The following is a 57,671-nucleotide window of genomic DNA, read 5'->3' on the forward strand; positions in this document are numbered from 1 at the left end:
GAGAAATCGAGTCTGAATAGGGCGCGAGTCGCTGGGAGTAGACCCGAAACCGGGCGATCTAGTCATGTGCAGGATGAAGGTTGGGTAACACCAACTGGAGGTCCGAACCGGGTAATGTTGAAAAATTATCGGATGACGTGTGACTAGGAGTGAAAGGCTAATCAAGCCCGGAGATAGCTGGTTCTCCCCGAAAGCTATTTAGGTAGCGCCTCGTGAATGATTACTGGGGGTAGAGCACTGTTTCGGCTAGGGGGCTGTCATGGCTTACCAAACCGATGCAAACTCCGAATACCGGATAATTGAATCACGGGAGACACACGGCGGGTGCTAACGTCCGTCGTGAAGAGGGAAACAACCCAGACCGCCAGCTAAGGTCCCAAAGTGCTAGTTAAGTGGGAAACGATGTGGGAAGGCATAGACAGCCAGGAGGTTGGCTTAGAAGCAGCCACCCTTTAAAGAAAGCGTAATAGCTCACTGGTCGAGTCGGCCTGCGCGGAAGATGTAACGGGGCTAAAACTAGTCACCGAAGCTGCGGATGTGCACTAAGTGCACGTGGTAGGGGAGCGTTCTGTAGGCTGATGAAGGTGGATTGAGAAGTCTGCTGGAGGTATCAGAAGTGCGAATGCTGACATGAGTAACGATAATGAGGGTGAAAAGCCCTCACGCCGGAAGTCCCAGGTTTCCTGCACGACGTTAATCGGAGCAGGGTGAGTCGGCCCCTAAGGCGAGGCTGAAAAGCGTAGTCGATGGGAACCAGGTTAATATTCCTGGACTTTTTATAAGTGGTGATGTGGGGACGAAGAAGGCTAGATGAGCCAGGCGTTGGTTGTCCTGGTATGTGCATGTAGGAGGGTAGACTAGGCAAATCCGGTTTACCATCAACTCTGAGATGCGACATGGTGCTGACACTTCGGTGTACAGCGAAGTCATTGATGCCCGGCTTCCAGGAAAAGCTGCTAGCCATAACTTATAGAAAACCGTACCGCAAACCGACACAGGTGGACAGGTAGAGAATACTAAGGCGCTTGAGAGAACTCGGGTGAAGGAACTAGGCAAAATGGTACCGTAACTTCGGGAGAAGGTACGCCCTTTTTGGTGATGAGATTTACTTTCAGAGCTGAAGAGGGCCGCAGAGACCAGGTGGCTGCGACTGTTTATTAAAAACACAGCACTCTGCAAATTCGTAAGAAGACGTATAGGGTGTGACGCCTGCCCGGTGCCGGAAGGTTAATTGATGGGGTTATCTTCGGAGAAGCTCTTGATCGAAGCCCCGGTAAACGGCGGCCGTAACTATAACGGTCCTAAGGTAGCGAAATTCCTTGTCGGGTAAGTTCCGACCTGCACGAATGGCGTAACGATGGCCACACTGTCTCCACCCGAGACTCAGTGAAATTGAAATCGCTGTGAAGATGCAGTGTACCCGCGGCTAGACGGAAAGACCCCGTGAACCTTTACTATAGTTTTGCACTGGACTTTGATGATAACTGTGTAGGATAGGTGGGAGGCTTTGAAGTGAGGACGCTAGTCCTCATGGAGCCGACCTTGAAATACCACCCTGTTGTTATTGAGGTTCTAACTTGGTCCCGTAATCCGGGATGAGGACAGTGTATGATGGGTAGTTTGACTGGGGCGGTCTCCTCCCAAAGAGTAACGGAGGAGCACAAAGGTACCCTCGGTACGGTCGGACATCGTACCAAGAGTGTAAAGGCATAAGGGTGCTTGACTGCGAGAGCGACGGCTCGAGCAGGTACGAAAGTAGGTCTTAGTGATCCGGTGGTTCTGTATGGAAGGGCCATCGCTCAACGGATAAAAGGTACTCCGGGGATAACAGGCTGATACCGCCCAAGAGTTCATATCGACGGCGGTGTTTGGCACCTCGATGTCGGCTCATCACATCCTGGGGCTGAAGCAGGTCCCAAGGGTATGGCTGTTCGCCATTTAAAGTGGTACGCGAGCTGGGTTTAGAACGTCGTGAGACAGTTCGGTCCCTATCTGCCGTGGGCGTAGGAAAATTGAGAGGAGCTGCTCCTAGTACGAGAGGACCGGAGTGGACGAACCTCTGGTGTACCGGTTGTCACGCCAGTGGCATTGCCGGGTAGCTAAGTTCGGACGGGATAACCGCTGAAAGCATCTAAGCGGGAAGCCTCCCTCAAGATGAGTTTTCCCTTGAAGCCCGTTGAAGACTACAACGTTGATAGGCAAGGTGTGGAAGCGCAGTAATGTGTGAAGCTAACTTGTACTAATTGGCTGATTGTCTTGACCATATAATCTGAGCTACTTCATTTCTTAGCTCCAGATACAAGTTTAAAGGTATCAAAGTGAGGTTTTTGACCTCACTTACAAAAAAATGTGCACCTCTTTATTTACCTAACGCATAATTCGGGTATAATAGCCCCCATTATGCAAAAACAGTTTTCCTGGCGACCATAGCGTCTTGGAACCACCTGATCCCATCTCGAACTCAGAAGTGAAACGAGACCGCGCCAATGATAGTGTGAGGTTTCCTCATGTGAAAGTAGGTCATCGCCAGGGTTTTATTCTTGAAAGCGGCTTTAAGCCGCTTTTTTTTTCTACAATGAAAATCTGCCATAAAATCCATGAATAGTGCTTGGAAGCTCTAAGTTCATTTCTCAACGAATGACTTGAACTTAGATTCATGTCTGAATTTTTTATTTAATTTCCTTCACTTACGCGCTTCCTCATGGGGTTTATAATTGATTTTTATTTAACTTTAGTTTAAGTTAATTTATTTAAGGATAGGTCGTAGTTTATGTTAGTCCAACGAATTTTGGATTTTATTGAAACTCTAGAAAAGGAAAGCACGCTCACTCCAAGTGATCAGAAGCTATGCGAATGCCTTGTAGATCATTTTTCTAAATGCAAGCCAACTGATACTTTAAGTCAGGATGATTTCCTTTTTCTTCTCGCCCGTTATAAAACTCGATGGGAAGCAATTATTGATGATGATGATTATATGCTTAATCCTTCAGCGATTAATCTACATTGGATTGATTTAGCTCGAGAACTGGGCCAAGTGTTACAAACTAATTATTTAAAAATATTGATACCGACTTTGACCAACGAAAAGGATTTAAATGATTTTTCGTCGCTTAATGAAACGGTAAATCTCTTTAATTTTTATCTCGGTTATGGCGATAATACTTTATATAGGAAGCTAAGCTTTTGCAAACACTTAGAAAAATGGAAATTTGAATTATCGACATACAGATCAGATAAAAGATTAAGCGTTGTTACAATAGATGAATTAGCGCGTCTAAAATTATGTAAGCAAACGGAAAGGGAAGTAAGCGTTGATTCGGAAATTTTCAAAAACTTTTGGGATCTAATGCGTAAAAAGGTTTTTGTTAATTTAAGAGCTCATGGTCGTATGCCCATAGCCTTGTTACCTCACTTAATGGAATTAGTTGAGCGATACTATTTTTTTCAAGCGCATAAAGGGGAATTTACAGAATTCAAAAAAGAGATCAAGAACTTTTTCCATCGTTTATATGAACATGAGCTCGTGGATGTGAACTTCTTGTATGGGTCAAAAATTAAATACAAGGAGAATGAAGAGTACTTATTGGATCTATTTATCGCACTTCATACTGCAAAGAATTTTTCTGATCTGGATTATGAAATAAAGACATTAAGTAAATGGTTATTTAACTATAGTCCTGATTTAAAAGCCACAAGTAAAGAATTAGAACCCGTTTACCAAGAATTATCTGAGGAGATCGAAGAATACCAAGTCCTCTTTGATAAAAAAGATGCTTTAATAAATTGTTGCAAACTTATTGTTTCGTTATTTACCACTCAATTTGAACTTTCTATCCTCTGCCCGCGTCAAACATCGAGTCTATGGGATAGAGAAAATGCGGTATTTCCCCAGGCTTATGCAATTCTTGGGGTGTTGTTGCCATTTGTTGCAGCAAATAAACCTAAAGCTTTAGAAGCAGCATATGAAGAGATCATCCGTGATATTATTAGTCCTACAAAAAAAGATACTGGCTGGTTTTCCTGCTTTACACGCCATACACAATCGATTAGATGGTTAGAGCTTGTGCAAAAATGTAAGTTAAATGAACTTGGAGTTTATTGGTTTGAACCAGAACGCTTGTTTAATGCATTATTGATTTTTAAAACAAATAATGAATCTGTAAAGACGCGGACTAATCAATTTTTAGATGACATAATTCAAACTTATGCGCAAGATGAAAATGAGCTCATGAAGCAATTCCGGGTTAATGTCTTATTCACTGAGTTCCTCAATGGACTGAGCGAACATCACCGTACCCATTTATTGAGATTAATTAAATTATGTGATCTGGACATAGCAAAATCTCGATTTCTTATTAACTGCAGTAAGCATATCAATAAGCAGATATCGATGTTATGTCAAGGTATAGAAAGTTCCTCAATATCCTTTTTTCCTATATCTCAAAAAGCGGATAAGATGGAATTTTTTAAGTTCTCTGAAGTAAAAGATGTTCAATCACTGATAATTGATTATAAAAATCAATTGTACCAGCTTACTCTTGATCCGAGGAAAATGGATATAATAAGCAATTATTTATTTAATATAAGCCAACCGATTTTAAGCATAGCACAAAAAGAAAGCGCTAAGAATTGTAGTCGACCTCTCGATTATATTGGTCAATATAGCTAATTTATTAATTGTCCGTTGCATAACCCTGTTTAGATACAAGACATTTGAGTGCGAACAGTGGCTCAGATAAAGTCAATGAATTGCATAATGAAAAACAAGATGGTTATGCAAAATCTATACGTCGCAAAGCATCTAAGAGAGTAAGGAACAAGATGGTATCCTACCAGAAGGCTTATTTTGTTCTTGGTATGAATGTTTAATAGCTCAGTAAGTTTTAGGTGTATTGACCACAAAGCCTGATGAAATTTTCATATCGTTTTTCTGAAATTAAACCCTCTTTCTTCGCCTTAATTATAGCGCAATGCGGCGTATCTTTATGGGTACAATTTCGAAATTTGCATTGTGATAAATAGGGTCTAAACTCGGGATAACAACGTGCGATCTCAGCGGCATCTATATGCCATAAACTAAACTCTCTCACTCCCGGTGAGTCGATTAAAGCACCGCCGCTAAGCAAGTGGTAGTATCGTGAGTTGCTGGTTGTATGTCTTCCTAATTCGGATAGTTCAGAAATTTCATTTATAGAAATGTTAGGTTCATGAGGCAAAATACTTGAAATAATTGAGGACTTACCTACTCCGGATTGGCCCACGAACACGTTGATTTGATGATTTAATATGTGTTTGAGTTGTTCCAAACCCTCAGTAGAGTTTTTATTTGTTAGCACAATAGGATAATTTAGTGGTCCATAATCCATGAATAATTGTTCTTTTAGAAGTTCACAGGGTAAATCAGTTTTATTTAATAGAATTACTGCCTTTAAGCCAAGTGTTTCTGCCATAACTAAATAGCTATCAAGTAACGCCCAGGATATTTCTGGTTTGGGTGCTATGACAATAATGAGTTGGGTAATATTGGCAGCAACGGGCTTTGCAAGTCCCGAGCTGGTTGGTTTTGCCAAGACAGTACTTCGAGGATAAAGGCTAACTACTACTCCTTGGTTAATTCCTTCTGATTGCCATATGACCTTATCTCCCGCAACCAAAGTCTCTAGATTTGGCCTAATTGAACAACGTATGTGATTGCCCTTTGCGTCTTCTAGTTCAACATGTTTGCTAAAGCGAGTAATAACTAAGCCATCATCCAGATCGTCATGATTTTTTTTGTGCTCATGATAATTTTGTTGAATCTTTTCAATACGGGCAGTTTGTTGTTTACTAATACGTCTTTTACTCATGGTCCTAATCTATAATATAATTATTAAAAATATTCTTAGCTCGACGAAAATTAAGGCTAAATAATCATACAGTATGAAGGTAAATTAAATTTAATGAAAGTCTACTTAGTGGGTGGGGCTATACGGGATGAATTAATGAATCTGCCAATAAAAGAACGTGATTGGGTTGTTGTTGGCTCTGAGCCACATGAGTTATTGGAAAAAGGATTCAGACAAGTTGGTCGAGATTTTCCTGTTTTTTTGCATCCTGAAACCCGTGAAGAATATGCTTTGGCGCGAACAGAACGAAAATCTGCGCCTGGATATTATGGTTTTTCCTGTAATTTCAGTAAAACAGTATCCTTAGAGGAAGATTTAGCACGCCGTGATTTAACAATTAATGCAATGGCACGAGATGAACAAGGACAGCTTATTGATCCCTACCATGGGTTGAAGGATTTAGAGGCAAAAATACTCCGTCATGTATCTCCCGCCTTCGCTGAAGATCCAGTACGGGTATTGCGTATTGCCCGTTTTGCAGCACGTTTTCATCATTTAGGTTTTAAATTGGCCGAGGAAACCCGTTCATTGATGTATACCATGGTTCAACGAGGTGAATTAGCTCATTTGGTCCCTGAACGTGTTTGGCAGGAATGGCAAAGAAGCTTAGGAGAAAAAAACCCAGAACAATTTTTAATTACTTTACGATCCTGTGATGCATTGCGGGTAATTTTACCTGAAATTGATCGGTTGTTTGGCATCCCTAATCCATATCGTTATCATCATGAAATAGATAGTGGGGTTCACACCTTATTGGTCTTGCAAGCGGCAGTAACTTTAACTGAAGATCCTGTGATTCGATTTGCCGCATTAGTGCATGATTTGGGTAAAGCGTTATCGCCTATGGACAATTGGCCAAGTCACCATGGCCATGAAGAGCGGGGAGTTAGCATTGTAGAAACTCTATGCTCTCGATTACGAATTCCTAATGACTATCGTTCCCTGGCTATTTTGGTTTCACGCGTTCATTTAAACATCCACCGCTTATTTGAATTGAAAGCGAGCACGATAGTAAAAATTTTGGAGCAGAGCGATGCATTTCGTCGTCCCCAACTCTTCTATAATATGCTAATTGCCTGTGAAGCAGATGCATCAGGTTGTGGTCGGGCTATTGAATATCGCCAAAGTAAATTATGGAGCTATTTGCTTTCTGAATGTGCTAAAGTGAATAGCCAAGCGATCATTGCTGAAGGGTATAAGGGTGAAGCAATTAAACACACCCTACATCAAAGACGAGTGGCTTGTGTAGAATTGATATTAAACTCCTGGAAAACAAATGAAAAATAATCAAAATTTAATTTGGATAGATTTGGAAATGACAGGACTTGAGCCTGAAAAAGATAGGATTATTGAAATTGCTACTGTGGTGACCGACCCCCATTTAAATATTATTGCTGAAGGTCCAGTTTTTGCAATTTCTCAAGCTAAAATGCTGCTCGATGGCATGGATTCCTGGAATACTCGGCAACATGGACAATCCGGTTTAGTTGATCGCGTTTTACAAAGTCAAATTAGCGAAGCACAAGCAGAGCAGTTAACCATCGAGTTTTTAAAGCAGTATCTAGATAAAGGTAAATCACCAATGTGTGGCAATAGTGTGTGTCAGGATAGGCGGTTTCTTTACAAATACATGCCAGATCTTGCTGCATTTTTTCATTATCGAAATTTGGATGTGAGTACACTAAAAGAATTAGCTATTCGTTGGCGACCTGAATTATTAAATGGAGTAGTTAAAGAATCAAAACACCTTGCCCTAGACGATATTAAAGACTCTATTGCGGAGTTAGTATATTATCGTCACCATTTTATAAACATGTTGGATGTAAAGAAATGATACAAAGAGAGCGACTGGAATTACCTAATGATGCAGACAAGTTATTGTTGCACTCATGTTGTGCACCTTGTTCAGGTGAGGTCATGGAAGCGCTTATTAGTTCGGAAATTAATTTTACTATCTTTTTTTATAATCCGAATATTCACCCTATTCAAGAATATGAAATTAGAAAAAACGAAAATATTAGTTTTGCAGAAAAGCACAATATCCCATTTATTGATGCGGATTATGATAAGGATAACTGGTTTGCTCGTGCGAAGGGTCTAGAATGGGAACCTGAGCGGGGTAAACGATGTACTATGTGCTTTGATATGCGTTTTGAGCGTACGGCATTATATGCTCACGAGCATGAGTTTCCCGTAATTAGCAGTTCTTTGGGAATATCACGCTGGAAGGATATGAATCAAATTAATGATTGCGGAATTCGTGCGGCAAGCAAATACCCTAACCTAGAATATTGGACTTATAATTGGCGAAAAAATGGAGGTTCAGAACGCATGTATGAAATTGCCAAGCGTGAAGAGTTTTATAAACAAGAATATTGTGGATGTGTATATTCGTTACGTGATACAAATGCATGGCGTAAGCAAAAAGAACGTAATCGAATAAAAATTGGCATTAACTATTATGCTGAAGAAAAAAAAGAAGATCAAAAAAACGAAGGAACATTATGAGCACGCATTCTCATGGTGGTTCACATCACCAACACAATCACGGAGCAAAGAATGCTCCCATGGCTTATGATAAAGCCTTTATTATTTCCATAGTTGCGAATGGCATCTTTGTACTGATTCAAATTATTTTTGCTTATTTATCAAATTCGACCAGTTTATTGGCTGATGCGTTTCACAACTTAGGCGACGTTTTAGGTTTGGTTTTAGCATGGATTGCTACCGTACTTATGAAACGCGCACCTACAATGAAAGCAACCTACGGCTTAAAAAAAATTTCCATACTCTCCGCATTGGCAAATGGAATCTTGCTCGTTTTTACATGCGGTATTATCGCCACGGATGCGGTCTATAAGTTGTTTTCACCGTCTGAGGTTCAAGCTTTCTCTGTCATGATTGTTGCAGGGATAGGTATTGTCATTAATTCTGCTACCGCCTTATTGTTTGCACGTGGCTCCGACGATTTGAATATTAGAGCCGCTTATTTACATTTATTCTATGATGCCTTAGTTTCCGTAGGTGTTGTTTTGTCAGCAGCCTTGCTGTATTGGACGGGTTGGCAATGGATAGATCCAGTGGTTGGTTTACTCATAGCATTAGTCATACTCAAAGGTACATGGGCTTTATTTGCAGGTAGTTTCAGATTAATTATTGATGGTGTTCCAGATAATATCTCTTGGACTACTGTAAGCGATTTTTTATTGAGCAAAGAAGGCGTGAAAGGATTTCATGATTTACATATTTGGGCAATGAGTACTCAAGAAAATGCCCTGTCAGTTCATTTGTATATGCCTGATAATGAACTTTCAGATGCATTAAGAGCAGAGTGGGTTGAGCAGTTACGTCAAGAATTTAATATTCAGCATGTTACTATTCAGGTGGAAAAGACCCAAACAGATTGTAATGATGCATGCCATCAACCTAAGTTTCTATAGTAAAAAATCGATTTGTGCGTTGATTGGGATGTTACTGAGTTAAATTTGCCTCCCAATCTCCAATACTTGATACAACTTCAATCCCATCAATTGATCAACAACCCCTATTATTGCGTTAACCTGCTAAACTATAAGACATATGACATCTCTTAAGTAGGAAAAAAAGAGAATGGATAAGTCTTATGAGAATAACGAAACATTCTCTGATCCATTATTAGATTGTTTAGTAATTTTAACTATGCTAAATCATCGCCCGTTGTCTGCAGATGTACTTCGTGCTGGATTACCGCTGGAAAATAATAAATTTACCCCCTCCTTATTTGTACGTGCAGCGGAACGAGTTGGATTTTCAGCACGCATAGTGAAACGATCCCTTCAGCATATTTCAAAATTAGTTTTACCGGTTGTGTTGCTTTTAAAAAATGATCAGGCATGCATCTTAAAAAATATTATTGATTCTGAAACAGTCGAACTCATTTTGTCGGATCATGGAGGAGGGGTTCAACAAAAATCATTCGATGATTTGGAGGAAAGTTATATTGGACAAGCTATCTTTATTGCTCCCGTTTTTAAATATGAAACTCGAGCTGAAGCAGCACCAACAGAAAATATAGATAAGCTTTCCTGGTTCTGGAGTACCTTATCCCGTTATCGCTATATTTACATGCAAGTTGTTGTTGCGGCATTCATAGTCAATATTTTCAATCTGGTTATGCCCTTATTTATAATGAATGTATATAACCGAGTCATTCCTAACAATGCCTATGTCACTTTATGGGTACTCGTTGTTGGGGTTTTGATGATTAATTTTTTTGATTTTATATTAAGACTATTACGTGGTTATTTAATTGACGTGAGTGGAAAAAAGGCGGATGTGGTGATGGCAAGCACTTTATTCCAACAAGCAATAAGCATTCGCTTAATGAACAAACCCAACTCGGTCGGTGCTTTTGTAAATAATCTGCGAGAGTTTGAAGTGCTTCGCGATTTTTTTACTTCCGCAACACTAACTACAATTATTGATTTACCCTTTGTGGTTTTGTTTTTTGTACTTATCGCGTATTTAGGCAGCTGGCTTGTACTGATTCCCCTTATTATAGTGCCGCTTATCTTACTCGCTGCCTATATAATTGAGAAACCTATGCGTGAAGCGGTATTAAAATCCTTGCAAGGAGCCATGCAAAAACATGCATTATTAGTGGAAACAGTAACGGCTATTGAAACAGTTAAATCGTTAAATGCTGAAGGACAAATGCAAAAAAAATGGGAACAATATGTGGGTACGACCGCCCGAGATTCACTAAAAATGCGCTATTTCTCAAATTTGATAATCACTATTACCAATTATGGTCAAGGGTTTATTACGGTAGGTATGATTGCCTTGGGTGTCTATATGATTGAGGAAGGAAGCATGACATTAGGTGGCTTAATCGCCACAAATATTTTGGCGGGAAGAATTTTAGCTCCTCTTTCTTCATTGGCGGGAATTTTAACCCGGTTGCAGCAAGCCAGGTTATCCTTGGAAAATCTGAATCACTTAATGTCATTGCCTGTTGAGCGTCCAGAAAATAAACGTTTTTTACACCTGCCTAAAATAGAAGGAACCATAGAATTCGATAAAGTTAGTTTTCAATATCCTGGTCAACAGATCCTAGCCCTTGATCACGTTTCTTTTAAAATAAAGGCGGGGGAACGGGTAGCCATAATTGGCCGTATTGGTTCGGGTAAAAGTACAATTCAACGCTTAATTCTAGGTTTATATCAACCGAAAGAAGGAAATATTTATATAGATGGGATTAACATTGAACAACTAGATCCTGTTGATTTAAGAAAGAACATGGGCTTTGTCCCCCAAGATAGCATGCTATTCTATGGAACAGTCCGAGACAATATTTCTATGGGAATGCCTTGGGCTGATGATGCAGCAATTATCAATGCAGGTTATCTTGGTGGTGTAGACCGATTCGTTAATCACCATCCAGAAGGATTTGATATGATGGTAGGCGAGAGAGGGGAAGGCTTATCTGGAGGACAGCGTCAATCTATTGCCCTGGCGCGTGGGCTACTATCTAATCCCCCGATCTGGTTATTTGATGAGCCTACCAGTGCCATGGATATGGCCACAGAACAAGAAACGATTCAGCGCTTATTAACTCTTAAAGAAAGTAAAACCATTATCTTAGTAACCCATAAAGTATCATTATTTCCTTTAGTTGACCGTCTTATCATGATGGATAATGGCCATATTATTTTAGATGGGCCTAAAAATGAGGTGATTGAAGTTCTACAAAAGGCACAGGCACTGGAGAAACAAAAACAAACCCAACCGTTTTCATCTTCAATACCCAATCAGGAAGGTAAATAAACATGGCTTTGAAGAAAAAGAGGAAAGAGAAAAAATTTTTTTCAGAAGATGAAGATTTTATTGCTGACTCTAAAGCAGCGTTGTTATCGAAAACAACAATGGTTGCGAACAGTATTCTTTTTATTGTCTTAATGCTTATTATCTTGGGAATAATTTGGTCTTATTTTGGAATGATAGACGATGTTGTTATTGGTGAGGGAAAAGTTGTTCCTTCATCAGAAGTTAAAATTATCCAAAGCTTGGATGGTGGAATTATTAATAAGATTTTGGTTCAAGAAGGGGAAATAGTTCGTCCCAACCAAATTCTAGTAACTCTTGATGATACTCGGTACAAGGCAGATTATAAAAATGGTTATCATCGATATCTTGCTCTTTCGGCCACAGTCGCCAGGCTAACGGCACAAGCTTATGGTAAACCAAGTGTTCAGTTTTCTGCTGAGTTGAAAGAAAATGCTCCTGATCTCGTAGATAGAGAAAATTATTTATTTAAAACCCAACTCGATTCACTTCATTCAGAATTAGAGAATTTAAAACAATATTTAGATCTGGCGAAAGAGCACACTAAAATGTATGAGAAATTAACAATCAAAGGGTATGCATCTAAAGCTGAATATATTCGCACTCAAGAAATTATTGCAGAAATTCAACAAAAAATATTAGAGAAAAAAAACCAATATCAAAATACTGCATGGACTCAGCTTAACCAGCAAAAAGCAGAGTTAATGAGTTTGACTGATTCATTAGCTTCTTTAAAAGATAAAATGGTGCGTACTCAACTAAGATCCCTCGTTTATGGTGTAGTTAAAAAAATCAATATTAAAACGGAGGGAGGAGTTGTTAGTCCAGGTGAAGATATTTTGGAAATTGTTCCTTTGTCAGATAAGTTACTTGTTGAAGCAAAAGTAACGCCGAAAGATATCGCTTTTATTCATACGGGACAAAAGGTATCAGTTAAGATCACAGCATATGATTATACGGTCTATGGCAGTTTAAATGGAGTGGTTACTTATATCAGCGCGGATGCAATTGAAGAACCAAGCACTAAATTCTCTGCAACACCATCAATAACTTACTATATGATACGTGTACAAACCGATAAAAATTATTTAGGAAACGATAAACATAAATTACCCATAATTCCTGGTATGACCGCCAATGTTTTTATTAAAACGGGGAAAAAAAGTGTTTTGGATTATATTCTTAAACCCATATTTAAGGCCAAAGAGGAATCGTTCAGGGAAAGATAAAGATTATTACCTTGTAATTTTAACACGGGAAAAGGATTTTTTTGCATCCATAGATTTGAATAAAACTTAACCAGTTACTATACTTAATTCATATATGTTAAGTGAAACTCCCGCTACTTGAAAGTATCGATTTGTTCAGGTGTTTTAATAACGCGCAGGTACTAAAGTCATGGAGGAATTCAGAACCTTGCCCGCATGGTTTAGGTGTTCTCATGGCTGCTTCCACTATTACTTCCTCTAGTAATGAAGCATTAGCTCTACTACTAAAGACGATCCGCAATAGTAATCAAGAATCAATTTTAGCGCAGAAAATAACTTCTTACGGTAATGGGAATTTAAATTTAACCCTCAATACCAATAATGGGGTAGGTTTTATAGGAAATGGGAATAATAATGTTTCCTTAATGGGAAATAATAACATTCTTACAGTAGGTAATGGCAAAGATACTCTCTCAGTTTTAGGTAATAACAATCTTCTAATTGTAGGAAATGGCAACAATTCGGTCACACTTTCTGGCATCAATGAAACCTTATTTATGGGAAATGGTAATAATCTAATAAATGCTTTATCTTCTTCGGGCAAGGATGTTATTACAGCAGGTAACGGAAATAACACTTTGAATCTTGGATATGCCCATGTAGTGAATAGCATGGTACAACTAAGTGCCGCAAATTTTTCAGTAACCTTAGGCCAAGGCATTAACTCCGTACACTCCGTAACTACAGGGAGTACCGTTATCAATTTTGGGAATAATAAAAATAGTGTTGATGCTGGTGTTGGTTCTTCTGTTATAAAAGGAGGGAACGGTGCCGATAAGATGACTTATGAGGCTAATTTAAATGCCATTGCCCACGGAGGATCATCTATATATAACGGAGGTAAAGGTATTGATGTTTTAGAACTAAAAGTAAGCTATGGACAACTTACTTCTGCGAATTTTAAAAATAATATTTTGGGTTTTAAAGCGGCTGTAGCTTCAGGAGCAGAAGCAAACAGCTTTTTCAAATTTTCATCCATTCCTTTAAGTGTTAAAGGTTTTGAGCAAATAAAAATCGTGGCTCAAGATCTTGGAGCACCTAAAGTTTCATTTACTCCAACTTCAGTTCGCGAAAGCGCTCCTGGTGCGACTCTAGGCACTTTATCTGCAACAGATATTGATGCTAAAGATCAACACTATTGGTTAATTATGAACAATAGTGCCAATGGTTCCCTTAAGTATGTCGTAGCCAATGAAAGTACCCAAGTAATTAAGGGCTCAACCTGGTTTAATGGGGTAAATGGACCTGAAACACTAAAATTAGCTGCTGGAGTAGTACTTAATGATTCAACTCCCAGTACATTACCGATTACTGTGGCCGTAGCGGATATAGCTCAATTACAGGCAATAAAAGCCGGTACTTTACAGGTTAGTGCATTACCTACTCATACTTACAACGTCCCTGTTATTGCGGTTCCAGTTCCTCCTACCTCATTACATGTAACAAGTCCTGGAGGAAACGAAAATACATCGATACCATTAAATATAAGCGCTACAACACGTTATACGGGTGACGTATTATCCTATAAAATCACTGGGGTTCCAGCGGGTGCTTCTTTATCTGCGGGGACACACAACCAGGATGGTAGTTGGACGCTTACTGCAGCACAAATTAAAGGTTTAACTTTTAAATCTGGATTAAATCAAGTGTCTGGCTCTGTGACTCTTAATGTAATTGCGACATCTACGTCTCCCAAGGGTTTATCCGCAAGTATTCACCAATCAATAAAGGTTGGAGTTAATCCTGTTGCTGATGCTCCTATCTTAAGTACCCAAGCGGTAACTGGGAATGAAGGTTCCGCCATACCTCTTAATATAAGCGCCAAACTTCCAGTGGGAGACACCACGGATGTGCTGTCAGTAAAAATTGGCAATGTACCTTCTGGAGCTACTCTAAGTTCAGGAGGGATTGCTTTAGTCGCTAATACGGATGGTACTTATACGCTCAGTGCGAGCCAACTGAAGAATCTTTCCCTTACCTTAAATGGGCAATTAGCCACAACTGCCAAACTTGCCTTAGCAATAACTGCCAAATCAACAGTAGGAACTTCAGTAGCCACGGCGACAGCAACCCAAGTAGTAACCGTCAATCCCGTTGCCGATACTCCTATCTTAGCTACACATTCGGTTTCAGGAAATGAGGGCACTGCCATACCCCTTGATATAAGCGCATTGCTTCCCGCAGGAAACACTACAGATGTGCTGTCAGTAAAGATTGGCAATGTTCCTTCGGGAGCGACTCTAAGTTCAGGAGGAACTGCTTTGGTCGCTAATACGGATGGTTCTTATACTGTGAATGCGAGCCAATTGAAGAATCTTGCCCTTACCTTAAATGGTCAATTATCCAGCACCACCAATCTTGCTTTAGCAATAACCGCTAAAGCAACTGTCGGGACTTCAGTCGCTACTGCGACGGCAACGCAAGTTGTAACCATTAAACCTGTTGCCGATACGCCTATCTTAGAAACGCATCCGGTCTCCGGTAATGAAGGTACTGCCATACCTCTTGATATAGGTGCCTTACTTCCCGCAGGAAACACTACAGATGTGCTGTCAGTAAAGATTGCCAATGTTCCTTCTGGAGCGACTCTAAGTTCTGGAGGGACTAATTTGGTTGCTAATACTGATGGTACTTATACGGTAAATGCAAGCCAATTGCAGAATCTTGCCCTTACTCTAAATGAGCAATTGGCTAGGACCACCAATCTTACTTTAGCAATAACCGCTAAATCTTCTGTTGGAGCTTCAGTCGCAATTGCAACGACAACGCAAGTCGTAACCGTTAATCCCGTTGCCGATACTCCTATTTTAGAAACCCAGACGGCTACTGGGAATGAAGGCTCCGCCATACCTCTTGATATAACTGCCTTACTTCCCGCAGGAAATACCACAGATGTGTTGTCCGTAACCATTGGTAATGTACCTTCAGGAGCTACACTAAGCTCTGGAGGAACCGCCCTAACGGCTAATGCGGATGGTACTTACACCCTTACTGCCAACCAATTGCAGGATCTTGCTATTACGGTAAATGGACAATTGGCCACCACCACCGATTTGGCCTTAGCAATAACTGCCACCTCTACGGTCGGGACCTCAGTAGCCACTGCGACCGCAACGCAAGTCGTAACCGTTAATCCCGTTGCCGATACTCCTATTTTAGAAACCCAGACGGCTACTGGGAATGAAGGCTCCGCCATACCTCTTGATATAACTGCCTTACTTCCCGCAGGAAATACCACAGATGTGTTGTCCGTAACCATTGGTAATGTACCTTCAGGAGCTACACTAAGCTCTGGAGGAACCGCCCTAACGGCTAATGCGGATGGTACTTACACCCTTACTGCCAACCAATTGCAGGATCTTGCTATTACGGTAAATGGACAATTGGCCACCACCACCGATTTGGCCTTAGCAATAACTGCCACCTCTACGGTCGGGACCTCAGTAGCCACTGCGACCGCAACGCAAGTCGTAACCGTTAATCCCGTTGCCGATACTCCTATTTTAGAAACCCAGACGGCTACTGGGAATGAAGGCTCCGCCATACCTCTTGATATAACTGCCTTACTTCCCGCAGGAAATACCACAGATGTGTTGTCCGTAACCATTGGTAACGTACCTTCTGGAGCGACACTAAGCTCTGGAGGAACCGCCCTAACGGCTAATGCGGATGGTACTTACACACTTACTGCCAGCCAATTGCAGGATCTTGCTATTACGGTAAATGAACAATTGGCCACCACCACCGATCTGGCCTTAGAAATAACTGCCACCTCTACGGTCGGGACCTCAGTAGCCACTGCGACCGCAACGCAAGTCGTAACCGTTAATCCCGTTGCCGATACTCCTATTTTAGAAACACAGACGGCTACTGGAAGTGCAGGTGTCGCCATACCTCTTGATATAACTGCCTTACTTCCCGCAGGAAATACCACAGATTCGTTGTCCGTAAACATTGGTAATGTACCTTCTGGAGCAACCCTAAGCTCTGGAGGAACCGCGGTGATGGCTAATGCGGATGGTACTTACACACTTACTGCCAGCCAATTGCAGGATCTTTCTATTATGGTAAGTGGAGATTTATCGGATACAACAAACCTTGCATTAACTGTAACGGCTTATTCCAGCGTAGAAAATTCAGTTGCTACTGCTACAGCAACTCAATTAGTTACCGTTACTCCTATTGATTCAGGAACTCTATCTTCAGGAAATGATGGTGCAACCACGACAACAGATGGTTCCACTGCAACAACGACGACGGGTGCAACCACGACAACAGATGGTTCCACTGCAACAACGACGACGGGTGCAACCACGACAACAGATGGTTCCACTGCAACAACGACGACGGGTGCAACCACGACAACAGATGGTTCCACTGCAACAACGACGACGGGTGCAACCACGACAACAGATGGTTCCACTGCAACAACGACGACGGGTGCAACCACGACAACAGATGGTTCCACTGCAACAACGACGACGGGTGCAACCACGACAACAGATGGTTCCACTGCAACAACGACGACGGGTGCAACCACGACAACAGATGGTTCCACTGTCACAACGACGACAGGTGTAACCACGACAACAGATGGCTCAACTGCAACCACGACGACAGTTGCCACTGCGACAATTGCAGATGGTTCAACTGCAACAACGACAGATGCCACTGCGACAATTGCAGATGGTTCAACTGCAACAACGACAGATGCCACTGCGACAATTGCAGATGGTTCAACTGCAACAACGACAGATGCCACTGCGACAATTGCAGATGGTTCAACTGCAACAACGACAGATGCCACTGCGACAATTGCAGATGGTTCAATTGCAACAATGACAGATGCAACTGCAACAACAGCGACAGGTGCAACTGCTACCACTACCGATGGTTCAATTGCGACAGCGGTAGATAGTTACACTCTGACCACGGATGGTTCCACTGCGACAGCGGTAGATATCTCCACTGCAACAGCGATAGATGATGCTGGGGCTGTTCCAATAATTGACTTAACTCAACAAGATAGTATTTTAGATGTAAGTACATATAGTATTTTAAGTGTAACAAGCTCAACTGCGACAGCAATAGATGGCTCAACTGCGACAGCAATAGATGGCTCAACTGCGACAGCAATAGATGGCTCAACTGCGACAGCAATAGATGGCTCAACTGCGACAGCAATAGATGGCTCAACTGCGACAGCAGTAGATGGCACAACTGCGACAGCAGTAGATGGCACCACTGCGACAGCAGTAGATGGCACCACTGCGACAGCAGTAGACAGCACCACTGCGACAGCAGTAAGTTCAATTGCGACAGCGGATAGCTCGATTGCAACCGTAGATGGTTCAACTGCAATAGTGTCTAGCCAAACAAATGTTACTTTATCTTTACAAGGGACATTTACCGATATGGGTATAGGTGGTGTAGAAGTGAATTCTACCCTTATCTAATTGAATAACGCTCTTTGAGTTCCGAAGTTTGTCATCAAGAGGAAGAAGGTTTAACCAACCTTCTTTTCTTGATGATGGCCTAACTAGTCCCAAATATAGGTTAAATTTTTGTTGTTACTAACGTTAAACCCTGTTTATAACTCCTACAAGCAAGTGCTTCTTCGCCCAGTTTTTCATGCAACTGTCCTTGAGTTTCATAGGCTAAAGCAGTAGGTTCTATTTCGTTAGATCGTTCAAGATAATATTTGGCTTTTCCCCACAATTTTCGTTTCATGCATATTTGACCTAAACATAAATAAAGGGCCGCTGAATGGGCATTTTTTTTCAGTAATCCTTCAGCAAAAGCCAATTGTTTTTCATCGATTGGTAAGAGACTATAGAGTCCAATCAATTGCGGATTAAGGTCTTTGCGCAGTGCACGACGTAATAGGTCATTTGCATTAGTGTAATCTGCTTTTTTTAATAAGAAACGGATATATTCTGCGATAATATTCGGTTCGTTCGCTAAAGCTTTGGGTAATGAATGGAAGAAAGCCTTCACCGCCTCAGATTGATTTTGTTTTACAAGATCAATAAGACGTTGCAAATAAGCATTACACTGTAATAATTCAAATTCTTGCGGATTAATAACCTGATATTTTTTTAAGTCCGGCAAAATTTGAATGAGTTGTGGCCAGTCTTTTACCTCTTGATAAAGTTGCATTATAAGCTTTAAAACATAAGGATGACGTGGAGCTATATCATGTAAGTGCTGGAGTGTTGCAAGCGCTTGCTCCCATTGATGATTTGCAAGTTGTAATTCGGCTTGAGTTAACTCCACGGCAATTTTAGCCTCAGGCATGGAATGTTGCGCCTCACGTAGATAATCATCGCGTAATTGATTGTCCCCCATTTTTTGGGCGGCCCGTGCAGCAGTTAAATAATTAAGTAAAGGTGTATCCGTATTCGGTAATGCTTGAATCAAATGATTTTTGGCTTTTAACCAATATCCTTCACTGTACTCAATTAATCCTTTTCGGGTAATTGCTTGTGCTTTTTGAGTCAGTCTTTTTGAATGCCATTGAGCTAATGTACTTGGCGTGTGTGAAATTTTCTGACATAGGCGCAAAATAAGATACATAACAAGGAATAAAAGAATGATGCCAAAAACAGCTACCCAGACTGTAGTTTCAATGGTCCATTGGTTGATCGCAATTAATACATAGCCTGGGTCTTTATTGAGTTGAATTCCTAAAGCCACGGAACCTAGTAAAATCAAGAAAGCAAAGAGAATACGCATCATTATTGATTTCCTCCTTGTCCGTCATTTAAAGATTGAGTTTCCGGAGTTTTTTTTGATTGAAGCAATTCATTGAGCATCGGGAGTGCAGATCCCATGGCTGGTCTTTTTTGAGTTACATTCTTTTGTTGTAACTCCGTTAGTTTTTTGATTAAAGCAGCAGTGTTTGGCGTCTTTTCATTAAAATTCATTTTAAGACTACTAATCGCTTGTTTGAGAACCAGTTGGTAAACCGACGGCTCGTTATTAAGAACAGCCCATTGCGCTTCTTGAAGATTAAGGCGGAGCTTTTCTTTAAGTAATGCTTCAAATAAAGGAGAAATCAAAGGTTCAATCCCTTGCTCATGTCGTCGAATTACCACAAGCTTTTCCAATGCATTCAAACTCCCTTGTAATCGCCCTTTCCAGGTAGACGAATCATTTGCTGTAGGTGGGCTATTTTCTGATGAATGAGTATTTCCTTTCATCGGTAACGGAATACTCAGATCATCGATGCTGTTTTGTGCTGCATCCAGTTGACTAAGCAGTCCAGCAATATCAACTGTGGGAAGGGCTTGAATTTGTGCTATTTCTTTTGCTATCGCTTGTCTTATATTCAAAATTTTGGGGTCGTTGAGTTGTTTTAAGAGCTGATCGGATTGCTCCAACAATGCAACAGTTGCATCAATTTCGTTGCTCCAATGGGAATTAATTTGTGCTAATTCAAGATAATAACGTGCCTTAAGGAGAAGCCAATCCTGATTTTGATAAAATTTTTGTTGCAGTGCATTTTGTATTTGTTTGCTTAAATTTTCAAATTTGGCTTGCCACTGTGTTTGTATTTCTTCAGTCTTATTTTCTCTTGTATTCGTTAATTCCTGGGCTTGGACTTGGCTTTGCTCTAATTGTTGGAGCTGTGTGGAGAAATTATTTTGCGTTTTACTTAGTTGCGTTTCCAACTGGTTGTTCTCAAAAAGAGTATAAGCAGCAACTCCTAGCGAGCCTAATGCAACTATAAAAGCTAAGATGGGTATCAGGGATTGATTTTTACATAATGGTGAATTATTTATAGGTTTCGTCTTTTCATTGTGCGAAGTATTGAGTGTTTTTTTTACTTTTTGTACTTGTTCTTCATTGCTGGCCATAAGTTAATCCTTGTTTACGTAATCAGACAATGCAGTCATTATATGATTAGGGTTACAAACCTTAATATTTTTTATACTCATCGATGAAGCAACTTGAGCCAGGCGCTCGCTGATTAAAAGCCATTTTTTATTACGGAGCCATTCCTGGGCCTCTTGTTCAAACATTTTAAAAAGGTTATGCAGAGACTGTTCGCTTGTTAACAGTATAATGTCCACTAAATCATTGCGCCATATAGACTCGATCAATTTCGGGCTAATTTGCGGGATAACCCTTTGATATACTTTTAGAATAACAAGGTTCGCTTCCCGTTTTATTAGTTGCTCCTCGATAAGTGGCCTGCCTCCTTCACCTTTAAATAGTAGCACGTTTTGATTGGCTGGTTGTTGTAATGTTTTTAATGCTAATAAATGTTCGCTGTTAGGAATATTGGGAATTGCGTGGACTTTTATACCAAATTTTTGAAGTGCCGCTGCACTACCTTGACCGATTGCAATGACATGGGCTGATGAGGGCCATTTAATATGTTGTCTGCTTAATTGAGTAAAACAGTAATGAACCGCATTGGCGCTAATGAAAATCGCTTGATCCACTTTCTTTAAATCCGGCAATAGCTGGAGCCAATTATTGTCTGTCGCTTTAATCTCTAAAGTTGGGAGTTCGACTACAATTCCTCCCGCTTCGCGAATACTCCGACTCAGTTCCTGCGCCTGATCGTGTGGACGGGTATTTAAAATGCGCAAACCGTGAAGTGAGTTACTCATTTTGGTACTGATGCAAGAAGGTTTGCCGCTCCTTGCGCCAGTAACGATTGGGCGCAAAGTTCAGCCAAGCGTGTTGCCTGTTCCAATGGCCCAATTTGCACGCTCTTAATCATTTGTGAGCCATCAAGGCTCAGAACTTTTGCTTGCAAAGAAAGTTGGTTGTTCTCTATTGGTACACAAAAAACAGCCAAAGGGACATGACAATTACCGCCCAATAAGGCATTAACTTTTCGCTCCGTATGCACACAAATAGCTGATACGGGATCATTAAGTTCGGTAATTAGCGCATGCATTTCATGATCGTCAGCCCTACACTCAATAGCTAAAGCACCTTGGCCACAAGCAGGAAGCATGATTTCAGCTGATAGTTGTTCCTGTATAGAATCCATAAATCCCATACGTTCAAGACCCGCAGCAGCAAGAATAATCGCGTCATACTCCCCTGATTTGAGCTTCTCAAGACGAGTATTGATATTTCCTCGTAAGGACTTGACACTCAAATCTGGTCTGTATGCCAATAATTGAGATTGTCTTCTAAGACTTGATGTTCCAACAATTGAGTGTGCGGGCAAGGTCTGTAAATCGGTATGTTGATAACTGACAAAGACATCAAATGGATTATCCCTTTTGCAGATTGCCGCTAATCCGAGACCTTCAGGAAACTCTGCAGGCATATCTTTTGAAGAATGAACAGCAAAGTCAGCTCTTTTATCCAGCAATGCTTCTTCGAGCTCTTTGACAAATAAACCCTTGCCGCCAACAGCGAGAAGTTTGTCCTTGAGAAACTTATCTCCAGAGGTGTTCATAGGTAATAAATCAATCTGTAAATTCGGCCATTTATTTAACAATAAATTCCGGACATGATTGGCTTGCCACAAAGCCAAAGGGCTTTGACGGGTTGCTATACGTAAGGTTCTTGAATACATACGATACGGCATTTTGGAGAGCATGCCGTATCATACTATGTTCATTACGTAGATGCACGCACAGAAAGAGCGATAAAAATGTAAGTCCATCCATTCACAATCATATCAATAGCAAGAAACATCCCAATAACCCATAAGCCACTAATTGGCCATTGCATGATGATTAAAACACCAAGAATAATGGTAATAATTCCCGCAAATAATAACCAACCCCACCCTTTGTCGTTTTTTAGAGAAAAGGCTAGAATTATTCGTGTGAGGCCAATAACAATTAAAACCCCAGCTAATAGCGCAGTAATCAATGTAGATGCTAAAAAAGGATCATACAGAACTACACCCGCACCGATTAGGTATAACACTGCAATTATGGTTTGCCAGAGAATACCACTCCAGTCCCGATGTTTGAAAATATCAATAAAATGGGAGATTGCGGAAATAATTAATAAGACAGCAAAAAAATACATGCTTACTAAGGTTAAGCCAATGACCATGCTCAAGCCAATACAACCTAGAAAAACAAGTAATATCCCTAACCCTAACAGCAACCCCCAATTTCGCCTTAAAGCACCAGGAGTGTATAGTTCATTTGTATTTGTCATATCCCTTCCTTGTTGTAATGCATCCGTAACTTGATACTCTTGAAATATACCCTAATTCTCAAAGGGTTGTCGATTAACTTGTAGGTTTCTAGGTGAGCTTATTTGCTCGAAGTTTAGGTAAAACGACAGATTATTTATAAGTATCGTAAAGCGCATGAGACTTTTGTTTATAATAGGCCCAATATCGATCTCCATATGACCAATGCCAATATTCGTAACCATAATTTACGAAGCCTACAGTTTCTAAGACATGACTCATGATTTGGCGATTTTGTTTTGCTTCGTGAGAAATAACTTCTGAGACCGTGAATGACAGGGAGCCATCTAAATCTTCCATCCAATCTTTAGGATGAATTCCCATATCAATTGCCTCTCCTTGTTCATTGATTAAATAAACATCAATTGCAGCGCCTGTCGAATGAGGCGGGATATTTGATGAACCATCTAAGTTGATAACCGGAGAGACCAATCGGGTTGTTTCAGTAAAAATCTCTTCTGATGACCAGTCGGAATGTTTATTTTTAACTTTTTCATAGCGTGTTTCAAAAAGGAATTTTTGTAATGCCAGACTTCGATAACTTTCATACAAGCAAAAACGTAATCCTTTAGGCAACAAGGATTGAGCTTGGTTTAATTTTTCATAAACCGTTTTTCGCATTTTTGTGTAATCCGTATTATTTGCTATTTCTGGAGACGGCCCATAGCTGATTTCAGCATGATTGATTACATCAATCATCGGATCGTGATTTTCGATCACCGGAATGGCAATTATTTTAGGATCGGCAATAAGCAAAATAGAATCTTGTATGGGGAAGTCTGACATTTTGAATCCTTATAGCTTATTTTTTTGCCATAGAAGCGAATGCTTCTGCTGCATTTTTTCTGCTTTCTTCAACTGTTTGATCCTTGATGTGCGTGGCAATCATCCATGAGTATCCGAAAGGATCTTTAATGAAACCGGCACGATCGCCCCAAAACATGTCAGCTACCGGCATTATTATTTGACCTCCAGCAGCAACCGCTTGTTGAAAGAACGTGTCTACATCAGAAACATATATAAAAAGTGTGATTGGTGATTTCCCAAGAGTTTCCGCACTTTTGGAACAATGTTCTCCTTCCATTTCATCACCCATCATAATAATTGAGTTACCAATTTGAATCTGAGCATGCATAATGCCTTTTTCATCTAAAGATGGGAAAATTTGCAACGCTTTAGCGTGAAATGCTTGTTTATAAAATTCAATTGCTTTCGCACAATCTTTAAAAGTTAAAGAGGGTGTTACAGTATGAAAACCCTCAGGAATTGCTTGGACCATTTTTCGCTCCTTAGTTTTTTTAATGATCCATTATAATTTGAAGAGGGTGTCCTGGATAGAAAATCCTTTTATTTGGTTTTAATCCCGCTGGAAAAAAAATTCACTTCTAGGTATCATTCTAAATTATGATCATGAGGTGTATGGGCATGAGGTTGCAGTTTTTAATGTCATTGTTTTGTTGTTCATTTGTATTGTATGCAAGTGATGAAGCGCAGCAACGAGAAATTCAATTAAGAATTCAACCTGTGGGGAAAGTTACTGTACAAGGTCAAGCTCAGACCGATAATAGAGCAATGAGTACGGTAGAGACCAAAGAGCTTGGACAAGAAACATACCAGCAATTTTGTATTGTTTGCCATCGAGACGGTCTAGCGGGAGCCCCAAAATTCAGAAACGAACAGGATTGGAAACCGCGATTAGCCCAAAAAGAATTAAATGATTTACTTGCTTCTTCAATAAAAGGTTTAAATGCTATGCCTACAAAAGGAACGTGTATCAAATGCAGTGATGAGGATCTTAAGGCTGCTATATCCTATATGTTGCCCAAATCATGAGAAAACCTACGTATAAAAAAATTCAAACTTTTAATGCAATCCTGACTGTGTTTGTATTATTTGCTTCGTTTTACTTTCAATACGTGGTTGGTCTTATTCCTTGTCCCTTATGTATCATGCAACGCATTTGTGTTTTTTTGTTGTTGGCAGTTATGGGATTAAGCTTTCGAACTTTAAAAAAGGCGCACATTATTAGTCTGTTGCAAATCATAATTTCGTGTGCCGGATTATTTTTTGCTTTACGTCAATTATGGTTACAATCTTTACCTGCGGGAGAAGCACCGGCCTGTATGCCTGGTCTTGATGTTTTGATCCGTTATTTTCCCTGGCAAACTGTAGTGAAAGCTTTGTTTTGGGGTAGTGGGGATTGTGCTGAGTTGAATTGGAGGATGTTGGGAATCTCTATGCCAGGCTGGTGTGCTTTATACTTTCTATTCATGGCGTTAATGGGATGTTTCTTGTTTTGGCAGACTCGACGAAGTGCGCTTCACGAATATTGAGCGTAGTGAAGGAAGCAGAGATTAGGGTTAAGTCGTTTATCCATTCCGGAATCTTGGATTCCTCTTTTTTCAGACTATGTATACCTAAATAGTTTTTGAAGTATTGAACTGCCGATTTTGGCTACTACTAGCCACTTCGCATTCAGTTCCCAAAGTAGCTAAATAAGAACTGGATTTATATTTTTCCGGATGTGCGAAGCGAAGCATCTGATTTTTAAAGTGGACAATACGGGCTAGTGACTCGGGAGATTGGATTAAACTGATTTTGTTCAATAATTCCAGCAATATGTGTCGTGGCTGGTGGCAGATGATCAACATATCACAACCTGCGTTAAGAGCTTCCCCTGTTCGAGTCATTAAATTGCCAATATCTGCGCCAGTCATGCTCAAACAATCGCTTAAAATCAACCCTGTAAATTCCAATTCATGGCGTAAAATTTCCTGCAACCAAACTGTTGAAAAGCCAGCAGGCTTATTGGCATCAATTGCTTTATAGGTAACATGCGCGGGCATGATCGCACTGAGAAGCCCCTTGTTAATTAGCTCGATAAACGGTTTTAAATCTTTGGTTTTTAACTCATCCAAGGAGGCAAGAGAAACGGGCATCGTACTATGTGAGTCGCCACTTACCGAGCCGTGCCCGGGAAAATGTTTGGCCACGGCTGGCATTCCTGCTGCATTCATTCCATCAATAAAAGCACCAGCCAAAGAGGCTATTACATCAGGATTAGGGTGAAAAGCCCGATCCAAACGTGCGATAATAAGGCTTTTATCATGAACATCAAGAACTGGAGCAAGGCTTAAATCTACACCGCAATTTAATAGGTCTTTGGCCATAATTTCGCCATATTGTCTTGCCAGTTTGATCCCTACTTCTGGATTCTGATCGTAGATATCACCATAAACGCGAGGAGCGGGCAATGCACGAAATCCCTGACGCAAAAAGCGTTGCACAAAGCCACCTTCATGATCGGTAGTTATAAAAATATTAGAATTGATTGCACGGATTTCATCAATCAAAGAGTTCAATTGTTGTGGACTTGAAAAGTTGCGGGTGAAGAGAATTACGGAACCTACTAATGGATGTTTTATGATTTCCCGTTCAATGTCTGAAAGTTCCGTACCTTCTATATCGATCATGAATAAACTAGAATTTGAACTGGGCATAAACATATATCCTTTTTAGAATTGTGGATGAATAGGACCATGCTTCCATAGATTTTGCGAATGATAACATAAATTGCTTAATTATTAACATCGCTAATGCTGGTAATCTGAGTTTGACTTAGCTATTATCGGCATTTTGAATTATTTCTAACCGATGAAAACCTTTTCTTGCGAAGTGTTACATAAACACTCCTCAACTCAAGCGCGAGTGACTCGTATTACTACGGCTCACGGTGAATTTATTACCCCAGTTTTTATGCCGGTTGGTACGCGTGCGGGTGTAAATAATATGACCCCTGCTGAATTGCATGAAGCCCACAGTCAAATCATTTTAGGGGGCAATACCTATCATATGCTGTGTGCTCCAGGTATGGAGGTCATTGAAAAAGCAGGCGGGATGCATCCTTTTATGGGATGGCATGGACCGATGTTAACGGATAGTGGGGGCTTTCAAGTTTTTAGTTTATCCAAGAATAAAAAAATTTGTACGATTGACGAGGAAGGTGCACATTTCCAATTACCGGGGACTCGGCGTTTAATTCATATGACTCCGGAGATGTCTTTAGAAACTCAAAAAATTATTGGTGCAGATATTATCATGGCCTTTGATCAGTGCACGCCGGATAGTTGCACTAAAGATGAAGTCAGTCATATCATGTCCCGTACACATCGTTGGTTAAAGCAATCCATCAATTATCATCAACAATATCCGACTTCCCGATATGGCTATGAGCAAGCGCTTTTCGGCATAATTCAAGGAGGAACTTTTAAAGATTTACGCCGTGAAAGTGCGGATTTTATCTCTTCCATGAATACCGAAGGAATTGCCATTGGCGGTGAAACTATTGGTTTCGATATGAAAACTACTGTGGAAGTTATTCGTTGGGTACATGATTATTTACCAGAAAATAAACCACGATATACCATGGGGGTTGGAATGTCCCCACAAGACCTTTTGGATGTGGTCGCAGAAGGAATTGATATGTTCGATTGTGTTGCACCAACACGGAACGCTCGCCATGGATCTTTATATTGCGGTGAATTGATTCGAGATGGCAATTGGTTACGCTTTGCTAGCGAGCATGAGAATGAACGAATTCAAATAAAAAAGTCTTGTTTTGCAGATGATATGTCGCCAATCATGGCACAGTGTATGTGTTACACTTGTCGTAATTACTCTCGTTCTTATTTGCATCAGTTAACAAAACAAAAGACGAATTTATTTACAGCTTTGGCAAGTATTCATAATGTTCATGTAATGCATGATGTTTGTGATAAAATGCGTGAGTTAATAATTAATGAAAGTGGGAATTAAAAGCACTTATGCATTTATGTCATGTAACGAATAATATCCGGTAAAAAAACATTCTTTTTTACATATATTAAAGATCATCAATTAATTTAAAAATGACAGGAGATATTAATGGTTGTAATTAGCACATCTAAAGGTGATATTCATCTACAGTTAGATACAGAAAATACTCCGGCTACGGCTGAAAATTTTCTTAATTATGTGCGCAGTGGTTTTTACGATAATACAATTTTTCATCGTGTTATTGCAGGGTTTATGATTCAAGGTGGTGGGCTTGATTCAGAGATGAAACAAAAATCAACTCGCGAGCCAATAAAAAATGAAGCGAAAAATGCGAAGCCAAATAAACGCGGATCTATTGCTATGGCAAGAACTATGGACCCTCATTCTGCAACCGCGCAATTTTTTATCAATGTAGCTGATAATGCATTTTTGAACTACAGCGGCGATCATATGCAAGGCTATGGATATTGTGTATTTGGTGAGGTAGTGGAAGGAATGGATGTTGTTGATGCGATTGCGAAAGTAAAAACTGGGCAACGTATGGGACACGCCGATGTACCTGATGAAGAAGTAAGCATTATTACAGTTAAAGAAGTGTAATAGAACTTGTTAGCCTGGGTGAAGCGGAGCGAAACCCGGGCTTTCCCAAAGATATTTCCAGATCCGCTTGTTTCACCCGGCCAACGCTGATGATTAAGATTTTCATTTTCGCTTTTTTATACTTTCCGAATAGTCAAATATTGGTATTTGAATATGGAAAAAAATGGCTAATAATCGTGCAGTGAAAATACTAATGAGTGTAATAATCACATTGAGATTTTCGGAGATATTAAAATAATTAAGGGTCGTAAACAGTACAGCTCCAGCTAAAGCAATAACTGCATAAAGTTCTTTTCTTAACACTAAAGGGATATCGTTGCAAAGAATATCTCGTAACATACCTCCACAGATCCCTGTGACCATGCCACTAATAATAGCAATGCTGGGTGATAAACCATGATTGAGTGCTTTTTGAGTACCGATAATCACAAAAGTAGATAGTCCCAATGCGTCAAGAATTAAAAATATTTTCATAATTCGAATTAATGAATGGGCAATAAATATAGTCAGAAATGCACATATTGATGTGTACAGCAAATATTCTGGATGGACAACCCAAGTTAGGGGATAAGTATTGAAGAGCGCATCTCTTACTGTACCACCACCCAATGCAGCAATACTTGCAATCAACATAACACCAAAAAAATCCATTTTTTTACGACCGGCCGCTAATGCACCTGTGATTGCTTCAACACAAATACCAATGATGAAAAGACAGTGGAGTAACATATAAACTCTGTGTGTTTTTAAAATGCAATGATACCACTATTCGGCCAAACGGTGAAATACATGGGACGGAGTTCTTGTTTGCATTAAAGCCAGAAGATAGCAAACTTCGATTTGTTATTCTCTTAGTAATGGAAAAATTCACGTTGTAGGTTGTTTATTTGCTATTTTGGCATAATAACTTACAATTTAGAGGGGGTTTAATTTCGATGACCACAGAAAATGGATGGAAAAAATTCTAAAATAAAAGTACCAATTTTTTATTTAGAAAGATTTAATTGACCTGTAGGTATCGAATATCAAACATATTATAAGGACATTATCATGAGCGATCAAAATTCTACAAATAACCTTGTCGCAGTTGTTGCAGTAATTGCAATTGTGATTATCGTATTTATCGGTTTGTATTTTATTTTTGCAAAAACAGAAACCTCGCCTACTGGAACTGGAGAAAATGTAAACGTTACCGCTCCAACAGTTCAGGCGCCAAAAATTGAAGCGCCCAAGGTTGAAAAGCCGGTAATAGAAACCCCTGCTCCTAAAGATACTAGCGGTGGCAATCAGTAAATAGAAGCGGTGTTATTGTAAGGTTTGAGAATTGATGGGCTTTGACTAAATTGGAATGACCAATAATGGTTTAATTAAACTAGATTAAACCATTATTGTCTTTTTGAGCATTTTAATTTCTTATCCAAGTTACAACGTCATGCCCTTTTGTTTAAAAGGGGGACTATCTCAACAAGTCAACGGATTAGGTTCCATGCGAATGGCTAAAATGTTTCAGCGAAGCTAAGGCTAAATCAATAATTTTTTTAGACTGTTCTTCATCTGCATGGATCAGACTCACATCATGAATTAATTCAATTAAAAAATTGGCGATCTCTTGTTCGGGAAGCATATCCGTATAAAGACAGGACGCTTTGGCGAAAATATAATGAAGCAAGTTTTTACTAATGGATACTTTTTCTTGGAATATCCCCGGGGCATTATGGGAGTCGCCAAATAACAACCATCCTGGCGAAATATGGAGTTTCGACGCGATTTCTACCAATTTAACGGGATCAGGAATCGCTTCACCGCGAAGATATTTACGGCATATTTGTAAAGAATAGCCTGTTATTTCCGCTAACTTATGAATGCACACGCCCGAAGTAGAGCGTTGCGAATTAAATCCTGCGGCGATCATGGCATCACGCAGACGATCCGCGAACTGTTTTGCCAGGTTAACTTTTTCCATGGTATTAAGTCCCAATTTATGAGTAAATAAATTATAATCAATAGAAACAAAACATGCAAAAGAACATAAAAAACGAAACTAAAAGTTTCTATTGGAAACTTAAAGTTGACATATGCGACAAACGAAGTATAATACCAGCGAAACCTATGGAAAGGTGCTTAGTCCAATAAAGAAGTAGTGATATTAGATGGAACAAATATCAGTCCAATAGAAAAAGGTGGATAACTCATAGCAGTTCACCTCGCATACTTTGGCTTGAATGGTTCCCCTCCATTTGAGCCTATCTATCATGTTCTTGAACGGATTTTCATTAGAAAATCTCTAATTTTATAAATTAATCGACTTAGTTTAAGGATAGAAGATCCAAAATCTTATTGATTAGATCATTTTAATAAATTAACTAATAAGTTAATCGAATTGGCGAGGGTTATTTGCTCCTGTTCATCTAAAGAACGAAGGTTTTCACTTAGTCTATTATGGAGCAGATAGGGGGAGGCATGAACAAAATCTTTTCCCTTTTCAGTAATATCAATATAAATGATACGACGGTCTTTACTGTCTCGAGTACGATGAATCAATCCTTTTTCTTCCATCCTATCGATTACTCCCACCAAAGTGCTCATTGATAAGTAGACTTTTTTAGAAAGAGTAGAGAGAGTCATAATTCCATTTTCATAAATTTCATACAAACAGATGATTTGCGGTACGGTTAAACCATAACATTTATTCAATCGTCTGGAATGAAAATCCATTTCCTGCATGATTTTGCGTAATGCTAGCATAATGCTTTTGGAACGCTGTTCGGATTGTATTTCGAGATCAATTTTCTGATTCATTTGATTGGGTTCAATAAGGTTCATGGATAGTCTTATACAAATTCAAGGTTGAAATTAAACGCATTAACCATTAGTATCGAAATGATTTGTGTACGAATTGTTTCAACAGATATGAATATTTAAGGGTATATTTATTGTACATCACTATTTAATGCAACTGTATAGAGCTCCTCAAAAATATCAAAGAGGGACTTTCAACATATATTCCAACTATCAATAATAAAAAGAAGGATTAATTATGCAAAGTCAACTCAAAGAATCCTTGGCTACGCAAACCGAAGATACTGTATCCGCCTCAGAAGAAGAAATTCAATTTAATAGTGGCGGAATACTGACTTTGGGAGTAGAAATTGAACTGCAACTTATGATTCTGAAACCTATAACTTATGTTCTCGAGCAGAAGAGATCTTAAATGCGATGTCTCACCATGAGAAAATTAAACTTGAATTTTATTTAAGTACGATCGAAGTAAATACTGCTAAATGCAACTTAGTGCAAGAGGTTGAAGAAGATCTATATACTTCAATATCTGAGCTTCAACATGCTGCCAAAAAGCTCGGAATATTACTTGCAGCAACGGGATCTCATCCCTTTTCTAAATATGCTGATTGGATTTTCTCACCAACAACCCGTTATCTGGATTTAATTGATCGAAATCAATGGCTTACTCGGCGTATGAGTGTGTACGGACTGCATGTCCATTTAGGTATGTCCAGTGGAGAAGAATGCATACGCTTTAATAATTTCTTCATGTATTTTTTACCGCATTTATTAGCCTTGTCTGCAAGTTCCCCTTTTTGGCAAGGGATTGATACCGGCCTATCTTCTTGTCGTCCAACCACCTATGAAGCTCTTCCCACAGCGGGTCAACCCTATCATGTCCGCTCATGGCAGGATTTTGAATATTTATAAGACCCTTAAAGTCTGTGGCTCTATAAAATCACTTAAAGATTTATGGTGGGATTTAAGGCCAATCCTAATTTTGGGACGCTCGAAATTCGTGTTTGTGATGGTACGGCAACATTAGCAGAAACATTAGCTCTAGTAGCTTTAATTCACGCACTCGCCCATTGGTTTGCTAATAATGGAAGTTGGCTGGAAGCAGTCGCTTACCCCCCTTATGGGCTTTCTCGAGAAAATAAGTGGAGGGCCATTCGTCATGGCTTGGATGCTGAGTTAGTAATGAATACCGACGGTAAAACAAAATTAATGCGCGACGATTTGCGAGAGTGGTTTGAGAAATTAAAACCCTATATTGAGCAACTCAATTATCACACCTATTTTTCGACGCTTGAAGCGATTATGGATGCAGGGACAAACTCAGAGCGACAACGAAAAGTATTTGCCTATAATAATAGCTTTACAGAGGTAGTGAAACACAATATAAGCGAGTTTTTATTGCAAGTGCCGCTATACCGGCGTGAACTGGCCATTACCTAATGATAAAAGGAGCCTGAAAAAGCAATAGCGTTGTTTTAACACGCGCACTATGGATTCATCCGTTTTTTCTAGGTAAATGATTGCTTTGTAATATCACCTTATTATATACTTCACCCCAATGTGTATGAAGGTCGTTTTATAGGCACGTAGCTCAGTGGTAGAGCACCACCTTGACATGGTGGTGGTCGGTGGTTCGATCCCACTCGTGCCTACCATGCAACTAAATCGTTTTCCAGGAGCGCCCGCTTTCATTTGGGATGATGCTTAAAATTGACTCCTCTTAAATTAAGGTTTAAGCCCTGCCATGCAGGGCTTTTTTTTGAAAAGAAGTGCTTACGGATAAAATTATGCCAAACATTAAACTGCCTGATGGAAGTATAAAACATTTTGAAGCGCCTTTAACTGTCTATGATGTAGCTCATAGCATAAGCCCTGGCTTAGCTAAAGCAGCTATTGCGGGTCGTATTAATGATCGTTTAGTCGATACTTCTTTCCTTATTGAAAATGATTGCGCCTTAGTAATCCTTACAGAAAAGCAAGATGAAAGCCTTGAAGTGATTCGTCACTCTACTGCGCATCTATTAGCACAAGCAGTTAAAAGTCTTTTTCCCACCGCACAGGTCACTATAGGTCCTGTTATTGAAGATGGCTTTTATTATGATTTCGCTTTTCAAAGACCATTTACTCCAGAAGATTTAGAGTCCATCGAAGCGAAAATGATGGAATTAGCTAAGGCAAATTACCCGGTAACACGTAGAGAACTACCTCGTGATGAGGCAATTGCATATTTCAAAGGCATTGGCGAGGAATACAAAGCGAAAATTATTGCTGATATTCCTAAAGATGAAATATTGTCTCTGTATAAGCAAGGCGAGTTTGAAGATCTTTGTCGTGGTCCCCATGTTCCTTCCACAGGATTTTTGAAGGCATTTAAGCTGACTAAATTAGCGGGTGCTTACTGGCGTGGTGACTCCAATAACGAAATGTTGCAACGTATTTATGGTACCGCTTGGGCTGATAAGAAATCCTTGGCCGATTATTTATTTCGTCTTGAGGAAGCTGAAAAACGCGATCATCGTAAATTAGGCAAGAGCTTAGAGTTATTCCACTTCCAGGATATTGCTCCTGGAATGGTATTTTGGCATCCCAAAGGTTGGACAATTTATCAAGAACTTGAACGCTATATGCGACATCGTCTGGCTGATTTTGGTTATCAAGAAATTAAAACACCACAATTAGTTGATCGGGTTCTTTGGGAAAAATCAGGTCATTGGGCAAATTTTAGAGACGAGATGTTTGTCACTGAAACTGAAAATCGTCACTATGCCGTTAAGCCAATGAATTGCCCATGTCATGTGCAAGTATTCAATCAGGGTTTAAAAAGTTATAGAGATTTGCCTTTAAGATTATCAGAATTTGGTAATTGTCATCGATGTGAACCCTCAGGTGCCCTCCATGGTTTGATGCGTGTTCGTAATATGGTTCAAGACGATGCTCATATTTTCTGCACAGAAGATCAAATCCAATCTGAAGTAGCGATGATGCTCGAACTGGTTCAGTCTGTGTATGCCGATTTTGGTTTCAATGAGATTAAATATCGCCTGGCCTTACGTCCTGAAAAGCGAGTTGGCAGTGATGAGGTCTGGGATAAAGCAGAAGCGGCATTAATGCAAGCAATGAAAGATCGCAAGATAGAATGGATTGATGCTCCAGGTGAGGGAGCTTTCTATGGACCTAAAATTGAGTGTTCCTTGGCTGATTGTTTAGGCAGAATTTGGCAGTGTGGAACGATACAAGTTGATTTTTCGATGCCAGGTCGTTTGGATGCTTCCTATGTGGCTGAAGATGGTAGCAAACAAATTCCGGTTATGTTACATCGTGCTATTTTAGGCTCTTTTGAGCGTTTCATGGGGATTTTGATAGAACATTACGCAGGAAAATTTCCTTTATGGTTATCTCCAGTGCAAGCGGTAGTACTCACAATTAGCGAAAAACAGAATGAGTATGCTCAAAAGGTTACCCAAATTTTACAAAAAAAGGGTATTCGCGCTAACTATGACTTGAGAAATGAGAAAATTGGCTTTAAAATTCGCGAACATACTTTACAAAAAGTACCTTATCTCATAGTGATAGGGGATAAAGAAGTTGAATCAAACCAAGTCGCAGTGCGTTCTCGTGAAGGAATAGACTTAGGTGTGATGACAATAGATACAATTTGTGATACCTTGGCGCAAGAAATTGCTCGCAAAGGATCAATTGCAATTAACAAGCAGGGGGGATTAAACCATTAGTGCACCAACTAAGCGTGAAAATGATCGCGCAAGAATTAATGAACAGATCAATGTACCTGAGGTACGCTTAATTGATGTCGATGGTAATCAGGCAGGAATTGTCTCTACACGTGAAGCCCTGCGTGCAGCGGAAGAAGGTGGATTGGATCTGGTGGAAATATCCCCGACAGCCAAGCCTCCAGTATGCCGTATCATGGATTACGGTAAGTTTCTCTTTGAACTGAGTAAAAAACAAGCTGAAGCGAAGAAAAAGCAAAAGCAAATTCAGGTCAAAGAATTAAAATTCCGTCCTACGACGGAAGATGGGGATTATCAGGTCAAGCTACGCAACCTGATCCGTTTCCTAAATCATGGTGATAAAGTCAAAATTACGCTGCGTTTTCGTGGTCGTGAAATGGCTCATCAAGAACTCGGTATGAAGATTCTTGAGCGTTTACAGCAAGATACCGCTGAATTTGCAGTTGTTGAACAACACGCAAAACGCGAAGGAAGACAATTGCTGATGGTGTTATCACCCAAAAAAACTAAGTAGCTGAAACAAATGCGGAGTATATTGTTATGCCGAAGTTAAAGTCACATCGCGGAGCATGTAAACGCTTCCGTAAGACAGCAAGTGGTGCGATTAAACGTCGTGGCGCTTATAGAAACCATATCCTCACCAAAAAGTCCACTAAGGCGAAGCGTCATTTGCGCGTAGAGTCTGGTACTTTGAAGCCATGCGATGCTCGTTTAGCAGAACGCATGTTGCACGGTAGTTAAGGGGGGAATGAAGAATGCCAAGAGTTAAACGTGGGGTGATAGCGAAAGCACGTCACAAGAAAGTTTTAGACCAAGCTAAAGGTTATTACGGTGCCCGTAGCCGAACCTACCGCATGGCAAAACAAGCAGTAATTAAAGCGGGTCAATATGCTTATCGTGATCGACGTCAGAAAAAGCGTCAATTTCGCGCCTTGTGGATTACTCGTATTAATGCACAAGCTCGTGAGTGCGGATTATCATACAGCCGTTTAATTGATGGATTGAAAAAAGCATCAATTGAGCTGGATAGAAAAGTATTGGCTGATCTAGCTGTTCATGACAAAATAGCTTTTGCTGCAATTGCTGAACAAGCTAAGGCCGCATTGGCAAATTAACCTATTTAAAGCACTTAATGACCTGCATTACACGGTGAAGCGTAGCGAACCTAGGATACTTGGAATTAGTGCTAAAAAGATAAAACTTATTTTAAGGAGGCTGCGGCCTCCTTTTTACTTGTGGGTATAATTATGCAGGATATCATCACCATACAAGAGCAGGCTTCTGAAGCAATTAAGAATGCACAAGATGTATCTGGATTAGAGTCAATTCGCGTGGATTTTCTAGGCAAGAAAGGCAAGCTAACTGAAATTTTAAAAGGACTTGCTCATTTATCTGCTGAAGAAAAACCTAAAGTAGGTCAATTAGTAAATCAGGCAAAGCGTGAAATCAGCACATTGATTGAATCGAAGATGCTTGAACTCAAAGAAAAGCAGTTACTAGAAAAACTTTCAGCTGAGCGCATTGATGTAACTCTTCCAGGACGTAAGAAAGAAAGTGGTTCATTACACCCTGTCACTCAAGTAAAACATCGAATTAATGAGTTTTTTAGTCGTATGGGTTTTGATATAGTTGATGGCCCAGAAATAGAAACTGAATTTTACAATTTCGAAGCACTGAATATTCCTGGACATCATCCAGCACGTGCAATGCACGATACTTTTTATTTTGGTGATGGCCGTTTATTGAGAACTCATACTTCTCCAGTTCAAATTCGTGCTATGGAACAACGCAAACCACCATTTCGTTTAATTGCTCCTGGCCGTGTCTATCGTTGTGATTCGGATTTGACCCATACTCCCATGTTCCATCAGGTTGAAGGGTTATTGATTGATAAGCAAGCGACGTTAGCCAGTTTAAAAGGCTTGCTCCAAGACTTATTTGCAGATTTTTTTGGTCGAAAATTGGCATTGCGGTTTAGACCTTCTTATTTCCCATTCACCGAGCCCTCTGCAGAAGTTGATATCGAATGTACCCAATGCAGTGGTAAAGGATGTCGCTCGTGTAAGTTTACTGGATGGCTTGAAGTTTTAGGTTGTGGCATGGTGCATCCTAATGTGCTCAAAGCGGTGAATATTTCTCCTGACGAATACCAAGGTTGGGCATTTGGGATGGGTATGGATAGATTGGCGATGTTGTATTACGGAATAGATGATTTACGGATGATGTTTGAAAATGATCTTACTTTTTTAAGTCAATTTTGAGAAATTGTGCACTTTGATTCTGTCATTTGCAGTATTGTGGTCCGACATTTGAGCTGAGCTCTGCGGACCTAAAAGTTTAATTAGGTGGTAAGGACTATAAATGAAATTAAGTAAATTATGGTTACGTGAATGGGTAGATTACTCATTAACTGAACAAGAATTAGCAAGTCAACTGACTATGGCTGGCCTGGAAGTAGACGCAGTAAGTCCAGTAGCAGGAGAGTTTACTCGCGTAATCGTCGCTGAAGTTCTTAGCACCCAACCCCATCCCAATGCAGATAAATTAACTGTATGTGAAGTCAATGCCAATACGGATAAGCCCTTGCAAATTGTATGTGGTGCGTCCAATGTCCGGGCCGGGTTAAAAGTAGCCTTGGCTATGATTGGTGCACGTTTACCGGGAGGTTTTAATATTAAAGAATCCAAATTACGGGGCGAATTATCTCAAGGGATGCTCTGTTCTGTCAGCGAGTTAGGCATGGCTGAACAATCTGAAGGCATCATGGAGTTAGAAGAGGATGCTCCCGTAGGGATGGATTTACGCGAATATTTGACTCTTGATGATCATATTTTTGATATTGATTTAACTCCCAACCGAGCCGACTGCTTTAGCATTTTAGGTATCGCTCGGGAAGTGGCGGTTTTAAACAAATTACCCTTATTAGAAAAAACAATTTCTGAAGTGACGCCCAGTATTGACGACGTCTTTCCCATCCAATTGAAAACTCCAGAGGCTTGTCCGGGATACTGTGGGCGCATAATTCGTAATATCAATACTAAAGCTACTACACCTTTATGGATGAGTGAGCGTTTACGTCGGAGTGGTATTCGCACATTGCATCCGATTGTAGATGTTATGAATTATGTAATGATCGAATTAGGCCAACCCATGCATGCTTTTGATTTAGCAACAATCAAAGGTGGAATCAATGTACGTTTTAGTCATGATCAAGAGCAGATAGGGTTGCTTGATGGTCAAGAATTAACATTAAATGAAAAAGTATTGGTTATAGCTGACCATGATAAACCTTTGGCGATAGCTGGGATCATGGGTGGAGAAGCCAGTTCAGTGCAAGCGCATACTCAAGACGTATTTTTAGAAAGTGCCTATTTTAATCCGATTGTCATTGCCGGTGTTGCGAGAAAATTTGGTTTATTCAGTGATTCCTCTCAGCGTTTTGAGCGCGGCGTCGATCCATGTTTGCAAATGAAGGCTTTGGAACGAGCTACTGCATTAATTTTAGAAATTGCAGGGGGAGAAGTAGGACCAGTTATTGAGGCCCAAGATAGGAAGTATGTACCAGAAACGGTGGGTTTTTCTTTTGACACCGATAAAGTAAAAAAATTAACCGGCCTTACTATTTCATTACAAGAAATGAAAACTTTATTAGAAGGGCTCGGTGTTGTCCTAGGTAAAGACCATAATAATTGTTTGGAGGTCACTATTCCTTCTCACCGCTTTGATATCCAATATGATGTTGATTTGGTAGAAGAAATCATACGACTTTATGGCTATGATAATTTACATGCACAACCTATCACTACCGTAGTGCAGGCTGGAAAAGCATGTGGTAATGAAGAAATCGCTGCGAAGCTGTCTCACTGGTTCAGTAACAGAGGGTATCATGAAACGATAAGTTACAGTTTTGTTGATCCTGTATTACAACGCGAACTTTATCCAAACAAGGAATTTATACAGTTGCTTAATCCAATTTCTTCGGAATTATCCCAAATGCGTGCAGGGATGTGGCCAGGATTAATTGCCTCCATGATTTATAATGTTCACCGCCAGCAAAACGCGGTTAAATTTTTCGAAATCGGTGTGGTTTTTGATGTGAGCAAAGAACAAACCATTGAGCGCCCTTGTATTGCGGGTTTATTAATGGGAGAACAAGGGAGTGTCAATTGGAGTGAGCCTACTCGGGTCTTTGATTTTTTTGATTTAAAAGGTGATCTTCAATCTTTATTTTCTTCACTTAAAATAAAACAAGTCGAATTCGTAGCTGCTGTCCATGATGCGTTACATCCTGGTCAATCAGCACAGATACATATTAATGGAGTTCTCGCCGGATGGATGGGGATCTTACATCCACGTTTGGCAGATGCATTAGATTTGCAAGAGGATGTCTTACTATTCGAAATCAATTTAGCGGCATTAATGGGACATGAAGCGCCACGTTACAAAGCGATTTCAAAATACCCGCAAATTCGCCGCGATTTGTCATTCTTGGTTGACGCAGAAATCAGCGTTATGCAGATTGAATCAGCTGTTAGAGAAAACATAACCGAAAATTGGTTAAAATCTTTTGATGTATTTGATGTCTATACAGGTGAAGGAGTTCCTCAAGGTAAGAAAAGTCTTGCCGTGGCAATGACTTTGCAAGATGAAAGTAGGACTTTAGTTGATGCAGAGATAAATTCTTTAATTAGTGCTATAATCAACATGTTAGAAAACCAATTTTCAATCATATTGAGGGAATAATCGTGAATGCACTAAGCAAAGCAATAATGGCAGAAACCCTGTGTGATGAATTAAAACTGTCCAAGCCTGCATCAAAGGAAATGGTCGAGAATTTTTTTGAAGAATTGCGACATGCTCTCGAGCATGGCAATCACGTGAAGTTATCAGGATTTGGTAATTTTACATTAAGGGATAAGCCACAAAGGCCGGGTAGGAATCCAAAAACTGGAGAAGAAATTCCAGTAGTAGCCAGGAGAGTTGTGACTTTTAAACCTGGTTTAAAGTTAAAAACAAAAATTGAATCTATAGGAAAGTAGTCCATTGGCCTATTATAATAAACATATTCTCGTATGCACCAATCAAAAAGCTGCAGGCAAACAATGCTGTGGCAATACTGGTGGGGAACCTTTTTTTGATTATTTGAAATCCCGTCTTTTGGAACTGGAGATGCATGGTCCAGGAAAAGTGCGTGTAAGTAAATCGGGATGTCTTGGGCGATGTAGTTCTGGCCCATGTATCGTGATTTACCCTGAAGGCGTCTGGTACAGCTATTCTTCTTTCTCTGATATTGATGAAATCATTGAACAGCATTTAATTTCAGGCAATATTGCAGAGCAGTTATTAATTGACCAGGAATAATCAATAAATCAGGGCAGTCTGGATGTGGAAGTAGAGAAACCTGAAATTAAATTATGAAACACATTGATTTCGGATTCCGCTTCATCGTAGAGAGCCTATAGTTTAGGATTATGTAGATAATCGCTTAGTACTAATGATGGTGTTTCTGCTTCACACAGATTAAACAAGAGAACAAAAATTATTATGATTCTTGTTTGAAATTTGCTATATTTACGCGGATTTAATTAATTGTTTATAAATTTTTATCCTTTTTACTTGTAGGATGTTTCTGTTTTGGTTAAAATCGCCCGTCCATGATAGAAGATTACCAATTTAGGCGGTTCGGAGTTCATTTAATGAAGACATTTAGTGCCAAAAGCCATGAAGTCAAACGTGACTGGTTAGTGGTTGATGCCAGCGACAAAGTTTTGGGTCGCTTAGCAAGTGAGATTGCTCGTCGTTTACGTGGCAAGCATAAAGCTGAGTATACCCCCCATGTTGATACTGGTGATTACATTGTAGTTACTAATGCGGAAAAGGTTATTGTGACCGGCCGTAAATTTACCAACAAGATGTACTATCGTCATACCGGATATCCTGGTGGAATAAAATCAGATAGTTTTGAAAAATTACAGGCTAGAAATCCTGTTAGAATTATCGAACTTGCTGTTAAAGGCATGTTACCAAAAAATCCTTTAGGTAGAGAGATGTATCGTAAGCTAAAAGTATATGCTGGCAACGAGCATCCACATACTGCACAGCAACCCAAGCAACTTGATATTGAGGAATAAGTATTATGGCTGAAATGAAGCAATACTACGGCACAGGTCGTAGAAAAAGTTCAACAGCTCGTGTGTTTTTACGTCCAGGTAAAGGCGAGATCAAAGTAAATGGCCGTACTTTACAGGAATATTTTTGCCGTGAAACATCCTGCATGGTTGTAATGCAGCCACTTGAAACCGTTGAGCTTGTTAATAAATTTGATGCTTATATTACAGTATCCGGCGGTGGAGTTTCTGGCCAAGCAGGTGCTGTACGTTTGGGTATCGCCAGAGCATTAGTTGCTTATGATGAAGCAGGATTAGCAGAAGATGCTGAACCTAGTCCAAATTCGGTTCGTAGAAAATTACGTGCGCGTGGTTTATTAACTCGTGATTCACGTCGTGTTGAACGAAAGAAAGTGGGTCTGCACAAAGCACGTCGTGCAACTCAGTACTCAAAACGTTAATCGTTTATTGGTTAAAAAACCCCGCTTCTGCGGGGTTTTTTATTTTGCGTGGTAAGAGTATGAAGTTCCTAGCCTAGGAGCAAGAAAGCGGGACTCGAGGTATCTATGTCTTATGACCCCGGTTATACTGCCTTGCACCCAGGCTACAAATACATAAGCAAATGATGGTGAATGAAAATACTGAGCCTGATCATGAACAGGATAAAAGCGATCGTATCGATGAAGATCGTCGTCAATTTTTGTTAAAAACAACCTGTGTATTAGGCGGGATAGGTGCTTTATGTGCTTTAACCCCTTTTGTGGCCTCATGGTTACCTAGTGCCAAAGCTCAAGCCGAAGGTGCGCCTGTACATGTTGATCTAAGTAAATTGGAACCAGGTGAGCAGGCGGTTGTTGAATGGCGCGGTAAGCCCGTATGGATAATTAGACGAACCAAGGAAATGTTACAGCGTCTGAGTCAGGATTCTTCAAGACTTCGTGACCCAAATTCAGTAACGAGACAGCAGCCACCTTATGCAAAAAATGAGTTTCGTTCAATTAATCCAGAATACTTGGTTCTTATAGGGATTTGCACGCACCTGGGGTGTTCTCCAAAATACAAACCCAATTTGGGCGATTTAGGACCTGACTGGCCCGGGGGTTTTTTCTGCCCTTGTCATGGCTCTACTTTTGATCTTTCCGGTAGAGTTTTTAAAGATGTGCCAGCACCTATTAATTTGGAAGTACCGCCATATTATTTTATCGATCAGCATACTCTTGTTATTGGTGAGGACAAAGTATAGATTCTTTGTCTGCATAATCGGTAGCCTGGGTGCAGCCAAGCGAAAACCCGGGATGGTGAACAATATGGTTTTCCCGGGTTTCGCTCGCTGCGCCCAGGCTACAATTTATGATTGGTAACAGAAAAGGCTTGCTTAATGAATAGACTCCTCAATTGGCTCGATGAGCGTTTTCCTTTGATGAGCACCTGGAAAAATTATTTCAGTGCCTATTATCTTCCTAAGAATTTAAATTTTTTATATTTTTTTGGTTCACTAGCCCTTGTCGTTTTGATCAATCAATTGCTAACAGGTTTGTGGCTCACCATGTTTTATACTCCAAGCGCAGAACAAGCTTTTGCTTCTATAGAATATATCATGCGCGATGTTAATTTTGGTTGGTTACTGCGATATATGCACTCAACTGGGGCTTCTGCTTTTTTTATTGTTATTTATTTACATATGTTTCGTGGTTTACTTTATGGCTCATATCAAAAACCCCGTGAATTGGTTTGGCTTTTGGGGATGTGTTTATATATTTTACTTTTAGCGGGCGCATTTTTTGGTTATTTATTGCCTTGGGGACAAATGTCCTACTGGGGAGCAGAGGTAATCACCTCTTTGTTAGGTGCCGTTCCGTATATTGGTGAACATCTTGTCGTTTGGCTTAGAGGGGATTACTCAGTTGGGAATGCCACGCTACAACGTTTCTTTGGGTTACATGTGATTGCCATTCCATTCCTGCTTGTATTTTTGGTGTTCTTGCATGTTATTGCCTTGCATCGAGTGGGATCTAATAACCCTGAAGGTATTGAAATTAAAAATCACTTAGATGCGAAAGGAAATCCTCTAGATGGCATTCCCTTTCATCCACTCTACATAGTTAAAGACTTAGTCATGGTACTTGCTTTCCTTAGCTTATTTTTTGCCGTTGTTTTTTTTGCCCCTGAAATGGGGGGATATTTTTTAGAACATAATAATTTTGTACCCGCAAATCCTTTAATCACACCCGATCATATTGCTCCAATGTGGTATATGTCGCCATTTTATGCCATGTTGCGGGCGGTTCCGAATAAATTACTAGGCATTATCTGTTTGGGCTTAGCTCTATTACTGCTTTTCTTTTTACCATGGCTTGATCGCAGCCCGGTTCGCTCAATGCGTTACAAAGGGAATTACTCAAGGATTATGTTGTTTCTAGGCGTAACTGCTTTTATGGTATTGGGTTATTTAGGAACAATTCCTGTAACTCCAATACGCTTGTTTTGGGCACGTATAAGTACGATTACTTATTTTGCTTATTTTATCCTGATGCCTTTTTATTCTCGTTATGAACAATCACGTCCCTTGCCTTCTCGCCTAGGAGGGCAATGATGCGGATGCATGGAATCGCCTTCTACTTGGCCGTATGGTTTGGATGCTTCGTTCTAATTCCAGATGGATGGGCGCATACGGTAAAATTCGATGTTCAAGATAAGGCTAGTTTACAAAAAGGCGCTCGATTATTTATGAATTATTGTTCTGGGTGTCACTCTTTAAAATATTTACGCTATAATCATATGGCCAAAGGGTTAGGGCTAATAGGATTTAATGGTCAGATAAATCAAGATTTATTAAAAAGTAATCTGATTTTTACCCAAGCAACAATTAATGATCCAATTCGTATTGCCTTGCCTCCTGAGGATGCCAAGCAATGGTTTGGGATAGTACCTCCAGATTTATCTTTAGTTGCTAGAGAAAAAGGGATGAAATGGCTCTATAACTATTTAAATGGTTTTTATAAGGATGATGCTCGTCCATTTGGTACAAATAATCATCTCGTTCCGGATGTTGCTATGCCAAATATTTTAGAAACATTGGCGCATGATCTATCAGAGGGGCAATTTGATCGAAATTTACAAGATTTGGTGACTTTTCTTGTTTATGTGGGTGAACCAGTACAGTCAATACGTCACTGTTTAGGATATTTTGTTGTGGGTTTCTTAGCGATTTTATTTCTCGTCGCCTGGGGTTTAAAAACAATTTATTGGCGAAAAATCGGCGTAAAGTAACCCAAAAAGGTAAAAATGTGGTAAAGTGCGAGTTTTTGTGTGTGTACTTACCTTTGTTATAGGTTGAATTAAATAGGAGTTGCTCATGGCAATTGTTGCGAAGCGCACTATAATGTCTTTATTTTCCGATACAGACGATGTTTACAGCCATCAGGTTCGGATTGTGTTGGCTGAAAAAGGGGTGAATGTTGAAATTCTTGCTGCCAAGCAGGCCGAACCCAGCGCTGATCTCTTATCAGTTAATCCATATGGAACCGTTCCTACTTTAATTGATAGAGAGCTTGTGCTTTATGAGCCACGTATTATTATGGAATATTTAGATGAGCGATTTCCTCATCCACCATTATTACCTGTTTACCCCGTTGCTCGTGCTGAAACCCGTAAAATGATGCACAGGATAGAACATGATTGGTATTATTTAATGAACCGTATTTTAAGAGAAGATAATGCGGAACAGGCGAAAGCAAATTTATTTGAAAGTTTAACCGCACTGGATCCTGTATTCGCCGATAAGACCTATTTTTTGAGTGATGAATTTTCTTTGTTGGATTGTGCATTAGCACCGTTATTGTGGCGTTTGCCTCGATTGGGTATTGAAATTGCACCGGAGTTTAAAGGAATAATTGCTTACATGCAGCGCTTGTTCAAACGTGAATCGTTTCAAACAAGTTTGACTGATGCGGAGCGACAACTAAGAGCGGCATAATTATATGACAATGACATCAAATAAACCTTATTTAATACGCGCTGCCTACGATTGGATTGTAGATAACGAATTAACACCTTATATCCTGGTTAATGCGGAATATTCGGGAGTACAAGTTCCGAGAGAACATGTAAATCATGATCGTATTGTGTTAAATATCTCTCCGGCAGCAACTCGCGGTCTTTTGTTGGAAAACGATCGTATCATCTTTACTGCTCGTTTTTCAGGAAAAACAGAACAAATTTTTGTTCCACCAGGAGCAGTATTAGAAATCTACGCTAAAGAAAATGGTAGAGGCATTGCTTTTGCGATCGAAGATGAAGAAGATCCGCCTCCAGCATCTACTGGAACTGCTGGCGCTGAATCGGATGGCTCAACTGTTTCTAAAAATAAACCTTCATTAAAATTAGTCAAGTAAAATGGACGTAGTCCGGTGCTCTTTAGCCTGGGTTAAGTGCAGTGTATCCGAGCGATTTTATCTCTTTAGCAACGATTCGGGTTACTTTGCGCTTCATCAGGCTACAACGCTTTAAACCAGACTACATATAAGCAAGTGTTCGAAATAGTAGATTTGGAGCACAAGATGATCATACCAGCAAATGCCTTGTATCGTTGTGAGCAAATTAGAACATGTGAGCAACAAGCTTCTTCTTTGTATCAATTGGATGAAAATGCACTTATGTCCCGTGCAGGAGCGGAGGCATTTTTTCTTATAATTAAACTTTACCCCCAGGTACGACATATTGCCGTATATTGCGGTGCTGGAAATAATGCTGGGGATGGATATGTGGTGGCCCGATTAGCGCATGAGCATGGTTTATCAGTAACGATTTACCAGTGTAAAGCAGTGGCTGATCTCCCTTTTGCTGCACAACATGCAGCGTTAATGGCTATAAATTCAGGAGTGGAGTGTCAAGCGGCTGATGAACCATTAGAGACCGAAGTAGAATTAATAATTGACGCTCTTTTAGGGATTGGCCTAAAAGGGCCTGTACGTGGAGTTATTGCATCAGCCATTAATCAGATCAACTCCAGTGGGCTACCTGTTATAGCTTTGGATATTCCCTCAGGTCTAAATGCCGATACAGGAAAGGTAGATAATTTTTGTGTTAAGGCCACCATTACCTTAACCTTTATCGCTCAAAAAGCAGGTATGTATACCGCCGATGGCCCGGATTATTGTGGTATTATTCATTGTTGCTCTTTACAACTTGATTCCTGTGTCTCTCATTTGGTTCCAACTGCTCGTCTTTTAAGTTCAGATACTATATCTTTACCCTTGGCTAAACGAAAAAAAAATTCGCATAAAGGCAATTATGGCCATGTTTTAGTAGTTGGTGGAGGGCCAGGAATGCCTGGTGCAATCAGTTTGGCTGCTAAAGCAGTAATGCGAACAGGAGCAGGAGCAGTTACCGTTGCTACATGGCCGGAACATGCCAAAAGTGCCTTATCAATAATTCCCGAAGCGATGGTAAGTGGTGTTGCAACTGCCCAAGATTTAAAACCGCTTTTAGCCCAGGCTACGGTCTGTGTTATTGGTCCAGGGCTAGGGGAAAGTGAGTGGGCGATCAATCTGTTTTTGACTGCGATTACCTCACAATTACCTATGGTTATTGATGCATCTGCCTTAAGATTGTTAGCCGAAAATCCTCAACTGGATGATAATTGGATATTAACACCACATCCAGGTGAAGCAGCTTGCTTGCTTTCTTCTTCTGCTGATTTTGTTCAGAAAGATAGATACCTTGCCGCGGCAAATATCCAGAAACAATATGGTGGCGTCGTTGTATTAAAAGGGGCTGGTTCGGTGGTTCAAACAGAGAAGGATACTTTTGTTTGTCCCCGAGGTAATCCTGCCATGGCTAGTGCTGGTATGGGTGATGTATTAAGCGGTATTATTGCGGGTCTTTGTGCTCAAGGATACTCTTTATCCGAAGCAGCACAATGCGGTGTGTGGGCTCACGCAGTTGCAGGGGATCTGGTAGCAAAAAAACTGGGAGGAACTGGTTTATTGGCCAGTGATTTATTTGATGTTTTACCTCACGTATTGAATTATCCTGAATGATGACAAATAGTGAATTAAATGATGTTATAACACTAGATTTACCTGATGAGAAGGCCAGTGAACTGTTTGCCTCCCATCTGGCCTCTTGTCTTTGTCCTTCTTTAATCCTGACCTTTAGTGGAGACTTGGGGGCAGGTAAGACAACTATTATTCGCGCTATGCTAAGACATATGGGCGTTCAATCTCCAATTAAAAGCCCTACTTTTTCTTTAGTAGAAAGTTATTTATGCAACCACCTAACCCTACATCATTTTGATCTCTACCGAATACATCATGAAGAAGAGTTGGAATATCTTGGTTTTAGAGATTATTTTACCCAGGAGAGCATCTGTTGTATTGAATGGGCAGAAAATGCAGGAGGAGCATTGCCACAAGTCGATATTCGTTTTAAGTTAGCTATTAAGGGGGCTGGACGTGAAATGCAAATTATGGCATTGAGCGCAGCTGGTAAAAGAATTTTAGCGCGTCTTGCAGGTGAAATATGATATTTCGCTTCTTGTGTTTTATGGTGATGTGTTTTTGCTCGATAACAACATTTAGTGCTCAACTCAAATCAATTGTTTTAAAGCAGCAAGGAAATCAAACCTCACTGTTTCTAACAATTAATGGTCCATTCACCCATAAATTATTTTTGTTAAATAATCCTGAACGAGTTGTCTTGGACTTAAATAATACACAATTGGCTGTCGATTTAAAGCAGTTGGGTTTAATTAATGGATTAGTCCGACAAGTTCGAAGCGGGCATTCGGAGCCTAGAACTTTAAGGCTTGTGTTCGAAGTAAATCAAAAAGTACAACTTAGATCAGCTCCTTGGAAACCCAATGGTGCTTTTGGAGGTATTCGTGTTGATTTACTGCATAGCGGTCATCTTGTTGCGCCTATTGCCGCAACTACTCCTCCAAAAGCAGAGTACGTTGCCCCAAAATCCTACTCCACACAGAAAATACAACAGCCAAAATTGCCTGTGAAAGTTGAGACCAAGCAACCAACACTCCCTATCCTCGCAAATCAAAAGCCAATTAAGGTGAGTGGCAGACCCTCTAGACTCCGTGATGTTATTATTGTTTTGGATGCAGGTCATGGTGGCAAGGATCCAGGGGCTAGAGGTCCACACCGCAGTCGCGAAAAAGACGTTGTTTTAGCAATTACTTTGAAGCTAAAACAATTAATTGATAGACAACCCGGGATGCGTGCTGTACTAACGCGGTCGGGAGATTATTATGTTGGCCTGCGGCAGCGTCTTGATATAGCCAGAAAATATAATGGCGATGTATTTGTGGCAATTCATGCAGATGCATTTAATAATCCACATTCAAATGGTGCTTCAGTATTTGCTTTATCGCAGAGGGGGGCTACAAGCGAAGCAGCGCGTTGGCTTGCAGAAAAGGAGAACTATTCAGAATTAGGGGGCGTTAACCTGGGCGATCTGGATGATCAGAATGGTGTGGTGCGTTCAGTCCTGATTGATTTATCACAAACAGCGACGATAAATTCCGGTTTGCAAATGGGGGGACGAGTTTTAAGCCAGCTGGGTAATTTCACCAATTTGCATAATACTAAAGTAGAGCAGGCTGGGTTTGTTGTTTTGAAGTCTGCAGATATTCCTTCAATTTTGGTAGAAACAGGATTTATCTCAAATCCAATTGAGGAACGTAATTTAACCAACCCAGCATATCAAACTCGTTTGAGCCAGGCCATTTTTCAAGGTATTAAAGGCTATTTTTGGGAAAATCCGCCTCACGGATCTCGTATTGAGGCAATGACGACGAACAATGTCCATTTGGTTCGCGCTGGAGAAACTTTACCTGCTATAGCTGCCCGTTATCATGTTTCAGTTGCAGCCCTCCAGTCTACCAATCATTTGCGCGGAATCTCTCGACTTAAGCCGGGCCAAAAACTGGTGATTCCTCCAGCATGGGCATAAGAATTCATCAATTACCGCCGCTCATAGCGAATCAAATTGCTGCGGGAGAAGTAATAGAACGCCCGGCGTCAGTAGTGAAAGAGTTGCTGGAAAACTCTTTTGATGCCGGTGCAGATGCTATTACCATCGAAATAGGTTATGGCGGGCTTAATCAAATCAAGATCAGTGATAATGGAATAGGTATTGTAGCAGAAGACTTGCCTTTGGCCATTGCAGCACACGCGACCAGCAAAATCAGTACCCTTGATGATTTATATGCAATTGACAGTATGGGTTTTCGCGGCGAAGCATTAGCAAGTATTGCATCAATAGCAAAAGTTACTATTAGTTCCAGGCCTGAACATCAAGAGACAGCGACCATGCTGCGAGTCCATGGCCTTGAGCGGTCTATTTCACCTTGTGCTCGGGCTGTAGGAACGACGGTAGATGTGGTGGATTTATTTTTTAATGCACCTGTTCGAAAACGTTTTTTAAAAAGCGAAAAATTAGAGTTTCAAGCAATAGAAACCACCGTGAAACGTTTTGCTTTAAGCGCTCCTGGAATTGCGCTCACGTTAAAACATAATGGAAAGCAGGTCCTGGCTCTTCCTGCTGCAACCAATGAACAAACTCGGTTAACACGTATAACCCGTATATTCGGTAGTGCTTTTGTTAAAGAATCAATTTATCTTGATGTGGAACATGGGGAAATGAAGCTCTGTGGTTGGTTAAGTAACACTAATTTTCAGCGTAGTCAAAATGATCGTTTGTGGGTTTATATTAATCAACGGATGGTTAAAGACAAGTTAATTCACCAGGCGTTAAAGCAAGCCTATGATGGTTTATTACATCCTGGTCGATTTCCTGCATGCATATTGTATCTAATGATTAAACATGCAGAGGTTGATGTAAACGTTCACCCCACCAAACATGAAGTTCGCTTTCAACAGCCCCGTTTAGTGTTTGATTTTTTAACCTCCCAATTGACTGCGGCACTGAAGGCTAAAAAAGAAACTTGCGAAGATGCTCCCTATGAATTGAGCGAACCGTCGCATCAAAATCAGATTCAAACAATTTATGAACCTTATCCGAAATTAATTGTATCCAGTAACAGCATTTATCATTGTGAAACGGAATTATCTTGGGTCATTTTAAATAGCCGATATATCATAGTGTTCATAAATCAACAACCGTATATTGTGGATATAATAACCTTATATCAACATCGGATGCAGGAGCAAATACCGCAGTTGTTCTTTCCTTTGGCAAGTAGACCTTTATTGGTTCCTATTCGTTATTCTTTTCCGCAAAAGCGACACTCTAATTCTATAGAATTAGTACAGAGTCTCAAATCATTAGGAATACATATGGAGTGGGTGGACGATAATGAAGTACTTATTCGGAGTATACCGCTTTGTATGCCACATTTAGATTTACGGTTATTTCTAGATTCAATTGCAGAATGCAATGTAGTTCAACAGGATCAATTACTTGAATTAATGAACCAATCACAAAAATTTGATCCTAGACTTCTGAACCGTGAGGAAAAAATTGAATTAAATGAATTATTACTTAAAATATATAAAGAGAAAAACAAAAAGTTTGGCTTATTTAAAGCATTAACCAATGAAGATTGTAAAAAATTAGTAGATACATAGTGTTTGAGCATAATTAAAATTAAAGAAATAGTTCCCTTCTTCCCTCACCAGGGGAGGAAAGTGTCTAGGGTTAATGAGGCGCTTTACACGTACCATATCAGAACCCCAGCCTCACCCTCTCATAACGGGAGGGGTTTCTTCAATATAGGTTACCGCTTGTTTTTTAATTGAGATAATGAATGGTTAAATTAGTTTTATGTTTAATGGGACCCACTGCCTCAGGAAAAACGGCTCTAGCTTGTGAATTAGTTAAACGATATCCTTTTGAACTGATTAGTGTCGATTCAGCAATGATTTATCGGAATATGGACATCGGAACTGCTAAACCCACACCGGAAGAGTTACTAATTGCTCCCCATCATTTAATCGATATTAGAGATCCAATTGAATCTTATTCTGCAGCTCAATTTTGTACGGATGCATTGTCTTTATGTGAACAGATTTACCTGAAAGGGAAAATTCCTCTACTTGTAGGAGGGACGATGATGTATTTTAATGCATTACAAAAGGGTCTATCAACGTTACCTGAAGCCAATTCGGTAGTTCGCCAACAATTAGAACATGATGCTGCTTTAAAGGGTTGGCCCGCTCTTCATCAAAAATTATTAGAGATTGATCCTGAGTCTGCAGCACGAATTCATGCACATGACGCACAACGAATCCAACGTGCGCTTGAAGTATATTATTTAACAGGTAAAACTTTATCGGCTTTTCATGAGCTGGATAAGGAAAAGCCTGACTTTCATTTTGTTAATTTAATTCTCTTTCCAGAACAAAGAGCGTGGCTGCATAACCGTATTGCACAACGCTTTGATCATATGCTAGCTGAAGGCTTTATTGAAGAAGTAACGCAGTTAAAGGAACGATGGAATTTAACCATGCATCTACCTTCAATGCGTTGTGTAGGGTATCGACAGGCAATGGAATTTCTTCAAGGCGATTATGATTTTTCTATGATGCGTGATAGAGGTATTGTCGCTACTCGGCAATTGGCTAAACGTCAATTAACGTGGCTTAGGCATTGGGGAGAGGCTTTGTATTATGATCCACAAAATGAGGCTTTTCGCGATGAGATGATAGCGAAAATCGAGGAAATATTAGATAATCTTAATAAATAAGCGTTAAAGGAACATTATGTTAGAAACTAATAAAGAACCAGCGAGTACGAAAAAAAATTACGTAGTGCATCGTAATGAATTACCCCTGAGTTGTCCCACAAAAGATATGATCTTATGGAATGCCCATCCTAAGGTTTATTTGCCAATTGAAAAAACTGGTATAGAGGTATGTCCTTATTGTGGCTCGAGGTTTGTTTTACAGAATGATTAAATCCATTTGTATTGTACGATTATCTGCATTAGGTGATGTTCTAATGGCGGTGCCACTCATTAGAACCTTACAATCCAGTTTACCCCATGCAAAGTTGACATGGATAATTTCAAAACCTGCTTTTGATTTGGTAGAAGGGATGGATGGAGTAGAGTTTATTCTAATTGATAAACCGAACAACATTGCAGATTATTGGCGCTTTAAAAAACAAATGAAAGGGCGTACCTTTGATGTATTATTAGCTCCGCAAGCGAGTTTAAGAACTAATTTACTCTATCCGTTTATCAAAGCAAAACGTAAAATTGGTTATGATGAGCATCGAGCGAATGACGCTCATGGTTTATTTGTTAATGAACGAATAACCCCGGGCTTAGAGCACACTTTAGATGGATTTTTGAAGTTTGCTCAGGCCTTAGGAATAGAGAAACGTGTTATACGTTGGGATTTACCTATTACTGAAGCAGATTATGAATGGGCAACACAACATTTACCCAAGCAAGGTCCGATTTTGGTGGTTAATCCCGCTGCCAGTAAGCCAGAGCGCAGTTGGCCTGTTGATCGCTATATTGAGGTCTTGCAAAGAGCCAGGGAAAAATGGAATGTACACGTTATTATAACCGGTGGCCCCATCGATTTCGATAAACACTTGGCAGACCAAATTATCCAAGTGATACCTGCGATTAACCTTGTTGGTAAAACAAAACCCAAACAATTGTTGGCGCTCATCAGTAAAGCCACGGTGGTTCTTTGTCCTGATACCGGACCTTCACATATGGCTACTGCTGTAAATACCCCAGTTATTGCGTTACATGCGGTGACCAACCCCCTTATTTCTGGGCCATATCTTTTTCAAGACTTGGTTGTCGATCATTATCCTGAAGCAGCAGAAAAAATTTTAGGTAGTAAACGTATCGAAGATGTTTGGGGGCAACATGTACATGGCGATGAACCCATGCAGTTAATCTCTGTTGATGAGGTGATGGAGAAGCTATCTACTGTTTTAGATGATTATAGATTCCCTACCTAAACGAGATAGCTTTTCGTCTTGGGAGCCTACCAAAATTTTCGAATCCCGATAGCCGTAATCCGACCACATTCTTATTCTGGTAGAGTTAGATCACTTAAAAAAACACCCTTCCTCCACATTTAAAAGAGAATCCTTCGTACTCCTTTCAACTAAATAAAGCTCAATTTCTTCAGTGGATGACTTATTGGGAAGGCAATAATTCCAAAAGAAAGAGGTTGTAGGGGGTTTTGCAGATTTAAAATGGATAGGCTCAGGGTCGCATAGGGGGTCTTTTGAATATAGAGGTGTATGCTGATTCATTTTTGAATGAGAGGATTCTCTAGGAGAGCTTGCTTCTTGATATTGCTTTTTCTCTTCTTGAAGATGATCTAAGGGTTGTAGTTTAAAGCGATAAACATTCATTAGAATCATACAGGCTTGAAAAATCATCAATCCAACACCGACTACGGGGTTAAGAGTTAAGCCAACTGAAACTAATAACCCACCTGAAAGCAAAATTGAACCCAGGTTGTAAACCAGACTCATGACCAGATTTTGATTTATATTGGACACGGTTTGTTTAGAGACAGCAAACGCAGAAGCAATTGATAATAATGCTCCATTATGGATTACAATACCTGCTGCCTGCTGGGTTAAAACATCACTGCCGTCGGAAACTACCGCAATACCTAAGTCACTGGCAGTAATTGCAGGAGTATCATTACCTGCATCCCCGATCATGGCTACCTTATGTCCTTTTTTTCTTAAGGCTTGGATATGGGATGTTTTTGATTGCTGCCCTTTTTCTTCAGCCGAACTGGCGATGCAGTTAGCATAAACTGTTTTAATACCCAGCGCTATGGCATAACGATGAGCGGTTTCCTCATCTGCACCGGTACATAAACAGATTTCTTTGCCCATTGCTCTTAAAGCTCTAATCGTGCAGCACGCATCGTCCCGCACAGGATCGGTTATGACCATAAATCCAATTGCCATTTTATTCCGGGCAACATAGACTATTTGATCACCAGCTTGTAAGTTGGGTTGCCTGAAATTGCGTGGAATTTTGATTCCTTTTTCTTTCATTACGGTCATGCTGCCAATGACATAGTTTGTATCTTTTATTTTCCCAGAAATCCCGGAGTGATGAGAGTGATCTAATAAATCTGTTTCAATGTCTGTTATCTTGTATTGACTTGCAAAAGAATAAATAGCTTTTCCTATAGGATGACTTGATTGCCGTTCAAGGGCCGCACAATAAGACAGAAAATCGAGCTCACTAAGTTTACTTTCTTCAAACAGATACAACTCTTTTACACTCGGAACTCCAGTGGTTAGAGTGCCATTTAAATCGAACATGACCGTGTCTATTTGTTCTGCTTGCTGTAGTGTTTTAGCGCTTTTATATTGTACCCCATGCTCCGCTGCTTTATGCATCCCGGTTTTTACTGCTAAAGGAGTGATCAAGCCTAAAGTACAAGGGCATGCACTTACTAAAACAGATACAGCACATTGAATTGCTACGGCAGCAGGAAAAAAGAGTCCAATAATTATCCCAGAAGTCACTGCCAGTATAATTACGAGTGGGATAAAGTAAGTGAGTAATTGTCCTGTTTTTATTTCAATAGGTGCTTTTTCTAGCGCTGATAGTTCTATGGCTTTATCGAGTCGAGCTAAGAAGGATGAATTTTGAGTTTTTGTTACACGTATTGCTAACGGCTTTTCATTGTCGGCTAAGCGCATACCAGCGAGTACTTCCGTTTGCGGAGAAAAATATTGAGGAAAAATCGCGCCGGTATTAATCGTTTTGTAAATGAGACTTTCATCCTTACAAATGCCATCAAGTGGGATAGTTTCTCCAGAATGCACAATAATTACATCATCTACTTCGATCTTATCTAAATCAATTTCATCAAAACCTTGAACTGTTCTTTTGCGCACGGTTCTAGGAGCTCGGTCTTGGAATTTTGCAGTACCAATTTTTTCTTTAATAGTCTCTTCAATTGCAATTCCTAGATGTCTAAATCCATAAATAAGCAAACCGGCCTCAAACATCATGGGGAGCCAAGGTAGAAATAGGGAAGCGACGGAAACGATTAAGATGGAGGCCGTACTAAGCGCAAATAGGCTATCCATAGTTAATGTTCTAGCCTTTGTCAGTTTTGTCCAAGCGTCGTGATACGAATTTGCACCTAATATTAAGGTTAGTAGGGTACTAAAAACAGCCAGTGAGCTCACTACCGCTAAGGGGAGTCCACTCGTAGCGAGGCAAATGATGAGTACAGCAATTCCTGAGACACAGCCTACCGCACCTAGAAACCAATGCGATGTAAAAAAGCTTCGAGCTTTCTCTAAGTAATTGGCTTGCTGATTCTTTATTTGTGCATTTTCTTGGGGCTTTTCTTTGGTTGATAAATATTCATATTCTTTACAACTAAATAGTTCATCAATATAGCCTTTTACTTCGATCCATTCTTTATATTGATCCGTAGGTTCTTGCTCTTCCTCTAGAGTAATGATTGTTTTTTTAGGATCCGCGGTGGTGAGATCGACATGGAATTTTTTCATTCTATCCTTGAGTTTTTGCCTTAAATGGTACTCAAGAGAACCACTACAACTGACACAGGTCATTCCGTCGACATAAAAAGTATAGGTATTATTTTTGGACATGTTGGCTCGTTCATTAAGGTTAATTTATTAAGATTTGATAGGTTCATTTAGGCGAGATGCATCGTGATTTTCCGAACTTAATGGGGCGCATTTTATTGATAAGATGCTAGCCTTAGTCATTGATAAACAAGACGTTTCTTCCTAAGTTTAGAAAATATCAAGCCTTAAGTTTTCTTAAAAACTAGAGGATTCAATGTGGGTGAAATCATATCATATGCATCATTTTTTGCACCATGTTTTTTAAATGATTTAATAAAGATGTTCTTAAAAAGGAACTGTAACTTGGGATGTAGTGATTTAGGTAAGCCAATTCTTTGTTGTCGGGATGAAAGGAGCTCCTTTCACCCCGTAATTTAACTAAGGTTGTTGCCCTGATGTAAAATCAGTTGAGGGGGCGCCTGTACGAACACTTTGTAATAGCAAAATACTATTAGTCATCAGTAGACGCTCATGGATTTGACGATCTAAATACAGCTGATAATTGATTTCAGCAAGCAATATGGCAATTTCTTTTTGCACTACAGCAGGTGGCGCATTATTCAGACTATTAATCCATGGAGTATTGCTGGGTCCTGTACCACCTGTCCCAGAGGTCCCGCCAGTACCCCCTGTACCTGTGCTCCCTGTACCCGCATTGTTAGTACTACCCGCACTAGTAGTGTTATATAATCTCCAGGTTGCCATATTAAATTCGTTCAGTGCTTGGCTCGTTTGACTTCCGCCCTGCTGATTAGGCGCAGTTTGAGGCATTCTTTTTGACATGATGTAATAAAGGTTACTTATCCCTACGGAGTTTTGCGCCGCATAGGTACGTAAACTTGCCAGATATTTAGCAAGCGTTTGCGTGGCCTGCAGTTGTGAAGTCGACGGGGTGTTAGTTATCGATTTTAACAGACTTCTGGTGTACAAATTATCATAATCTTTATATTTGGGTAATGAGATGGGAATTACACTTCCAGTCACGTAGCGTATGAAATTGGCTGCAAGTTGTTCTTGATTTTGTGCTGTTAAGCCATTTTTGGGTATGTCACCCGTGCCCTGAGTACTGCCAAGGTCTTGATTTGAATACATCAGTGGCCCTGTTAAGGCATTACTATTAAGATGATTTAAGAATTGTTGAAGGTAATTAGCGTTGAAAAAAGTGAGCGCATTAGGAATTTCTCCTACCACATTCGAAGGTACTAAAGTTTCATAAGTGAAAGTGCAACTTCCATCAAAGGTTTGGTCATTCTTCATACAGTACGTATAATTAGGAGTTCCTAAAATATTTAATACTGCTTGGCTTACGGGATCTTGTTGATAGGTTTTTTGGTCCATCAAGGCATTTACAGTAACTTGTCCAGAAGATGACAAATTATTGTAATTAGGAAAGGTATTGTTAGCTAAGGGATTAAGAATGGATGCACTAGGATTTAGGTTGGATGTGCCAGAAGTTTCCGCAGGCAGAAATTGTGCATAAGGATTTCCTGCGTTTCCTGTATTTGTTCCACCGCCTCCTGCAGAGCTGCCTGAAGTAAAAGTGTTTACAGGAATCGAACCTAATAAAGTATAAAACTGATAGGCCTGAGCGAGTTGGGAAGTTGTTAAATTGATGAGTGAATAACTTATTGAGTAGCTTTGATTACTTTGTGTAGGGGTTTCCGTTACGTTATAACCTAAATAATTACCAAAATTTTGGAAGTATTCCACCAATTTTTGCATATTAGTAGAGGTTTGTTGTTGATTATATGAATCGTTTGGATCCTGAGCTGCAGCAGGAAATACAGCAAAAAAAAGTACGTTGAGCAATACAAATTTAGACGCTAATTTCATTTATTCTTCCCCTTCAAGTGCAC

Annotated in this window: 53 protein-coding genes, 1 tRNA gene and 2 rRNA genes (2 of these 56 running past the window's edge); 41 read left to right on the forward strand and 15 right to left on the reverse strand. The window is 40.0% G+C overall.

Annotated elements, in window-relative coordinates:
• From HBNCFIEN_RS01325 to HBNCFIEN_RS01335, 3 genes are all read left to right on the forward strand, one after another.
• Positions 1-2,264: ribosomal RNA gene (locus tag HBNCFIEN_RS01325) — 23S ribosomal RNA — on the forward strand (it extends 633 nt beyond the left edge of the window).
• Between the two features lie 152 nt (positions 2,265-2,416).
• Positions 2,417-2,532 (forward strand): 5S ribosomal RNA (gene rrf, locus HBNCFIEN_RS01330).
• 238 nt (positions 2,533-2,770) lie between these two features.
• Positions 2,771-4,669 (forward strand): hypothetical protein, encoded by a 1,899-nt coding sequence (locus HBNCFIEN_RS01335; RefSeq protein ID WP_182392362.1) that lies wholly within the window; start codon positions 2,771-2,773, stop codon positions 4,667-4,669.
• Between the two features lie 214 nt (positions 4,670-4,883).
• Here the strand turns inward: HBNCFIEN_RS01335 and rsgA are convergent, their stop codons facing one another.
• A complete protein-coding gene (gene rsgA / locus HBNCFIEN_RS01340; protein ID WP_182392363.1) occupies positions 4,884-5,846 on the reverse strand; it encodes a small ribosomal subunit biogenesis GTPase RsgA in 963 nt (320 codons plus the stop codon).
• Positions 5,847-5,939: 93 nt separating this feature from the next.
• Here rsgA and HBNCFIEN_RS01345 point away from each other — a divergent pair, with 93 nt between their 5' ends.
• The 7 genes from HBNCFIEN_RS01345 (at position 5,940) to HBNCFIEN_RS01375 (ending at position 18,432) form a co-directional block, all read left to right on the forward strand.
• A complete protein-coding gene (locus tag HBNCFIEN_RS01345; protein WP_182392364.1) occupies positions 5,940-7,172 on the forward strand; it encodes a multifunctional CCA addition/repair protein in 1,233 nt (410 codons plus the stop codon).
• Entirely contained in the window at positions 7,162-7,719 is a 558-nt protein-coding gene (orn, locus tag HBNCFIEN_RS01350) for an oligoribonuclease (protein ID WP_182392365.1), read from the forward strand. Before HBNCFIEN_RS01345 ends, orn begins: the two co-directional genes overlap by 11 nt.
• Positions 7,716-8,393 (forward strand): epoxyqueuosine reductase QueH, encoded by a 678-nt coding sequence (locus HBNCFIEN_RS01355; protein WP_182392366.1) that lies wholly within the window; start codon positions 7,716-7,718, stop codon positions 8,391-8,393. The genes orn and HBNCFIEN_RS01355 overlap by 4 nt, the downstream gene beginning before the upstream one ends.
• A complete protein-coding gene (locus HBNCFIEN_RS01360; protein WP_182392367.1) occupies positions 8,390-9,325 on the forward strand; it encodes a cation diffusion facilitator family transporter in 936 nt (311 codons plus the stop codon). The genes HBNCFIEN_RS01355 and HBNCFIEN_RS01360 overlap by 4 nt, the downstream gene beginning before the upstream one ends.
• 169 nt (positions 9,326-9,494) lie before the next feature.
• Positions 9,495-11,690, forward strand: coding sequence for a type I secretion system permease/ATPase (locus HBNCFIEN_RS01365; protein WP_182392368.1), 2,196 nt, complete (start codon positions 9,495-9,497; stop codon positions 11,688-11,690).
• A 2-nt stretch (positions 11,691-11,692) separates the two neighbouring features.
• Complete coding sequence (locus tag HBNCFIEN_RS01370) at positions 11,693-12,937, forward strand: HlyD family type I secretion periplasmic adaptor subunit (protein ID WP_182392369.1); 1,245 nt, start codon at positions 11,693-11,695, stop codon at positions 12,935-12,937.
• 212 nt (positions 12,938-13,149) lie between these two features.
• Positions 13,150-18,432, forward strand: a complete 5,283-nt coding sequence (locus HBNCFIEN_RS01375; protein WP_182392370.1) for a hypothetical protein — start codon at positions 13,150-13,152, stop codon at positions 18,430-18,432.
• Positions 18,433-18,532: 100 nt separating this feature from the next.
• Here HBNCFIEN_RS01375 and HBNCFIEN_RS01380 read toward each other — a convergent pair whose 3' ends face one another.
• The 7 genes from HBNCFIEN_RS01380 to HBNCFIEN_RS01410 all read right to left on the reverse strand — a co-directional run bounded on the left by HBNCFIEN_RS01380 (position 18,533) and on the right by HBNCFIEN_RS01410 (position 24,438).
• Positions 18,533-19,714 carry a heme biosynthesis HemY N-terminal domain-containing protein gene (locus tag HBNCFIEN_RS01380; RefSeq protein WP_182392371.1) on the reverse strand — a complete coding sequence of 394 codons (1,182 nt, stop codon included), beginning with the start codon at positions 19,712-19,714 and terminating at the stop codon, positions 18,533-18,535.
• The gene (locus tag HBNCFIEN_RS01385) at positions 19,714-20,835 is read right to left on the reverse strand and encodes a uroporphyrinogen-III C-methyltransferase (RefSeq protein WP_182392372.1); all 1,122 of its coding nucleotides are present in this window, start codon (positions 20,833-20,835) and stop codon (positions 19,714-19,716) included. The genes HBNCFIEN_RS01380 and HBNCFIEN_RS01385 overlap by 1 nt, the downstream gene beginning before the upstream one ends.
• 3 nt (positions 20,836-20,838) lie before the next feature.
• A complete protein-coding gene (locus tag HBNCFIEN_RS01390) occupies positions 20,839-21,597 on the reverse strand; it encodes a uroporphyrinogen-III synthase (protein WP_182392373.1) in 759 nt (252 codons plus the stop codon).
• Positions 21,594-22,523, reverse strand: coding sequence for a hydroxymethylbilane synthase (gene hemC, locus HBNCFIEN_RS01395; RefSeq protein ID WP_182393579.1), 930 nt, complete (start codon positions 22,521-22,523; stop codon positions 21,594-21,596). The genes HBNCFIEN_RS01390 and hemC overlap by 4 nt, the downstream gene beginning before the upstream one ends.
• 44 nt (positions 22,524-22,567) lie before the next feature.
• Positions 22,568-23,122 (reverse strand): HdeD family acid-resistance protein, encoded by a 555-nt coding sequence (locus HBNCFIEN_RS01400; protein WP_182392374.1) that lies wholly within the window; start codon positions 23,120-23,122, stop codon positions 22,568-22,570.
• Positions 23,123-23,252: 130 nt separating this feature from the next.
• Positions 23,253-23,945 carry a M15 family metallopeptidase gene (locus HBNCFIEN_RS01405; RefSeq protein WP_182392375.1) on the reverse strand — a complete coding sequence of 231 codons (693 nt, stop codon included), beginning with the start codon at positions 23,943-23,945 and terminating at the stop codon, positions 23,253-23,255.
• A gap of 16 nt (positions 23,946-23,961) precedes the next feature.
• Complete coding sequence (locus tag HBNCFIEN_RS01410) at positions 23,962-24,438, reverse strand: VOC family protein (RefSeq protein WP_182392376.1); 477 nt, start codon at positions 24,436-24,438, stop codon at positions 23,962-23,964.
• Positions 24,439-24,584: 146 nt separating this feature from the next.
• On the opposite strand from HBNCFIEN_RS01410, the gene HBNCFIEN_RS01415 reads away from it, so the two are divergent.
• The gene (locus tag HBNCFIEN_RS01415) at positions 24,585-24,992 is read left to right on the forward strand and encodes a cytochrome c5 family protein (RefSeq protein WP_182392377.1); all 408 of its coding nucleotides are present in this window, start codon (positions 24,585-24,587) and stop codon (positions 24,990-24,992) included.
• On the forward strand, positions 24,989-25,492 hold the full coding sequence (locus HBNCFIEN_RS01420) for a disulfide bond formation protein B (RefSeq protein WP_182392378.1): 504 nt from the start codon (positions 24,989-24,991) through the stop codon (positions 25,490-25,492). Before HBNCFIEN_RS01415 ends, HBNCFIEN_RS01420 begins: the two co-directional genes overlap by 4 nt.
• An 84-nt stretch (positions 25,493-25,576) precedes the next feature.
• Here the strand turns inward: HBNCFIEN_RS01420 and nagZ are convergent, their stop codons facing one another.
• Entirely contained in the window at positions 25,577-26,659 is a 1,083-nt protein-coding gene (nagZ, locus tag HBNCFIEN_RS01425; RefSeq protein ID WP_182392379.1) for a beta-N-acetylhexosaminidase, read from the reverse strand.
• Positions 26,660-26,813: 154 nt separating this feature from the next.
• Between nagZ and tgt the strand changes: the two genes are divergently transcribed.
• Positions 26,814-27,974 (forward strand): tRNA guanosine(34) transglycosylase Tgt, encoded by a 1,161-nt coding sequence (tgt, locus tag HBNCFIEN_RS01430; RefSeq protein ID WP_182392380.1) that lies wholly within the window; start codon positions 26,814-26,816, stop codon positions 27,972-27,974.
• A gap of 108 nt (positions 27,975-28,082) precedes the next feature.
• A complete protein-coding gene (locus HBNCFIEN_RS01435) occupies positions 28,083-28,574 on the forward strand; it encodes a peptidylprolyl isomerase (RefSeq protein ID WP_182392381.1) in 492 nt (163 codons plus the stop codon).
• A 102-nt stretch (positions 28,575-28,676) separates the two neighbouring features.
• Here HBNCFIEN_RS01435 and HBNCFIEN_RS01440 read toward each other — a convergent pair whose 3' ends face one another.
• Positions 28,677-29,303: a trimeric intracellular cation channel family protein gene (locus tag HBNCFIEN_RS01440; RefSeq protein ID WP_182392382.1), complete on the reverse strand. Its 627-nt coding sequence runs from the start codon at positions 29,301-29,303 to the stop codon at positions 28,677-28,679.
• A 321-nt stretch (positions 29,304-29,624) separates the two neighbouring features.
• On the opposite strand from HBNCFIEN_RS01440, the gene HBNCFIEN_RS01445 reads away from it, so the two are divergent.
• A complete protein-coding gene (locus HBNCFIEN_RS01445; RefSeq protein WP_182392383.1) occupies positions 29,625-29,867 on the forward strand; it encodes a hypothetical protein in 243 nt (80 codons plus the stop codon).
• 184 nt (positions 29,868-30,051) lie between these two features.
• On the opposite strand, the gene HBNCFIEN_RS01450 is transcribed toward HBNCFIEN_RS01445, so the two are convergent.
• Together HBNCFIEN_RS01450 and HBNCFIEN_RS01455 are read right to left on the reverse strand one after the other, a co-directional pair.
• Positions 30,052-30,537 (reverse strand): helix-turn-helix domain-containing protein, encoded by a 486-nt coding sequence (locus tag HBNCFIEN_RS01450; protein WP_182392384.1) that lies wholly within the window; start codon positions 30,535-30,537, stop codon positions 30,052-30,054.
• Between the two features lie 383 nt (positions 30,538-30,920).
• Positions 30,921-31,397, reverse strand: a complete 477-nt coding sequence (locus tag HBNCFIEN_RS01455; protein ID WP_182392385.1) for a MarR family winged helix-turn-helix transcriptional regulator — start codon at positions 31,395-31,397, stop codon at positions 30,921-30,923.
• A 214-nt stretch (positions 31,398-31,611) separates the two neighbouring features.
• Between HBNCFIEN_RS01455 and HBNCFIEN_RS17625 the strand changes: the two genes are divergently transcribed.
• The 26 genes from HBNCFIEN_RS17625 to HBNCFIEN_RS01575 all read left to right on the forward strand — a co-directional run bounded on the left by HBNCFIEN_RS17625 (position 31,612) and on the right by HBNCFIEN_RS01575 (position 53,187).
• Complete coding sequence (locus tag HBNCFIEN_RS17625) at positions 31,612-31,785, forward strand: hypothetical protein (RefSeq protein ID WP_255464290.1); 174 nt, start codon at positions 31,612-31,614, stop codon at positions 31,783-31,785.
• A gap of 5 nt (positions 31,786-31,790) precedes the next feature.
• Complete coding sequence (locus HBNCFIEN_RS17630) at positions 31,791-32,285, forward strand: glutamate-cysteine ligase family protein (RefSeq protein ID WP_255464291.1); 495 nt, start codon at positions 31,791-31,793, stop codon at positions 32,283-32,285.
• 42 nt (positions 32,286-32,327) lie between these two features.
• Entirely contained in the window at positions 32,328-32,813 is a 486-nt protein-coding gene (locus HBNCFIEN_RS17635; protein ID WP_255464292.1) for a hypothetical protein, read from the forward strand.
• Between the two features lie 140 nt (positions 32,814-32,953).
• A tRNA-Val gene (locus tag HBNCFIEN_RS01465) sits at positions 32,954-33,028 on the forward strand.
• 132 nt (positions 33,029-33,160) lie between these two features.
• Positions 33,161-35,104 carry a threonine--tRNA ligase gene (thrS, locus tag HBNCFIEN_RS01470; protein WP_182392386.1) on the forward strand — a complete coding sequence of 648 codons (1,944 nt, stop codon included), beginning with the start codon at positions 33,161-33,163 and terminating at the stop codon, positions 35,102-35,104.
• Complete coding sequence (gene infC / locus HBNCFIEN_RS01475) at positions 35,100-35,636, forward strand: translation initiation factor IF-3 (protein ID WP_040523000.1); 537 nt, start codon at positions 35,100-35,102, stop codon at positions 35,634-35,636. Before thrS ends, infC begins: the two co-directional genes overlap by 5 nt.
• Before the next feature lie 26 nt (positions 35,637-35,662).
• The gene (rpmI, locus tag HBNCFIEN_RS01480; protein ID WP_182392387.1) at positions 35,663-35,863 is read left to right on the forward strand and encodes a 50S ribosomal protein L35; all 201 of its coding nucleotides are present in this window, start codon (positions 35,663-35,665) and stop codon (positions 35,861-35,863) included.
• A gap of 14 nt (positions 35,864-35,877) precedes the next feature.
• The gene (gene rplT / locus HBNCFIEN_RS01485) at positions 35,878-36,237 is read left to right on the forward strand and encodes a 50S ribosomal protein L20 (protein ID WP_182392388.1); all 360 of its coding nucleotides are present in this window, start codon (positions 35,878-35,880) and stop codon (positions 36,235-36,237) included.
• Between the two features lie 132 nt (positions 36,238-36,369).
• Positions 36,370-37,383, forward strand: a complete 1,014-nt coding sequence (gene pheS / locus HBNCFIEN_RS01490) for a phenylalanine--tRNA ligase subunit alpha (protein WP_182392389.1) — start codon at positions 36,370-36,372, stop codon at positions 37,381-37,383.
• 100 nt (positions 37,384-37,483) lie between these two features.
• Positions 37,484-39,865 carry a phenylalanine--tRNA ligase subunit beta gene (gene pheT / locus HBNCFIEN_RS01495; protein ID WP_182392390.1) on the forward strand — a complete coding sequence of 794 codons (2,382 nt, stop codon included), beginning with the start codon at positions 37,484-37,486 and terminating at the stop codon, positions 39,863-39,865.
• A 2-nt stretch (positions 39,866-39,867) separates the two neighbouring features.
• Entirely contained in the window at positions 39,868-40,161 is a 294-nt protein-coding gene (locus tag HBNCFIEN_RS01500) for an integration host factor subunit alpha (protein ID WP_182392391.1), read from the forward strand.
• A gap of 4 nt (positions 40,162-40,165) precedes the next feature.
• Complete coding sequence (locus tag HBNCFIEN_RS01505; protein WP_182392392.1) at positions 40,166-40,483, forward strand: ferredoxin; 318 nt, start codon at positions 40,166-40,168, stop codon at positions 40,481-40,483.
• Between the two features lie 335 nt (positions 40,484-40,818).
• On the forward strand, positions 40,819-41,253 hold the full coding sequence (gene rplM / locus HBNCFIEN_RS01510) for a 50S ribosomal protein L13 (protein ID WP_028380713.1): 435 nt from the start codon (positions 40,819-40,821) through the stop codon (positions 41,251-41,253).
• Between the two features lie 5 nt (positions 41,254-41,258).
• Positions 41,259-41,690 (forward strand): 30S ribosomal protein S9, encoded by a 432-nt coding sequence (rpsI, locus tag HBNCFIEN_RS01515; RefSeq protein ID WP_182392393.1) that lies wholly within the window; start codon positions 41,259-41,261, stop codon positions 41,688-41,690.
• A 164-nt stretch (positions 41,691-41,854) separates the two neighbouring features.
• A complete protein-coding gene (petA, locus tag HBNCFIEN_RS01520) occupies positions 41,855-42,472 on the forward strand; it encodes a ubiquinol-cytochrome c reductase iron-sulfur subunit (protein ID WP_182393580.1) in 618 nt (205 codons plus the stop codon).
• Between the two features lie 135 nt (positions 42,473-42,607).
• On the forward strand, positions 42,608-43,822 hold the full coding sequence (locus tag HBNCFIEN_RS01525; RefSeq protein WP_182392394.1) for a cytochrome b N-terminal domain-containing protein: 1,215 nt from the start codon (positions 42,608-42,610) through the stop codon (positions 43,820-43,822).
• Positions 43,822-44,499: a cytochrome c1 gene (locus HBNCFIEN_RS01530; protein WP_182393581.1), complete on the forward strand. Its 678-nt coding sequence runs from the start codon at positions 43,822-43,824 to the stop codon at positions 44,497-44,499. The genes HBNCFIEN_RS01525 and HBNCFIEN_RS01530 overlap by 1 nt, the downstream gene beginning before the upstream one ends.
• Before the next feature lie 85 nt (positions 44,500-44,584).
• A complete protein-coding gene (locus tag HBNCFIEN_RS01535; protein WP_182392395.1) occupies positions 44,585-45,205 on the forward strand; it encodes a glutathione S-transferase N-terminal domain-containing protein in 621 nt (206 codons plus the stop codon).
• Positions 45,206-45,209: 4 nt separating this feature from the next.
• A complete protein-coding gene (locus tag HBNCFIEN_RS01540; RefSeq protein WP_182392396.1) occupies positions 45,210-45,623 on the forward strand; it encodes a ClpXP protease specificity-enhancing factor in 414 nt (137 codons plus the stop codon).
• A gap of 165 nt (positions 45,624-45,788) precedes the next feature.
• Entirely contained in the window at positions 45,789-47,270 is a 1,482-nt protein-coding gene (locus HBNCFIEN_RS01545) for an NAD(P)H-hydrate dehydratase (RefSeq protein ID WP_182392397.1), read from the forward strand.
• A complete protein-coding gene (gene tsaE / locus HBNCFIEN_RS01550; RefSeq protein WP_370530115.1) occupies positions 47,270-47,755 on the forward strand; it encodes a tRNA (adenosine(37)-N6)-threonylcarbamoyltransferase complex ATPase subunit type 1 TsaE in 486 nt (161 codons plus the stop codon). The genes HBNCFIEN_RS01545 and tsaE overlap by 1 nt, the downstream gene beginning before the upstream one ends.
• On the forward strand, positions 47,752-49,194 hold the full coding sequence (locus tag HBNCFIEN_RS01555; protein WP_182392399.1) for an N-acetylmuramoyl-L-alanine amidase: 1,443 nt from the start codon (positions 47,752-47,754) through the stop codon (positions 49,192-49,194). The genes tsaE and HBNCFIEN_RS01555 overlap by 4 nt, the downstream gene beginning before the upstream one ends.
• Positions 49,185-50,831, forward strand: coding sequence for a DNA mismatch repair endonuclease MutL (gene mutL / locus HBNCFIEN_RS01560; protein ID WP_182392400.1), 1,647 nt, complete (start codon positions 49,185-49,187; stop codon positions 50,829-50,831). The genes HBNCFIEN_RS01555 and mutL overlap by 10 nt, the downstream gene beginning before the upstream one ends.
• Positions 50,832-51,010: 179 nt before the next feature.
• The gene (gene miaA, locus HBNCFIEN_RS01565; RefSeq protein ID WP_182392401.1) at positions 51,011-51,949 is read left to right on the forward strand and encodes a tRNA (adenosine(37)-N6)-dimethylallyltransferase MiaA; all 939 of its coding nucleotides are present in this window, start codon (positions 51,011-51,013) and stop codon (positions 51,947-51,949) included.
• Between the two features lie 16 nt (positions 51,950-51,965).
• Positions 51,966-52,160, forward strand: a complete 195-nt coding sequence (locus tag HBNCFIEN_RS01570) for a zinc-finger domain-containing protein (RefSeq protein WP_182392402.1) — start codon at positions 51,966-51,968, stop codon at positions 52,158-52,160.
• Positions 52,153-53,187, forward strand: coding sequence for a glycosyltransferase family 9 protein (locus tag HBNCFIEN_RS01575; protein WP_182392403.1), 1,035 nt, complete (start codon positions 52,153-52,155; stop codon positions 53,185-53,187). Before HBNCFIEN_RS01570 ends, HBNCFIEN_RS01575 begins: the two co-directional genes overlap by 8 nt.
• 90 nt (positions 53,188-53,277) lie before the next feature.
• Here the strand turns inward: HBNCFIEN_RS01575 and HBNCFIEN_RS01580 are convergent, their stop codons facing one another.
• The 3 genes from HBNCFIEN_RS01580 to icmW form a co-directional block, all read right to left on the reverse strand.
• On the reverse strand, positions 53,278-55,836 hold the full coding sequence (locus HBNCFIEN_RS01580) for a cation-translocating P-type ATPase (protein WP_182392404.1): 2,559 nt from the start codon (positions 55,834-55,836) through the stop codon (positions 53,278-53,280).
• A 357-nt stretch (positions 55,837-56,193) separates the two neighbouring features.
• Complete coding sequence (gene icmX, locus HBNCFIEN_RS01585; RefSeq protein WP_182392405.1) at positions 56,194-57,648, reverse strand: type IVB secretion system protein IcmX; 1,455 nt, start codon at positions 57,646-57,648, stop codon at positions 56,194-56,196.
• Positions 57,649-57,671, reverse strand: the 3' end of a protein-coding gene (icmW, locus tag HBNCFIEN_RS01590) for a type IVB secretion system protein IcmW (protein ID WP_182392406.1). 433 nt of this gene lie beyond the right edge of the window; 23 of the gene's 456 nt are visible here — the last part of the coding sequence; its start codon lies off the right edge, out of view; its stop codon occupies positions 57,649-57,651.

The sequence above is a fragment of the Legionella sp. PC997 genome (genome assembly GCF_014109825.1).
Taxonomy (GTDB): domain Bacteria; phylum Pseudomonadota; class Gammaproteobacteria; order Legionellales; family Legionellaceae; genus Legionella.

What these genes read in the sequence shown, in the direction of transcription:
- HBNCFIEN_RS01335 (WP_182392362.1), top strand. Translation starts at nt 2,771, where the DNA reads ATGTTAGTCCAACGAATTTTGGATTTTATTGAAACTCTAGAAAAGGAA.
- rsgA (WP_182392363.1), bottom strand. Translation starts at nt 5,846, where the DNA reads ATGAGTAAAAGACGTATTAGTAAACAACAAACTGCCCGTATTGAAAAG.
- HBNCFIEN_RS01345 (WP_182392364.1), top strand. Translation starts at nt 5,940, where the DNA reads ATGAAAGTCTACTTAGTGGGTGGGGCTATACGGGATGAATTAATGAAT.
- orn (WP_182392365.1), top strand. Translation starts at nt 7,162, where the DNA reads ATGAAAAATAATCAAAATTTAATTTGGATAGATTTGGAAATGACAGGA.
- HBNCFIEN_RS01355 (WP_182392366.1), top strand. Translation starts at nt 7,716, where the DNA reads ATGATACAAAGAGAGCGACTGGAATTACCTAATGATGCAGACAAGTTA.
- HBNCFIEN_RS01360 (WP_182392367.1), top strand. Translation starts at nt 8,390, where the DNA reads ATGAGCACGCATTCTCATGGTGGTTCACATCACCAACACAATCACGGA.
- HBNCFIEN_RS01365 (WP_182392368.1), top strand. Translation starts at nt 9,495, where the DNA reads ATGGATAAGTCTTATGAGAATAACGAAACATTCTCTGATCCATTATTA.
- HBNCFIEN_RS01370 (WP_182392369.1), top strand. Translation starts at nt 11,693, where the DNA reads ATGGCTTTGAAGAAAAAGAGGAAAGAGAAAAAATTTTTTTCAGAAGAT.
- HBNCFIEN_RS01375 (WP_182392370.1), top strand. Translation starts at nt 13,150, where the DNA reads ATGGCTGCTTCCACTATTACTTCCTCTAGTAATGAAGCATTAGCTCTA.
- HBNCFIEN_RS01380 (WP_182392371.1), bottom strand. Translation starts at nt 19,714, where the DNA reads ATGATGCGTATTCTCTTTGCTTTCTTGATTTTACTAGGTTCCGTGGCT.
- HBNCFIEN_RS01385 (WP_182392372.1), bottom strand. Translation starts at nt 20,835, where the DNA reads ATGGCCAGCAATGAAGAACAAGTACAAAAAGTAAAAAAAACACTCAAT.
- HBNCFIEN_RS01390 (WP_182392373.1), bottom strand. Translation starts at nt 21,597, where the DNA reads ATGAGTAACTCACTTCACGGTTTGCGCATTTTAAATACCCGTCCACAC.
- hemC (WP_182393579.1), bottom strand. Translation starts at nt 22,523, where the DNA reads ATGTATTCAAGAACCTTACGTATAGCAACCCGTCAAAGCCCTTTGGCT.
- HBNCFIEN_RS01400 (WP_182392374.1), bottom strand. Translation starts at nt 23,122, where the DNA reads ATGACAAATACAAATGAACTATACACTCCTGGTGCTTTAAGGCGAAAT.
- HBNCFIEN_RS01405 (WP_182392375.1), bottom strand. Translation starts at nt 23,945, where the DNA reads ATGTCAGACTTCCCCATACAAGATTCTATTTTGCTTATTGCCGATCCT.
- HBNCFIEN_RS01410 (WP_182392376.1), bottom strand. Translation starts at nt 24,438, where the DNA reads ATGGTCCAAGCAATTCCTGAGGGTTTTCATACTGTAACACCCTCTTTA.
- HBNCFIEN_RS01415 (WP_182392377.1), top strand. Translation starts at nt 24,585, where the DNA reads ATGAGGTTGCAGTTTTTAATGTCATTGTTTTGTTGTTCATTTGTATTG.
- HBNCFIEN_RS01420 (WP_182392378.1), top strand. Translation starts at nt 24,989, where the DNA reads ATGAGAAAACCTACGTATAAAAAAATTCAAACTTTTAATGCAATCCTG.
- nagZ (WP_182392379.1), bottom strand. Translation starts at nt 26,659, where the DNA reads ATGCCCAGTTCAAATTCTAGTTTATTCATGATCGATATAGAAGGTACG.
- tgt (WP_182392380.1), top strand. Translation starts at nt 26,814, where the DNA reads ATGAAAACCTTTTCTTGCGAAGTGTTACATAAACACTCCTCAACTCAA.
- HBNCFIEN_RS01435 (WP_182392381.1), top strand. Translation starts at nt 28,083, where the DNA reads ATGGTTGTAATTAGCACATCTAAAGGTGATATTCATCTACAGTTAGAT.
- HBNCFIEN_RS01440 (WP_182392382.1), bottom strand. Translation starts at nt 29,303, where the DNA reads ATGTTACTCCACTGTCTTTTCATCATTGGTATTTGTGTTGAAGCAATC.
- HBNCFIEN_RS01445 (WP_182392383.1), top strand. Translation starts at nt 29,625, where the DNA reads ATGAGCGATCAAAATTCTACAAATAACCTTGTCGCAGTTGTTGCAGTA.
- HBNCFIEN_RS01450 (WP_182392384.1), bottom strand. Translation starts at nt 30,537, where the DNA reads ATGGAAAAAGTTAACCTGGCAAAACAGTTCGCGGATCGTCTGCGTGAT.
- HBNCFIEN_RS01455 (WP_182392385.1), bottom strand. Translation starts at nt 31,397, where the DNA reads ATGAACCTTATTGAACCCAATCAAATGAATCAGAAAATTGATCTCGAA.
- HBNCFIEN_RS17625 (WP_255464290.1), top strand. Translation starts at nt 31,612, where the DNA reads ATGCAAAGTCAACTCAAAGAATCCTTGGCTACGCAAACCGAAGATACT.
- HBNCFIEN_RS17630 (WP_255464291.1), top strand. Translation starts at nt 31,791, where the DNA reads ATGTCTCACCATGAGAAAATTAAACTTGAATTTTATTTAAGTACGATC.
- HBNCFIEN_RS17635 (WP_255464292.1), top strand. Translation starts at nt 32,328, where the DNA reads ATGGTGGGATTTAAGGCCAATCCTAATTTTGGGACGCTCGAAATTCGT.
- thrS (WP_182392386.1), top strand. Translation starts at nt 33,161, where the DNA reads ATGCCAAACATTAAACTGCCTGATGGAAGTATAAAACATTTTGAAGCG.
- rpmI (WP_182392387.1), top strand. Translation starts at nt 35,663, where the DNA reads ATGCCGAAGTTAAAGTCACATCGCGGAGCATGTAAACGCTTCCGTAAG.
- rplT (WP_182392388.1), top strand. Translation starts at nt 35,878, where the DNA reads ATGCCAAGAGTTAAACGTGGGGTGATAGCGAAAGCACGTCACAAGAAA.
- pheS (WP_182392389.1), top strand. Translation starts at nt 36,370, where the DNA reads ATGCAGGATATCATCACCATACAAGAGCAGGCTTCTGAAGCAATTAAG.
- pheT (WP_182392390.1), top strand. Translation starts at nt 37,484, where the DNA reads ATGAAATTAAGTAAATTATGGTTACGTGAATGGGTAGATTACTCATTA.
- rplM (WP_028380713.1), top strand. Translation starts at nt 40,819, where the DNA reads ATGAAGACATTTAGTGCCAAAAGCCATGAAGTCAAACGTGACTGGTTA.
- rpsI (WP_182392393.1), top strand. Translation starts at nt 41,259, where the DNA reads ATGGCTGAAATGAAGCAATACTACGGCACAGGTCGTAGAAAAAGTTCA.
- petA (WP_182393580.1), top strand. Translation starts at nt 41,855, where the DNA reads ATGGTGAATGAAAATACTGAGCCTGATCATGAACAGGATAAAAGCGAT.
- HBNCFIEN_RS01525 (WP_182392394.1), top strand. Translation starts at nt 42,608, where the DNA reads ATGAATAGACTCCTCAATTGGCTCGATGAGCGTTTTCCTTTGATGAGC.
- HBNCFIEN_RS01530 (WP_182393581.1), top strand. Translation starts at nt 43,822, where the DNA reads ATGCGGATGCATGGAATCGCCTTCTACTTGGCCGTATGGTTTGGATGC.
- HBNCFIEN_RS01535 (WP_182392395.1), top strand. Translation starts at nt 44,585, where the DNA reads ATGGCAATTGTTGCGAAGCGCACTATAATGTCTTTATTTTCCGATACA.
- HBNCFIEN_RS01540 (WP_182392396.1), top strand. Translation starts at nt 45,210, where the DNA reads ATGACAATGACATCAAATAAACCTTATTTAATACGCGCTGCCTACGAT.
- HBNCFIEN_RS01545 (WP_182392397.1), top strand. Translation starts at nt 45,789, where the DNA reads ATGATCATACCAGCAAATGCCTTGTATCGTTGTGAGCAAATTAGAACA.
- tsaE (WP_370530115.1), top strand. Translation starts at nt 47,270, where the DNA reads ATGACAAATAGTGAATTAAATGATGTTATAACACTAGATTTACCTGAT.
- HBNCFIEN_RS01555 (WP_182392399.1), top strand. Translation starts at nt 47,752, where the DNA reads ATGATATTTCGCTTCTTGTGTTTTATGGTGATGTGTTTTTGCTCGATA.
- mutL (WP_182392400.1), top strand. Translation starts at nt 49,185, where the DNA reads ATGGGCATAAGAATTCATCAATTACCGCCGCTCATAGCGAATCAAATT.
- miaA (WP_182392401.1), top strand. Translation starts at nt 51,011, where the DNA reads ATGGTTAAATTAGTTTTATGTTTAATGGGACCCACTGCCTCAGGAAAA.
- HBNCFIEN_RS01570 (WP_182392402.1), top strand. Translation starts at nt 51,966, where the DNA reads ATGTTAGAAACTAATAAAGAACCAGCGAGTACGAAAAAAAATTACGTA.
- HBNCFIEN_RS01575 (WP_182392403.1), top strand. Translation starts at nt 52,153, where the DNA reads ATGATTAAATCCATTTGTATTGTACGATTATCTGCATTAGGTGATGTT.
- HBNCFIEN_RS01580 (WP_182392404.1), bottom strand. Translation starts at nt 55,836, where the DNA reads ATGTCCAAAAATAATACCTATACTTTTTATGTCGACGGAATGACCTGT.
- icmX (WP_182392405.1), bottom strand. Translation starts at nt 57,648, where the DNA reads ATGAAATTAGCGTCTAAATTTGTATTGCTCAACGTACTTTTTTTTGCT.